46 protein-coding genes (1 of these 46 running past the window's edge) are annotated in these 57,671 nt (G+C 70.1%); 27 read left to right on the top strand and 19 right to left on the bottom strand.

All coding sequences use genetic code 11. From position 1 onward, the window contains the following. The 5 genes from IF78_RS0128520 to IF78_RS0128500 form a co-directional block, all read left to right on the top strand. Nucleotides 1-1,209, top strand: the 3' portion of a protein-coding gene (locus tag IF78_RS0128520; protein ID WP_031485741.1) for a beta-ketoacyl-[acyl-carrier-protein] synthase family protein. The gene continues 60 nt to the left of window position 1, outside the view; 1,209 of the gene's 1,269 nt are visible here — the last part of the coding sequence; the start codon falls outside the window, past its left edge; its stop codon occupies nt 1,207-1,209. Further along, nucleotides 1,206-2,459: a ketosynthase chain-length factor gene (locus IF78_RS0128515; protein WP_031485739.1), complete on the top strand. Its 1,254-nt coding sequence runs from the start codon at nt 1,206-1,208 to the stop codon at nt 2,457-2,459. The genes IF78_RS0128520 and IF78_RS0128515 overlap by 4 nt, the downstream gene beginning before the upstream one ends. Nucleotides 2,460-2,541: 82 nt before the next feature. Then, nucleotides 2,542-2,808: an acyl carrier protein gene (locus IF78_RS0128510; protein WP_031485738.1), complete on the top strand. Its 267-nt coding sequence runs from the start codon at nt 2,542-2,544 to the stop codon at nt 2,806-2,808. Between the two features lies 1 nt (nt 2,809). Then, the gene (locus tag IF78_RS0128505) at nt 2,810-3,268 is read left to right on the top strand and encodes an SRPBCC family protein (protein WP_031485736.1); all 459 of its coding nucleotides are present in this window, start codon (nt 2,810-2,812) and stop codon (nt 3,266-3,268) included. Continuing rightward, nucleotides 3,253-3,576, top strand: coding sequence for a TcmI family type II polyketide cyclase (locus tag IF78_RS0128500; protein WP_031485734.1), 324 nt, complete (start codon nt 3,253-3,255; stop codon nt 3,574-3,576). The genes IF78_RS0128505 and IF78_RS0128500 overlap by 16 nt, the downstream gene beginning before the upstream one ends. A 74-nt stretch (nt 3,577-3,650) precedes the next feature. Here the strand turns inward: IF78_RS0128500 and IF78_RS0128495 are convergent, their stop codons facing one another. Both IF78_RS0128495 and IF78_RS0128490 read right to left on the bottom strand, forming a co-directional pair. Further along, nucleotides 3,651-4,628 carry an amidohydrolase family protein gene (locus IF78_RS0128495; protein ID WP_037641465.1) on the bottom strand — a complete coding sequence of 326 codons (978 nt, stop codon included), beginning with the start codon at nt 4,626-4,628 and terminating at the stop codon, nt 3,651-3,653. Nucleotides 4,629-4,709: 81 nt separating this feature from the next. Continuing rightward, on the bottom strand, nt 4,710-6,341 hold the full coding sequence (locus IF78_RS0128490) for an FAD-dependent oxidoreductase (protein ID WP_031485729.1): 1,632 nt from the start codon (nt 6,339-6,341) through the stop codon (nt 4,710-4,712). A 157-nt stretch (nt 6,342-6,498) separates the two neighbouring features. On the opposite strand from IF78_RS0128490, the gene IF78_RS0128485 reads away from it, so the two are divergent. The 6 genes from IF78_RS0128485 (at nt 6,499) to IF78_RS0128460 (ending at nt 12,173) form a co-directional block, all read left to right on the top strand. After that, nucleotides 6,499-7,767 (top strand): cytochrome P450 family protein, encoded by a 1,269-nt coding sequence (locus tag IF78_RS0128485; RefSeq protein ID WP_031485727.1) that lies wholly within the window; start codon nt 6,499-6,501, stop codon nt 7,765-7,767. A gap of 11 nt (nt 7,768-7,778) precedes the next feature. Beyond that, nucleotides 7,779-8,084 carry an antibiotic biosynthesis monooxygenase family protein gene (locus IF78_RS0128480; protein ID WP_031485725.1) on the top strand — a complete coding sequence of 102 codons (306 nt, stop codon included), beginning with the start codon at nt 7,779-7,781 and terminating at the stop codon, nt 8,082-8,084. A gap of 63 nt (nt 8,085-8,147) precedes the next feature. Then, a complete protein-coding gene (locus IF78_RS0128475; RefSeq protein ID WP_031485723.1) occupies nt 8,148-8,657 on the top strand; it encodes a MarR family winged helix-turn-helix transcriptional regulator in 510 nt (169 codons plus the stop codon). A gap of 59 nt (nt 8,658-8,716) precedes the next feature. Next, nucleotides 8,717-9,049, top strand: coding sequence for a DUF3817 domain-containing protein (locus IF78_RS0128470; protein ID WP_031485721.1), 333 nt, complete (start codon nt 8,717-8,719; stop codon nt 9,047-9,049). Nucleotides 9,050-9,132: 83 nt separating this feature from the next. Further along, nucleotides 9,133-10,833, top strand: a complete 1,701-nt coding sequence (gene icmA, locus IF78_RS0128465; RefSeq protein ID WP_031485719.1) for a coenzyme B12-dependent isobutyryl-CoA mutase large subunit — start codon at nt 9,133-9,135, stop codon at nt 10,831-10,833. Nucleotides 10,834-10,865: 32 nt separating this feature from the next. Next, nucleotides 10,866-12,173, top strand: coding sequence for a hypothetical protein (locus IF78_RS0128460; RefSeq protein WP_031485717.1), 1,308 nt, complete (start codon nt 10,866-10,868; stop codon nt 12,171-12,173). 11 nt (nt 12,174-12,184) lie between these two features. Here IF78_RS0128460 and IF78_RS0128455 read toward each other — a convergent pair whose 3' ends face one another. Beyond that, a complete protein-coding gene (locus tag IF78_RS0128455) occupies nt 12,185-12,808 on the bottom strand; it encodes a TetR/AcrR family transcriptional regulator (protein ID WP_031485715.1) in 624 nt (207 codons plus the stop codon). 246 nt (nt 12,809-13,054) lie between these two features. On the opposite strand from IF78_RS0128455, the gene IF78_RS0128450 reads away from it, so the two are divergent. The 6 genes from IF78_RS0128450 to IF78_RS0128425 all read left to right on the top strand — a co-directional run bounded on the left by IF78_RS0128450 (nt 13,055) and on the right by IF78_RS0128425 (nt 24,110). Next, complete coding sequence (locus IF78_RS0128450; protein WP_031485713.1) at nt 13,055-14,032, top strand: tetratricopeptide repeat protein; 978 nt, start codon at nt 13,055-13,057, stop codon at nt 14,030-14,032. A gap of 658 nt (nt 14,033-14,690) precedes the next feature. Further along, nucleotides 14,691-15,332: a DUF6230 family protein gene (locus IF78_RS0128445; RefSeq protein ID WP_031485711.1), complete on the top strand. Its 642-nt coding sequence runs from the start codon at nt 14,691-14,693 to the stop codon at nt 15,330-15,332. 186 nt (nt 15,333-15,518) lie between these two features. Beyond that, on the top strand, nt 15,519-16,112 hold the full coding sequence (locus IF78_RS0128440) for a DUF6114 domain-containing protein (RefSeq protein ID WP_031485709.1): 594 nt from the start codon (nt 15,519-15,521) through the stop codon (nt 16,110-16,112). Further along, nucleotides 16,102-17,433 carry a hypothetical protein gene (locus tag IF78_RS0128435; protein ID WP_031485706.1) on the top strand — a complete coding sequence of 444 codons (1,332 nt, stop codon included), beginning with the start codon at nt 16,102-16,104 and terminating at the stop codon, nt 17,431-17,433. The genes IF78_RS0128440 and IF78_RS0128435 overlap by 11 nt, the downstream gene beginning before the upstream one ends. Before the next feature lie 575 nt (nt 17,434-18,008). Beyond that, complete coding sequence (locus IF78_RS0128430) at nt 18,009-22,751, top strand: ricin-type beta-trefoil lectin domain protein (RefSeq protein WP_324617292.1); 4,743 nt, start codon at nt 18,009-18,011, stop codon at nt 22,749-22,751. A 75-nt stretch (nt 22,752-22,826) separates the two neighbouring features. Then, nucleotides 22,827-24,110 carry a hypothetical protein gene (locus tag IF78_RS0128425; protein WP_031485704.1) on the top strand — a complete coding sequence of 428 codons (1,284 nt, stop codon included), beginning with the start codon at nt 22,827-22,829 and terminating at the stop codon, nt 24,108-24,110. A gap of 110 nt (nt 24,111-24,220) precedes the next feature. Here the strand turns inward: IF78_RS0128425 and pyk are convergent, their stop codons facing one another. From pyk to pta, 3 genes are all read right to left on the bottom strand, one after another. Next, nucleotides 24,221-25,651, bottom strand: a complete 1,431-nt coding sequence (gene pyk / locus IF78_RS0128420) for a pyruvate kinase (protein ID WP_031485702.1) — start codon at nt 25,649-25,651, stop codon at nt 24,221-24,223. Nucleotides 25,652-25,737: 86 nt separating this feature from the next. Next, nucleotides 25,738-26,946 (bottom strand): acetate kinase, encoded by a 1,209-nt coding sequence (locus tag IF78_RS0128415; protein WP_031485700.1) that lies wholly within the window; start codon nt 26,944-26,946, stop codon nt 25,738-25,740. Beyond that, nucleotides 26,943-29,045: a phosphate acetyltransferase gene (gene pta, locus IF78_RS0128410; protein WP_031485698.1), complete on the bottom strand. Its 2,103-nt coding sequence runs from the start codon at nt 29,043-29,045 to the stop codon at nt 26,943-26,945. Before pta ends, IF78_RS0128415 begins: the two co-directional genes overlap by 4 nt. Before the next feature lie 220 nt (nt 29,046-29,265). Between pta and IF78_RS0128405 the strand changes: the two genes are divergently transcribed. Further along, nucleotides 29,266-30,291 carry an ATP-dependent 6-phosphofructokinase gene (locus IF78_RS0128405; protein WP_031485696.1) on the top strand — a complete coding sequence of 342 codons (1,026 nt, stop codon included), beginning with the start codon at nt 29,266-29,268 and terminating at the stop codon, nt 30,289-30,291. A gap of 33 nt (nt 30,292-30,324) precedes the next feature. Here the strand turns inward: IF78_RS0128405 and IF78_RS0128400 are convergent, their stop codons facing one another. Then, complete coding sequence (locus IF78_RS0128400; RefSeq protein WP_078662625.1) at nt 30,325-31,068, bottom strand: helix-turn-helix domain-containing protein; 744 nt, start codon at nt 31,066-31,068, stop codon at nt 30,325-30,327. A 186-nt stretch (nt 31,069-31,254) separates the two neighbouring features. Between IF78_RS0128400 and IF78_RS0128395 the strand changes: the two genes are divergently transcribed. Beyond that, complete coding sequence (locus IF78_RS0128395; protein WP_031485693.1) at nt 31,255-31,695, top strand: PPOX class F420-dependent oxidoreductase; 441 nt, start codon at nt 31,255-31,257, stop codon at nt 31,693-31,695. Between the two features lie 179 nt (nt 31,696-31,874). Continuing rightward, complete coding sequence (locus IF78_RS0128390; RefSeq protein ID WP_234439905.1) at nt 31,875-33,950, top strand: tetratricopeptide repeat protein; 2,076 nt, start codon at nt 31,875-31,877, stop codon at nt 33,948-33,950. Here the strand turns inward: IF78_RS0128390 and IF78_RS0128385 are convergent. The 5 genes from IF78_RS0128385 to IF78_RS0128365 all read right to left on the bottom strand — a co-directional run bounded on the left by IF78_RS0128385 (nt 33,940) and on the right by IF78_RS0128365 (nt 40,234). Then, nucleotides 33,940-34,788: a carbohydrate ABC transporter permease gene (locus IF78_RS0128385; protein WP_031485689.1), complete on the bottom strand. Its 849-nt coding sequence runs from the start codon at nt 34,786-34,788 to the stop codon at nt 33,940-33,942. The two genes, IF78_RS0128390 and IF78_RS0128385, sit on opposite strands and share 11 nt — an antisense overlap. A gap of 5 nt (nt 34,789-34,793) precedes the next feature. Further along, entirely contained in the window at nt 34,794-35,750 is a 957-nt protein-coding gene (locus IF78_RS0128380) for a carbohydrate ABC transporter permease (protein WP_031485688.1), read from the bottom strand. A gap of 22 nt (nt 35,751-35,772) precedes the next feature. Then, nucleotides 35,773-37,158, bottom strand: a complete 1,386-nt coding sequence (locus IF78_RS0128375) for an extracellular solute-binding protein (protein WP_031485685.1) — start codon at nt 37,156-37,158, stop codon at nt 35,773-35,775. Between the two features lie 126 nt (nt 37,159-37,284). Then, nucleotides 37,285-39,198, bottom strand: a complete 1,914-nt coding sequence (locus tag IF78_RS0128370) for a tetratricopeptide repeat protein (protein WP_031485683.1) — start codon at nt 39,196-39,198, stop codon at nt 37,285-37,287. Between the two features lie 172 nt (nt 39,199-39,370). Next, nucleotides 39,371-40,234 (bottom strand): 5'-methylthioadenosine/S-adenosylhomocysteine nucleosidase family protein, encoded by an 864-nt coding sequence (locus IF78_RS0128365; RefSeq protein WP_031485681.1) that lies wholly within the window; start codon nt 40,232-40,234, stop codon nt 39,371-39,373. 27 nt (nt 40,235-40,261) lie between these two features. Between IF78_RS0128365 and IF78_RS0128360 the strand changes: the two genes are divergently transcribed. Further along, nucleotides 40,262-40,801 (top strand): hypothetical protein, encoded by a 540-nt coding sequence (locus tag IF78_RS0128360; RefSeq protein WP_031485679.1) that lies wholly within the window; start codon nt 40,262-40,264, stop codon nt 40,799-40,801. 256 nt (nt 40,802-41,057) lie between these two features. Here the strand turns inward: IF78_RS0128360 and IF78_RS0128355 are convergent, their stop codons facing one another. After that, the gene (locus tag IF78_RS0128355; protein WP_031485677.1) at nt 41,058-41,762 is read right to left on the bottom strand and encodes a response regulator; all 705 of its coding nucleotides are present in this window, start codon (nt 41,760-41,762) and stop codon (nt 41,058-41,060) included. Then, complete coding sequence (locus tag IF78_RS0128350; protein WP_078662624.1) at nt 41,759-43,552, bottom strand: sensor histidine kinase; 1,794 nt, start codon at nt 43,550-43,552, stop codon at nt 41,759-41,761. The genes IF78_RS0128355 and IF78_RS0128350 overlap by 4 nt, the downstream gene beginning before the upstream one ends. A 200-nt stretch (nt 43,553-43,752) precedes the next feature. Between IF78_RS0128350 and IF78_RS0128345 the strand changes: the two genes are divergently transcribed. Together IF78_RS0128345 and IF78_RS0128340 are read left to right on the top strand one after the other, a co-directional pair. Further along, complete coding sequence (locus tag IF78_RS0128345) at nt 43,753-45,174, top strand: cation:dicarboxylate symporter family transporter (RefSeq protein ID WP_051828240.1); 1,422 nt, start codon at nt 43,753-43,755, stop codon at nt 45,172-45,174. 592 nt (nt 45,175-45,766) lie between these two features. After that, nucleotides 45,767-47,302, top strand: a complete 1,536-nt coding sequence (locus IF78_RS0128340; RefSeq protein WP_078662623.1) for an AAA family ATPase — start codon at nt 45,767-45,769, stop codon at nt 47,300-47,302. Nucleotides 47,303-47,321: 19 nt separating this feature from the next. On the opposite strand, the gene IF78_RS0128335 is transcribed toward IF78_RS0128340, so the two are convergent. Together IF78_RS0128335 and IF78_RS0128330 are read right to left on the bottom strand one after the other, a co-directional pair. Continuing rightward, entirely contained in the window at nt 47,322-48,236 is a 915-nt protein-coding gene (locus IF78_RS0128335; RefSeq protein ID WP_031485670.1) for an aldo/keto reductase, read from the bottom strand. 1 nt (nt 48,237) lies between these two features. Further along, nucleotides 48,238-49,152 carry an NAD-dependent epimerase/dehydratase family protein gene (locus IF78_RS0128330; RefSeq protein ID WP_234439904.1) on the bottom strand — a complete coding sequence of 305 codons (915 nt, stop codon included), beginning with the start codon at nt 49,150-49,152 and terminating at the stop codon, nt 48,238-48,240. A 45-nt stretch (nt 49,153-49,197) separates the two neighbouring features. Between IF78_RS0128330 and IF78_RS0128325 the strand changes: the two genes are divergently transcribed. The 4 genes from IF78_RS0128325 to IF78_RS0128310 all read left to right on the top strand — a co-directional run bounded on the left by IF78_RS0128325 (nt 49,198) and on the right by IF78_RS0128310 (nt 52,925). After that, nucleotides 49,198-49,716: an Lrp/AsnC family transcriptional regulator gene (locus IF78_RS0128325; RefSeq protein WP_031485666.1), complete on the top strand. Its 519-nt coding sequence runs from the start codon at nt 49,198-49,200 to the stop codon at nt 49,714-49,716. Nucleotides 49,717-49,745: 29 nt separating this feature from the next. Then, nucleotides 49,746-50,135: a MerR family transcriptional regulator gene (locus IF78_RS0128320; protein WP_031485663.1), complete on the top strand. Its 390-nt coding sequence runs from the start codon at nt 49,746-49,748 to the stop codon at nt 50,133-50,135. A gap of 14 nt (nt 50,136-50,149) precedes the next feature. Beyond that, entirely contained in the window at nt 50,150-50,464 is a 315-nt protein-coding gene (locus tag IF78_RS0128315; protein WP_037641471.1) for a thioredoxin family protein, read from the top strand. Between the two features lie 187 nt (nt 50,465-50,651). Further along, the gene (locus tag IF78_RS0128310; protein WP_051828238.1) at nt 50,652-52,925 is read left to right on the top strand and encodes a HelD family protein; all 2,274 of its coding nucleotides are present in this window, start codon (nt 50,652-50,654) and stop codon (nt 52,923-52,925) included. A gap of 18 nt (nt 52,926-52,943) precedes the next feature. Here IF78_RS0128310 and glgB read toward each other — a convergent pair whose 3' ends face one another. The 3 genes from glgB to IF78_RS0128295 form a co-directional block, all read right to left on the bottom strand. Further along, nucleotides 52,944-55,367 carry a 1,4-alpha-glucan branching enzyme gene (glgB, locus tag IF78_RS0128305; protein ID WP_078662622.1) on the bottom strand — a complete coding sequence of 808 codons (2,424 nt, stop codon included), beginning with the start codon at nt 55,365-55,367 and terminating at the stop codon, nt 52,944-52,946. Next, nucleotides 55,364-56,809 (bottom strand): maltokinase N-terminal cap-like domain-containing protein, encoded by a 1,446-nt coding sequence (locus IF78_RS0128300; protein ID WP_037641457.1) that lies wholly within the window; start codon nt 56,807-56,809, stop codon nt 55,364-55,366. The genes glgB and IF78_RS0128300 overlap by 4 nt, the downstream gene beginning before the upstream one ends. An 84-nt stretch (nt 56,810-56,893) precedes the next feature. Continuing rightward, nucleotides 56,894-57,671 (bottom strand): alpha-glucosidase C-terminal domain-containing protein (locus IF78_RS0128295; RefSeq protein ID WP_031485655.1); only part of this gene is annotated, 778 nt, incomplete at its 5' end.

The following is a 57,671-nucleotide window of genomic DNA, read 5'->3' as shown; positions in this document are numbered from 1 at the left end:
CCCGCGTTCTGGGACCTCCTCTCGAGCGGCCGTACCGCGACACGGGGCATCACTCTCTTCGACCCCGAGGGACTGCGCTCCCGCATCGCCGCCGAGTGCGACTTCGACCCGCTCGCCCGCGGCCTCGACCCCGAGCAGGCCGAACGAGCCGACCGCTACATACAGTTCGCCCTGGTCGCCGCGACCGAGGCCGTCACCGACAGCGGTGTCTGCTTCGCCGAGGAGAACCCCTGGCGCGTGGCCGTGTCCCTGGGCAGCGCGGTGGGCGGCACGACCCGGCTGGAGCACGACTACGTCCTGGTCAGCGAACGGGGCAAACGCTGGGACGTCGACCACCGCGCCGCCGAACCGGAACTGCACCGGGCGTTCTCGCCGAGCACGCTCGCGGCGGACGTCGCCGAACGGTTCGGCGCCCAGGGGCCGGTGCAGACCGTCTCCACCGGCTGCACCTCCGGGCTCGACGCGGTGGGCTACGCCTTCCACACCATCGAGGAGGGCCGCGCCGACATCTGCATCGCCGGGGCGTCGGACTCGCCGATCTCCCCGATCACCATGGCCTGTTTCGACGCCATCAAGGCCACGTCACCCAACAACGACGACCCGGAGCACGCCTCCCGGCCCTTCGACGCCCATCGCGACGGATTCGTCATGGGCGAGGGCGCCGCCGTACTCGTACTGGAGGAACTGGAGCACGCCCGCGCGCGCGGAGCGCACGTCTACTGCGAGATCGGCGGCTACGCCACCTTCGGCAACGCCTACCACATGACCGGTCTGACCGGTGAGGGCCTGGAGATGGCCCGGGCCATCGACGTCGCCCTCGACCACGCGCGCGTGAACCCCACCGACATCGACTACGTCAACGCGCACGGCTCGGGCACCCGGCAGAACGACCGGCACGAGACCGCCGCGGTCAAGAAGTCCCTGGGTGCCCACGCCTACGACACGCCCATGAGCTCGATCAAGTCCATGGTGGGCCATTCGCTCGGCGCGATCGGCGCGATCGAGGTCGTCGCCTGCGTCCTCGCCCTGGCCCGCCAGGTGGTCCCGCCCACGGCGAACTACGAGACCCCGGACCCCGAGTGCGACCTGGACTACGTACCGCGAACCGCACGCTCCCGCCGGCTCGACAACGTGCTCTCCGTGGGCAGCGGCTTCGGCGGGTTCCAGTCCGCGGTGCTTCTGACGGGGCCGAGTGGGAGGAATCGATGAGTGAGAGTGGCATACGTCCCCGGCACACCGCCGTCACGGGCATCGGCGTGGTCGCGCCCAACGGCCAGCACACGGAGACCTACTGGAAGTCCGTCAAGGAAGGAGCGAGCGTCCTCGACCGAATAACCCGGGAGGGCTGCGAGCACCTCCCGCTCCGCGTCGCCGGCGAGGTCCGGGGATTCGACCCGTCGGCGCTCATCGAGGAGACCTTCCTCGTCCAGACCGACCGCTTCACCCACTACGCCCTGGCCGCCGCCGACGCCGCCCTGCAGGACGCAGGGCTGAGCAGCAGCGCCGCCGACTCGCCGTACTCCGTCGGCGTGGTCACCGCGGCCGGCTCCGGCGGCGGCGAGTTCGGGCAGCGGGAACTGCAGAAACTGTGGGGGCAGGGCTCCCGGTTCGTCGGGCCCTACCAGTCCATCGCCTGGTTCTACGCCGCCAGCACCGGCCAGATATCCATCCGCAAGGGCTTCAAGGGCCCCTGCGGGGTGGTGGCCAGCGACGAGGCCGGCGGCCTGGACGCCGTCGCGCTCGCCGCCCAGGCCGTACGGCGGGGAACGGACGTGATCGTGGTCGGGGCGGCCGAGGCGCCGCTCGCCCCCTACTCGGCGGTCTGCCAGCTCGGGTACCGCGAACTCAGCACCGTCGAGGACCCGGCCCGCGCCTACCGCCCCTTCACCTCGGCGGCCTGCGGCTTCGTGCCCGCGGAGGGCGGGGCCGTACTCATCGTCGAGGACCTGGGGCGGGCACAGCGCCGGGGCGCGGCCGTCCGGGCCACGGTGGCGGGTCACGCCGCCACCTTCACCGGCGCCTCGCGCTGGGACCGGTCACGGGAGGGGCTCGCGCAGGCCATCAAGGGCGCGCTCGACGAGGCCGGCTGCGCGCCGGAGGAGGTGGACGTCGTCTTCGCCGACGCGATGGGGGTACCGGAGGCGGACCGCGCCGAGGCGCTCGCCCTCGCCGACGCCCTCGGCCCGCACGGCACCCGAGTGCCCGTCACGGCCCCCAAGGCCGGCATCGGCCGGTCCTACTGCGGGGCACCCCTGCTGGACATCGCCGCCGCGGTGCTCGCCATGGAGCACGGGCAGATTCCCCCGACGCCGGGCGTCTTCGACGTCTGCCACGACATCGATCTGGTGACCTCCACGGCCCGCCCGGCCGAACTGCGCACGGCCCTGATCCTCAGCCGGGGGCTCATGGGCTCCAACTCGGCGCTCGTCCTGCGTCGCGGGCCCGGATCCGCCGCCTAATACGCGTGCCCCCGGCCGACGCCGTGGACGGGCGCCGGCCCGGAGGCACCACCTCCGCACCTGTACGACAAGGAGAACCCGTATGACCACCGAAATAACCCAGTTGACCGTCGAGGAACTGGCCTCGCTGATGAAGAAGGCCGCCGGCGTGACCGTCGACCCGCACGACCTCGCGAGCCGGGCGGACGCCCCCTTCGCCGATTTCGGACTGGACTCGCTCGGCCTCCTCGGCATCGTGGGCGAGCTGGAGAACCGGTACGGCCGGCCGCTGCCCACCGACGCGGAGCGCTGCAAGAGCCCCCGCGCCTTCCTCGACCTCGTCAACGGCGCACTCACGACAGGAGCATGAGGTGGCAGGACACACCGAGAACGAGATCACCATCGCCGCACCCCTCGACCTCGTCTGGGACATGACGAACGACCTGGAGAGGTGGCCCCAGCTGTTCAGCGAGTACGCCTCCTGCGAGGTCCTGTCCCGCGAGGGCGACACCGTGACCTTCCGGCTGACCATGCATCCCGACGAGAACGGCAAGGTGTGGAGCTGGGTCTCGGAACGGACCGCCGACCGCGAGAAGCTCATCGTGCGTGCCCGCAGGGTCGAGACCGGCCCCTTCGAGTACATGAACATCGTGTGGGAGTACGAGGAGACTCCCGACGGCACCCGGATGCACTGGACGCAGGACTTCGCCATGAAGCCCGACGCCCCGGTCGACGACGCCTGGATGACGGACAACATCAACCGCAACTCGCCCATCCAGATGGCCCTCATCCGCGACCGCGTCGAGGAGGCCGCATGCACCACGCGCTGATCGTCGCCAGGATGGCCCCGCAGTCGGCCAAGGACATCGCCGGCGTCTTCGCGAACTCCGACCGCGGCGAACTCCCGCACCTCGTCGGGGTGACCCAGCGGTCCCTGTTCCAGTTCGGCGATGTGTACATGCACTTCATCGAGGCGGAGCAGGACCCGGGGCCCGCCATCGCGAAGGTGGCCGGGCACCCCGAGTTCGTCGACATCAGCAGGCGGCTCGAGGCGTTCGTCAGCCCGTACGACCCGGAGACCTGGCGGAGTCCGAAGGACGCGATGGCGCGGTGCTTCTACCACTGGGAGCGGGACTGAACGAAGAAGGCCGCCGCGCGCGCTGACGAAGCGCGGGCGGCGGCTTTCGTGTCAGCCGGTCATGTGTCAGCCGGTCAGCCGGTCAGCCGGTCACGGGCGGCGAGTGCCGGCATGAGCCGGAGCGCGTTCAGCCGGTTGATGCCTCGGAGGTGGTGCTCCGAGAGACAAGGATCGCTGTCCAGCGCGGGCGTCACCTTGTCGGCGATGACATGGGCGGGGGTGGGCGGCCAGTCGGTGCCGAAGAGGATGCGGGCGGGGTCGACCGTCGCCAGCAGCGTGGGTGTGGCCGAGGGGGACATGGGGCCCGCCGTGTCGAAGTAGAACCGGTGCAGGTAGTCGCGGACCCGGCCGGGATCGATCTCCGGGGTGATCCGCCCTCCGAAGAGTTCCAGTCGGGTGGCCATGTAGGGGAGGAAGCCGCCGCCGTGCGGGAGGATGAAGCTGAGGTTCGGGTAGCGGTCCAGGGTGCCGTTCCTGATGAGGTTGATGGCCGCGCGGGTCGTGTCCATCAGGAAGTCGCACACGAAGGGCGGCATGCCCGGCAGTGCCCCGCCGTCCTTCGCGGCCGGCACCTCCATGGGGTGCGTGCTGATGACGGCGGACCGTTCGTTCAGCTCCTGCAGGAGGCGGTCGTGCGACTTGTCCCCGAGGACCGCGCCGTCCACGCTCGTTCTCGTGCTCACCCCGACGGCACCGAGTTCGTCGATGCCGTACCGGACGCTCCATGACGAGAGTTCCAGGTCGTCGAGGAAGACGGGGGTGAAGAAGGCGAACCGCCCGGGGTTGCTCTCGACGACGTCGGCGGCCGCGCGCAGGGCGACCCGGGCGCTCTCCTGGCGCTGGACACGCGAACGGAACCGGCCGAGCATCGCGACGGTCATGACGGAGGTGCCGATGCCCGTCTTGTCCATGACCTCCAGTGCCGAGTCCAGGTCCCAGCGCGTCCACCAGGGCAGCTTCTCGCGGTTGACCACGCCGTGTTCCTCGGCCCAGTCGAGCCAGGTGGGCGCGGTGAAGTGGTGGTGGACGTCGACGCGTCCGACAGGGGTCATAACAACGTCCTCGATGTGGGTTGGCCGGAAGGCATGGCTTGTTTCAGAAAGGCATGGCTTGTTCAGAAGGGGAGCGGGAGTTCAGTCGCGGCAGAGCACCGTCTGCAGCACGTTCGTCAGGACGCGGTCGGCGTCCGGCATCGCGGCGTCCGCGCGCCAGGCGACGAAGCCGTCCGGGCGGACCAGGACGGCACCGTCCTCGGCCGTGCCGTGCAGCTCAGCCCAGTCGGCGTCCCGTTCGGGGACGAGGTCGTGATCGGCACCCGTTCCCACGAGATACGCCTCGACCGGGACGCCCAGGTTCCGGGATGCCTTCTCCACCGCGCTGCGCCACTTCTGCCCGCCGGACCCGGCGAGCAGCACGTAGGAACGCTCGTACAGATCGAGCGTGGAGATCCGGCCGGCGCCTCGCATGACCCACATATGGGGCGCACGGCTCCCCGGTTCGCCGCCGAGCTGGAAGGAGTCCGGGACGATCGGCTGCTCGGGTGAGGCACCCACCACGGCGTTCGACGCGTACCGGTAGCAGAGGGCGACGGTCAGCAGGTCCGCCGGGTCGTCGTTGCGCCCCGCGTCGGGACTGAATCCCGGGTGCTGCTCGTCGGCCGCCTGGACGCACGCGCGTGTGCCGGTCGCGAGGGCCACGGGCCGGCGTTCCCGCTCGTAGGACTCGAGGAGCGGCAGGCCGGCCCAGCCGCGGATCACCGAGGCCAGCTTCCAGGCGAGGTTGTGGGCGTCCTGGATGCCGGTGTTGGAGCCGAACGCCCCGGTGGGCGGCATCTCGTGGGCCGAGTCGCCGGCCAGGAAGACCCGGCCCGCGCCGTAGCTGTCCGCGACCCGCTTCGAGGCGTGCCAGGGTGCCTTCCCGGTGATCTCGACGTCGATGTCCGTGACGCCGACGGCGGCGCGGATGTGGGCCGCCAGCCTGTCGTCGGTGAAGTCCTCCAGGGCCTCGCCCCGGTCGGGGTACCAGGGAACGTGGATCACCCACCGTTCCTCGTTGTCCACCGGCAGCAGGGCACCCTCGCCCTCGGGGTTGGTGACGTAACAGACGACGAATCGTTTCTCTCCGACGTGGTTCTTCAGCGCCCTGCTCCGGAACGTGACGCTGACGTTGTGGAACAGCTCGCCCGGCCCTGACTGGCCGATCCCGAGCTGACCGCGGATGGGGCTCCGTGGGCCGTCGGCGGCCACCAGGAAGTCGGCGTGCACGGTGTACGTCTCACCGGTGTCCCGGCGCATGATCTGGGCCCGCACGCCGTCCCCGGTGTCCTCGAAGGAGAGCATCTCCGAGCCGAAGCGGATGTCGGCGCCCTGGTCGCGGGCGTAGTTCAGCAGGACGGGCTCGAGATCGTTCTGGCTGCACAGGCACCAGTCCGAGGAGCTGACCCGGGAGATGTCCATGCCGCCGGAGATGTCCCCGATGATCCAGCGGCGCTGCTCCCCGGTGAGGGTGTCCACCTGGAGGATGCCGTCGTTTCCGGCGAGAACACCCGCTGCCTCCCGAATACGGGACTCCAGGCCGGCGGTCCGGAAAATCTCCATGGTGCGTAGATTGTTGCCACGGCCACGCGGGTGCGTCGATGTCCCGGCATGCCGCTCGACGAGCATGTGCTCAATTCCATGGCGCCCCAGGAAAACCGAAGTGGAAAGACCCACCAGGGATCCGCCGACGATGAGAACTGGTACCGATTCCGCTTCGTGTCCACTCACGTCGACGATGTTTACCAGGTCGGCCTCCGGTCCACACGTCGTACGGCGACCCGACCCATTTGGCGCAGTGCCGTTTGCGGCGAGGTGCCGACCGGGAAACTGTGGCACTGACCGACGGAATCCGACCGCCGGAATCCACGCCTACCCGGGGACAGCCATGACGCAAGCGTTCGCATCCGAGGAATCCGAGGCACTGTCGCCCGAAGAAGCCGCGGCCGCGGCCTCGTCGTGCAGCCGGGAGTTCCGCGCCAACCCGCATCCCGTCTACGCCACGCTGCGGGAATCGGCGCCCGTGTGCCCGCTGTCGCCCCCGCACGGCGTGGAGACGTACCTGATCACGCGGTACGACGACGCGCGCGCCGCGCTGGCCGACCCCCGGCTGAGCAAGGACATGTACGGCGCCATCGACGCCTACCACCGCATTTTCGGTGACTCGTCGATCGCGCTGGACGACAACATGCTGTTCTCGGACCCGCCGAAACACACGAGGCTGCGCAGGATCGTCGGCAACACGTTCACTCCGAAAAGGGTGGAATCGCTGCGTCCACGCGTCCAGCAGATCACCGACGAGCTGCTGGACGAATGCTCTACGTCGGGTCCGGTCAATCTCCTCCCGGAGTTCTGTTTCCCGCTGCCGCTGCAGGTGATCTGTGAACTCCTGGGCGTCCCGAAAAACGAGCGCAAACAGGCTCAGGAATGGTCGGCTACGGTCGCGCAGACCGGTTTTGGGCCGGAGGCCAGAAAAGCGCTCGAAATCGCCGAGGGGAATCTGCGCGACTATCTCGTGGACCTCTGCGCGCGCAAGCGGAAGGAGCCGGACTCGGGCCTGCTCAGCGCACTGGTCACGGCCCAGGACCAGGGGGGCTCGCTCAACGACCACGAACTCGTGTCGACGGCGTGGGTGCTCCTCTTCGCGGGCCACAAGACGACGGCGTACCAGATCGGCAACAGCGTCTACCACCTGCTCAGCCGGCCGGACCAGAAGCGGCTGGCACTCCGGGACGCGGCCGCCATGGCCGCGGCCATCGAGGAGATCTTCCGGTTCGAGACCTCCGTGGAGAACTCCACCTTCCGCTGGGCGAAGGAGGACATCGTGATCCGCGACCAGCTCATCCCCAAGGGTGCGCTCGTCCAGATCTCGATCGCCGGGGCCAACCGCGACCCGGAGATGTTCGCCGAGCCCAACGAGATGGACGTCCAGCGCCCGAACGTCCAGGCCACGCATCTCGCCTTCGGCTACGGCCCGCACTACTGCGCCGGCGCACCGCTGGCCCGGCTGGAGATGCAGATCGCGCTCGGCACGCTGTTCAGGCGGTACCCGGACATGGCCCTGGCCGTGGCGCCGGAGGACGCGCGCTGGATGACGGTGCCGTTCCCCGCCTTCCGCGGGCTCGCGGAACTTCCCGTCCTCCTCGACCCGTCCTGACGGAAGCACCCATGGAACGCGTACGCGTCATTCGGCTGCTGAACGTCCAAGAGGGGAAGGAGGCGGACTTCGTGGAGTCCTACCAGGGCGTACGAGAACGCGCCCTGCGCTTCCCCGGCCACCTGGGCGAACAGCTGTGCCGCTCGATCGAGAACCCCACTCAATGGCTGCTCACCAGCGAGTGGGAGAGCCTGGAGTCCGTCAAGCGGTGGCGGTCCGACCCCGATCACCAGGTCCTGGTCGAGCCGATGAACGCCTGCTTGCACGACGACCGGTGGACGGCGGTCTTCCAGGTGCGGGAGACGGCGGAGAAATAGAGGGGGAGACCGAAAGACGAGACAGGGCTGACCGGCATGTGACCGGCCGGTAAGGTCGGTTCCGTGCCGAAGCCGCTCAGTCTTCCCTTCGACCCCATCGCCCGCGCCGACGAACTCTGGAAGCAGCGCTGGGGCAACGTGCCGTCCATGGCCGCCATCACCTCGATCATGCGCGCCCAGCAGATCCTGCTCGCCGAGGTCGACGCGGTGGTCAAGCCGTACGGGCTGACGTTCGCGCGGTACGAGGCGCTGGTGCTGCTCAACTTCTCCAAGGCCGGCGAGCTGCCGATGTCCAAGATCGGCGAGCGGCTCATGGTGCACCCGACGTCGGTGACCAACACCGTCGACCGGCTGGTGAAGTCCGGCCTGGTGGACAAGCGGCCCAACCCGAACGACGGACGCGGCACGCTCGCCTCCATCACCGACAAGGGCCGCGAGGTGGTCGACGCGGCCACCCGCGACCTGATGGCGATGGACTTCGGGCTAGGGGTCTACGACGCCGAGGAGTGCGCGGAGATCTTCGCGATGCTGCGCCCGCTCAGGGTGGCGGCACACGACTTCGAGGAGAGCTGACCCGCGCGACCCCGGGCCCCGGGCAAGTTCTCCCGGAACGGGTGGTTACGCTCGTACGCATGAAAAAGAGCGTCCTGACCCGCTACCGGGTGATGGCCTACGTCACCGCCGTCATGCTGCTCGTGCTGTGCACCTGCATGGTGTTCAAGTACGGCTTCGACATGGGCGAGGACGTCACCTTCGCCGTCTCCCAGGTCCACGGCTTCCTCTACATCATCTACCTGGTGTTCGCCTTCGACCTCGGCTCCAAGGCCAAGTGGTCGTTCGGCAAGCTGCTGTGGGTGCTGCTCTCCGGGACGATTCCGTTCGCCGCGTTCTTCGTCGAGCGCAAGGTCACCCGCACGGTCGAGCCCCTGGTCAGCGGGCCGGAACCGGCCGTCGCCAAGGCCTGACGGAGCCGACGCAACCGCCGTACCGATGTGTGCGGCGGTTCTGCCATCGACATTTACTTGGACGTCCTAGTAAATTCGAGGGTATGGACGCTGACGCCATCGAGGAGGGCCGCCGACGCTGGCAGGCCCGCTACGACGCCGCGCGCAAGCGCACGGCGGATTTCACCACGCTCTCCGGCGATCCCGTGGAGCCGGTGTACGGACCCCGACCCGGGGACAGGTACGAGGGCTTCGAGCGGATCGGGTGGCCCGGGGAGTACCCCTACACGCGGGGCCTCTATCCGACCGGCTACCGAGGGCGGACGTGGACCATCCGGCAGTTCGCCGGGTTCGGGAACGCGGAACAGACCAACGAGCGCTACAAGATGATCCTCGGCAACGGCGGAGGCGGTCTCTCGGTCGCCTTCGACATGCCGACGCTGATGGGCCGCGACTCCGACGACCCGCGCTCACTGGGCGAGGTCGGGCACTGCGGTGTCGCCATCGACTCGGCCGCCGACATGGAGGTCCTGTTCAAGGACATCCCGCTCGGTGACGTGACGACGTCCATGACGATCAGCGGTCCTGCCGTCCCCGTCTTCTGCATGTACCTGGTGGCCGCGGAGCGCCAGGGCGTCGACCCGGGCGTGCTCAACGGCACGCTCCAGACCGACATCTTCAAGGAGTACATCGCCCAGAAGGAGTGGCTCTTCCAGCCCGAGCCGCACCTGCGCCTCATCGGCGACCTCATGGAGTACTGCGCGGCCGGCATCCCCGCCTACAAGCCGCTGTCCGTCTCCGGCTACCACATCCGCGAGGCCGGCGCGACGGCGGCGCAGGAGCTGGCATACACGCTGGCGGACGGGTTCGGGTACGTCGAACTCGGACTCTCGCGCGGCCTGGACGTCGACGTGTTCGCCCCGGGCCTCTCCTTCTTCTTCGACGCGCACGTCGATTTCTTCGAGGAGATCGCCAAGTTCCGCGCCGCGCGGAGGATCTGGGCCCGCTGGATGCGGGACGTCTACGGCGCGCGGTCCGACAAGGCCCAGTGGCTGCGCTTCCACACCCAGACCGCCGGTGTCTCGCTGACCGCCCAGCAGCCGTACAACAACGTGGTGCGTACGGCGGTGGAGGCGCTGGCGGCCGTGCTCGGCGGCACGAACTCGCTGCACACGAACGCGTTGGATGAGACGCTGGCGCTGCCGAGCGAGCAGGCCGCGGAGATCGCGCTGCGCACCCAGCAGGTCCTCATGGAGGAGACCGGCGTCGCCAACGTGGCCGACCCCCTCGGCGGTTCCTGGTACGTCGAGCAGCTGACCGACCGGATCGAGGCCGACGCCGAGAAGATCTTCGACCGGATAAAGGAGCGGGGCCTCAGGGCGCACCCGGACGGGCAGCACCCGATTGGGCCGATCACCTCCGGGATCCTGCGCGGGATCGAGGACGGCTGGTTCACCGGGGAGATCGCGGAGTCCGCGTTCCGGTACCAGCAGGCGCTGGAGAAGGGTGACAAGAGGGTCGTGGGGGTCAACGCCCACACCGGTTCCGTCACCGGCGACCTGGAGATCCTGCGGGTGAGCCACGAGGTGGAGCGCGAGCAGGTGCGGGTGCTGGGCGACCGTAAGGACGCCCGGGACGACGGTGCCGTGCGGGCGGCGCTCGACGCGATGCTCGCCGCCGCGCGCGACGGGGGCAACATGATCGAGCCGATGCTGGACGCGGTGCGGGCCGAGGCGACGCTGGGGGAAATCTGCGGGGTGCTGCGGGAGGAGTGGGGGGTGTACACGGAGCCCGCGGGATTCTGAGCGCGGCGTGTACCCCGTGTAGAACACGATCCATGCCAAGGAACCGTCCGACGTACGTCGAACTGGGTTACTCCGGTGACTTCGGGCTCACCGGTCTGACGCCGCAGCTGTGCTCCCGGGACCGCCGCGCCGCCGGTCTCGCCGTCGACCTCCCGGCCGCGCTCGCGGTCGCGGCCCGGTTGGCGGACGGCTCCGACGGCGAGGAAGCCGTGGAACTGGGGGAGGACGCCCGGCGTCTGCTGGCAGGCCCGTTGCTGGAGGAGGTTCTCCATACGGTGTGGCTGGCCGCGGTCGGCCGGGCTTTCGATCCGGCCGACCACGGCATGGAGATCCGTAGCTGGCTTCGGGCGGTCTCGGACCTGGCCACGGCCCGCCTCCGGCAGAACAAGCGCTCCTACGTCCCGCCACCGGTCCGGCCGCTACGGGATGAGCAGCTGTGCGGGACGGTCGTGGCGGAGATCCGGGCCCTGGCCCCGGCGCTCACCGCCGCGGCCGGGCTCCCGGGCCTCGCCCCGGCCCTGGAGCGGGTGGCCGGCCGCACCGACGCCGACCTCGGCCTCCGGCTCTTCCTTCGCGCCCTGAAGGCGTACGCCGTCCAGGTCCCGAAGGAGCGGTACGACAGGTTCCTCCAGCTCGGCGAGCGGCTCGGGTACCCCGTCGCGCTCATCCGCGACGGCCTCGACGTCGACTGGCCACCCATCGACACGGAACGCCGTGCCACCGACTGGGACTTCGGCCTCTCGAAGCTCGCCGGAAACGCCCACCAGGACTGGCAGCCGAGCACCGCCCGCCGGGAGATCGAGCTGGTGGCGTACGCCGACGAGCCCGGCCAGTCCCCCGGCACGGCGGCGGCCCTCCTCCTGGAGGACGCGCTTCGTCTCCTGCGCTCCCCGCTGTCCGACGACACTCTCACCACCCTGTGGGTGGCCGTCTCGGACGCGGCCCTGCGCACCGACGGCCGCGCGTGGCTACGCCTGGTCGCAGACGTGTGCGAGGAGCGGCTGAGGAAGACCGCCCCGACCTACACCCCCGGAGTTCCGCCCGCTCGCGCGGAGTTCGCGGACCCGGTGTCGCGGGAGCTCCGGGAGACCGCGCTCGCCGTGGCAGACAAGGCCGTCAGCCCTTACTGGCAGCCCCTCCCGGCCGTGGAGGCCATGGCCGCGGTGGAACAGGTCGTGGTCCAGGTCGATCCGGATCTGGGATTCCGGCTGTTCCTCCGCGTCCTGCGGGCGCTGTCCGTACCGCTCACGCGGGGACAGTACGAGCGGTACCGGGCCATCGGCGAACGGTTCGGGTACGGGGAGTACCACGTCGACGAGATCGAGCACCTTGTGGGGTAAGGGGTAGGGCGTCACGCTGTCGCGTCCGCCGTCAGCCCGTTCAGCAGGAGCCCGGCGAAACTCCGCACCCACTCCTCGTCCACCGGCTCCGCGCTCACCAGGGTGCGGTGGACCACGGCACCCGCCACCACGTCGAAGATCAGGTCCGCTGTGCGTGCGGCTTCCTCCGGATCCGTCTCCGGGGGGAGCTCTCCGCGTTTCTGGGCCCGGGAGCGGCCCAGGACGACCAGGTGCTTCTGACGCTCGACGATCGACGCGCGGATGCGTTCGCGCAGCGCGTCGTCCCTGGTCGACTCCGCCACCACCGCCATCAGCCCGCTCCGCGCCTCCGGGCGGGCCAGGATCGCCGCGAACTGCAGGACCACGCCCTCGATGTCGGCGGCCAGGGAGCCGCGGTCGGGGAGTTCCAGTTCGTCGAAGAGCTCCGCCACCGCGTCGACCACCAGCTCGTTCTTGCCGGACCAGCGGCGATAGAGCGTCGTTTTCGCAACCCCGGCGCGCGTTGCCACGTCTCCCAGGGTGAGCCTCGACCAGCCCACCTCGACCAGTGCCTCCCGCGTCGCGGCCAGGATCGCCGTGGCAGCGGCGGCGCTGCGCGGGCGTCCGGGGCGGGTGGCAGGGGTACTGCTCTGCATCCCATGACCATATCCCCGCGATATTGGGGGATTCTGTGATGTGGTGAGGGAGATCACCAAGGCGTGGTGTCCTTGAGGCACTCGGTGCCATTACGCTACGACTCGTAGCGAAAGCTCGCGATGGACGTACGCGAGCGACGACACGCACGACGTGGGGTGGGGACCCCGGCGTCGAAACAGCATCAGGCCCGACCGGCTTTCACGGTGCTTTTCACGTGCACGCGGGGAACGGGGGAGGATAGACGCATGCAGCCACGGAACATGTCCATGAGCGGAGTCGTCGACCTCGCCGCGGTGAAGGCGGCCCAGGAGGCCAAGGCGAAGGCGGAGCAGGCGCGTGCCGAGGCCGCCCGGCAGGGCGGGGGTACCGGCGCCGTGTCGCCGGCCGATCTCGTCATCGACGTCGATGAAGCCGGGTTCGAGCGGGACGTCCTTCAGCGGTCCGCCGAGGTGCCCGTCGTCATCGACTTCTGGGCCGAGTGGTGCCAGCCCTGCAAGCAGCTGAGCCCAGTTCTGGAGCGGCTCGCCGTCGAGTACAACGGCCGCTTCCTCCTCGCCAAGATCGACGTCGACGCCAACCAGATGCTGATGCAGCAGTTCGGCGTGCAGGGCATCCCCGCCGTGTTCGCCGTAGTCGCCGGGCAGGCGCTGCCGCTCTTCCAGGGGGCGGCCGGCGAGGCGCAGATCCGCGAGACGCTCGACCAGCTCGTCGCCGTAGCCGAGCAGCGGTTCGGTCTGACCGGCCTGACGGTCGACCCGGACGCCGAGCCGGGAGGCGCGCAGACCGCTCCCGCCGTGCCCGCCGGTCCGTACGACGCCCTGCTCGAGGCCGCCGTACAGGCGCTGGACGCGGGCGATCTGGGCGGCGCGGTGCAGGCGTACAAGAACGTACTGAGCGAGGACCCGGCGAACTCGGAGGCCAAACTCGGGCTCGCCCAGGCCGAGTTGCTCCAGCGGGTGCAGGGCGCGGACCCGCAGCAGGTACGCAAGGACGCCGCCGACAAGCCCGCCGACGTGACCGCGCAGATCGCCGCCGCCGACCTGGATCTGGTGGGCGGTCATGTGGAGGACGCCTTCGGACGGCTCATCGAGACGGTGCAGCGCACGGTGGGTGACGACCGGGACACCGTACGGATTCGGCTGCTGGAGCTGTTCGAGGTCGTCGGTGGCGAGGATCCGCGGGTGGCGGCGGCGCGCAGGGCGCTGGCGCGCGCTTTGTTCTGACCGGTTCGACGAGCGGGGCGGTGGCCCCGTTCTGACCAGTAGCTAAACGCGTGGGCTCGCGTTGCGCGAGTGAAAGATTTGTCGACAGAGCGCCAGTGCGGCCGTGCTTTACCAAATCTTGGTAATCACGGCCGCAGTTACTTGGGGTAAGTCATGGGCTTCGTTCTGTCAGAGCCTGTCCGGTGATACCTGGATTTGTCCGGTCGCTTGACGCCACCCTGGGTCGCTGTCCGAGACCGACGGGTCGTTGTTCGGTTATCCGGCCGTTACTACTGAGTAACGAAGCCCCTTGTGCGGGCGGCGAGAATGGACCACGATCGGCCACGCTCGGTCCTTTCCCGTACCCCGACAGCCGGTTGGGTCACGGGAGTTCCTGGGTCCCCACCGAGCAGAGTCGGCGGCAGTGGCGCCGGCTCTTGGGCAGGGGGGTCTTCGTCCACCCGGCGAAGCCTGTCCAGCAAGGTTGTGCGTGATGCGTGTCAGGCGCGACCAGTGGTTGTCGCTCGGGGGTGATCGCCGGTGATTCGGGCGCGGTTCGCGCCTTTCGAGTACGGGCGCTCTCCTTCCCGAGGACGTAGCACTTCTCCCATCCCTGCCCGATTGAGCCCTTTTTGAGGGTGGGTCGGGGCAGGCGATGTACGTCCGAGAAGGAGGAAATATGGAGTCCCAGGTGCGTGGCGGGACCAGATGGAAGCGGTTCGCTGTGGTCATGGTGCCCAGCGTCGCCGCGGCCGCGGCGGTGGGTGTCGGGCTTGCGCAGGGTGCGCTGGCTGCCTCGTTCAGCGTTTCCGGCCAGCAGTTCAAGGTGAGCGCCGCAGAACTGCACGGTAACGGCTTTGCTCAGTACGGCGGCATAGACACCGTCTACACCAAGGTCGACGGCAAGGAACAGACCAAGGTTCCGGTCGCGATCTCGTCGTTCGACGACGCGACGATCGAGAAGATGTGCCAGTCGGTCAAGACGGACATCCCCTTGGTGGGGTCGATCTACCTCCGTCTTGAGGCGGGGAACGACCCGAAGAAGCCGGTCTCGGCCGAGAACCTCTACATTGACGTCGCCCAGCTCGACGCCGACGCGGAGTTCGAGGACATCGACATCGGTGTTGCGGTTAAGGACAAGACCCGCGGCCCCGATGTGAAGCAGGGTGAGAGTGTGCTGCCGGGCGGCTTCGCCCAGCAGGCGCGGAAGGCCGACCTCTACAACGTGAAGCAGACGGCGTGGGCGACCACGGCCGGCACCTTCAAGCTGAGCGGTCTGTCGATGAAGCTCGGCACCAACCCCAAGATGGAGTGCTACTGACGGCTTCCGTCACCGGGGTGTTCCGGGGTAGCTGAGCTGCCCCATGGGGCGGGGAAGCCATCGCCTCCCCGCCCCGCCGGCCCGGCCCTCCGGGAGCCGGGCACCCTCACAGACTCAGACTTCCGGCTTCTCCACGCCTACGGCCGAGCCGGTACGTACTTCCACCGGACCCAGGGAGCTATTTCCATGAGTGCCGAGACTCCGGTCCAGAGCGCCGGGACCTTCACCCGGTTGCGTCTGCGATTCCGCGACTGGCGGGGCACCCGGCCGTTCTGGGCAGGCCTGTTCACCCTGCTCGGCGGGGTGCCGATCGCTTACTTCCCGTACGCCACCCTCAAGCTGGGCACCATGTCGCTCACCATGGCGACGACCGCTGGGGCCGGCTCCCTCATCATCGGCATCCTTCTGGTCACCCTGGGACTGACCATGTGGTTCCAGCAGGTGACGCGGGTGTTCGCCGGCGTCGCGGCGATCATCCTCGCTCTGGTGTCCCTGGTGGTCTCCAACATCGGTGGCTTCATCGTCGGCTTCCTGCTGGCGATGATCGGCGGCGCGCTTGCCATCTCCTGGATGCCGGGCAAGGACCGGCTCGATGAGACCACGTCGCAGGACGGTGCGGAAGGGCCCGCGGGCGAGGGCGTCGCGCCCACCGCTCCCGAGGGCACCTTCGAGCCGGGGCAGCCCTACCCGCCGTACGGGACCGCCGACGGTGGCCCCGCGCACGGTGGCGGGAACGGTTTCCGGGCCGAGGACCGCATCGGGGGTGACCGTGTCGGCTGACGAGGCCCCCGGCCAGAGCCCTGTGGCCCCGGCACGGCAGAGAACGGGGCCGCGCCACGCGGCGCCCAAGAAGCCGCTGTTCACGAGGTTGCAGATGCCGGCCGGCAAGGCGATAGCCATGGCCGCCATGCCGACGGCGGTCCTCATGGGAATGGGGTTCACGCCGACGCTCGCCCTCGCTGACGAGAAGTCGCCGACGTCCAACAGCCTGACGGCCGACGAGTACAAGGCGTGTGTGGCGGCCCTGGAGGACGGTGCGTCCGCGTCACCGACCCCGGGGGCCGACGAGTCGACCGACGAGAACGAGACGGCGGAGCCGGCCCCTTCGGCGTCGGACTCCTCGAACTCCTCGGATTCGTCCGGCTCTTCGGACTCTTCGGGTTCCTCGGACTCCTCGGGTGACTCGTCGTCGGATTCAGGTTCCGACGACGCGGCCGAGCCCACGCCGACTCCCTCCCCGAGCACGTCGAGCGAGGCGCAGTCCGGCGACACGGCCACGGCGTCCCCGTCGCCGTCCGAGAGCGGCGGCAACCTGCTGGAGGACATCGGCGACGCGATCTCCGGCATCTTCAATGGCGGCAACCAGGAGACGGCGAGCCCGAGTCCGACGCCGTCCGCGTCGGCGAGCGCGAGCGAGGAGTCGTCGTCCGAGGACGCCGAGAAGGACACGTCCGACCCCGTCAAGGAGACCACCGACAAGGTCACCGACACGGTCGAGGACACCGTGAAGGACACGACCGACACGGCGTCCAACGCGGCGGAGGACGCCACTGAGGCGGCCAAGGAAGCGGCCGACGAGGCCACCGCCTCCCCGAGCCCGTCCGCGAGCTCCACGGAGGTGCCCGAGGGCTGCGAGGCCGCCACGGAGGACGAGGGCGGCATCGACAACAAGATCCTGGTGCCGGACGACCCCTGGTACCTGGAGGCCAGCTCGCTGACGCTGAACGGTGCCGACTACCAGGGCATCGTCGAGGTGAAGACAGCCAGCGGCAAGACCAAGAAGGTGCTGAAGTACGTCATCTCCGACGGCACCGTCATCGGGGACCTGCACCAGATCGTCAAGGACAAGCAGTCCGGCAAGACGCACCACGTGCAGGCGGCCAAGGGCTCCGATTCCACGATCACCGACGGCAAGACGGTGATGTACACCGAGCGTATCTCCGGGAACCTGCTCGGCCTGATCCCGGTGACGTTCGACCCGGAGCACCCGCCGCCGCTGAACATCCCGTGGATCAAATTCACCAACGTGAAGGTCACGCAGGCCGGCCAGTTCGGCGGCACGCTGACCGTTCCGGGGCTGCACCAGTACATCACCGACTGAGCGCCCCACAAAGCCCGTTCGGGAGCCGCACCCGGCTGTGGCCCGGCACTCCGCACAGGAGTGCCGGGCCACAGCCATGCGCGGCTCACAACAGTTTCTTTACGTCTCTCGCACATCCTCCCTAATTCCTGCCCCAAAGTGCCTGATATTGGCTATGGTTGCGCTGCGCATGTTGCGGATTTGACCATCCGTGTCCGCGCGTGACCATCTGCGACCGGGGGAACTGCGTCGTCAAAACGGGGAGGGGGCGGGTTCGCCATGCCGGAGTGGCCCCTCACTGCTCCTTCGAGCCTCATCAGCGAACGTCGGTCCCCTGGTCTCCCTCCGTATGCAGGAAGGGACGCCTCCCTTTGCGCTCCAGACCCCATGGGTTCCCCAGACCGGCGCCGATACTGAAGCGGGCCGGTCTGACCCGGCTCCTCCCGCTCCCCCTCGCCGCTGCGCTTCTCACCGGCCTCGCCGTGAGTCCGAACCTGCTCACCCGGCCCACACCACTCGACGCTGCCCCGGTCGCCGACTCGTACCCCTGGTTCGAGGACACTCCCGCAGAGCAACTGCGCCAGGACCAGTGCCTGATGGCCGACGTCCTGCGTCTCGGCGGTCCGGCCATGGCAGCCACCGCCCAGGACGGTCTCAACCAGAGCGCCGACAAACTGCATGCCCTCGCCGACCGCCAGCACTGGGAGAACACCCCACTGGCAACGGCGTACAAGAGCGACCGGGACGCGGCCGGAAAGGAGCTGGACGCTCTCAACGCCCTGCGTGACAACTGGGCGAAGCCCCTTGCGGGGATGACCAACCCGGCCGGCTTCACCGTCACCGGCTTCCAGTGGCCACCGGACGGCAGCGACGGCAAGCCCGGCTTCTACAGCCAGACCGGCCTGTCCCAGTGGGTCTCCGACCGCTTCTGGCGGGACGAGGCGAGCTTCTACGAGGACCCGACCCCCGCCGCCGACGCGGCGACGCGCAAGGCCGTCAGCGACCTCGGCACCCCCCTCTACGGCAAGGACCCGGACCCGAGTCTGCCGAGCGACCAGTGGAACCGGGCCCTCGCGGAGCGCGACGCCTTCAAGTGGCTGAACGGGGAGTCGATCGACCCCGCCGGAGCCGACGACGCCCGAGTCTTCCTGGCCTCCGGAGGTTTCCCCCGCACCGCCCCGCAGCAGGACAGCCCCGAATACCGCATCGCGGTCGAGGACCTGAAGTCCCGCTTCGCCGCCTGCGCCTGGCGTGACCCGCTCGACCCCGGCAAGGCGCTGAGCTACGTCACCGCCACCGCCGCGGCCGAGTGGCAGCAGGAGATTGCCTCCCAGGCCACGCAGCGCAACCAGATCCTGACCGCCAACAAGGACGCCACCAAGGCGCTCGCCGCCGGCTCGAAGACCCTCGGTGACCTGCTGGGCCAGTCCTGGGTCGCCGACCACCTCGCCCGCTGGCAGGACTACTGGTCGGCCGGCGGTGTCGGTTACATCGGCGACGCGCCGACGACGATCCAGGTGGCCGGCAAGACGGGCATGTGTCTGGACGCCGCGGGCGGCGGCACGGCCAACGGCACCGTCGTCCAGATCTACACCTGCAACGGCTCGGCCGGGCAGCAGTGGCGGGTCGAGGGCGACGACAAGGGCCTGCACCTGCGGAACGTCAAGTCCCTCAAGTGCGTGGACGTCTCCAACAGCAGCTCGGCGAACGGCACGAAGATCCAGCTGTGGACGTGCAACAGCTCTCCGGCGCAGACCTGGGAGTACAACGTCCGCGCCGCCACGCCGCTGAAGAACGTCGGCACGGGCAAGTGCCTGGACCTGGCGACGTACGACAACAGCCAGGACTCCAGGCTGTGGACCTGCTCCGGCGGCACCCCGCAGAAGTTCACCGTCAAGCCGTCCGGCCACACCGGCACCGTCCCGCCCGCCGCCCAGTTCACCAAGGCCAAGGCCGGTATCGCCGGCGCGCAGGCGGCGGCGAAGAAGCAGCTAGAGACCCTGAAGGCGCAGGCCACGGCGGCCCGTCAGGCCGCCACCGCCACCGACACCGCGGTCCAGGCCGCCTATGCCGCCGCCGACAAGAACGGTGCCCCGCGCGGCCGCGGTCTGCTGGTCGGCCAGCAGAAGGCGCAGGTCACCAAGGGTGCGGCGGCCGCGCTGGACGCGATGGTGAAGGCCGGCGAGACCGCCGAGGCCGCCACCCGTGCCTCCGCCGCCGACAGTGACACCATCGCGCAGCGTGCGCTGGCCCAGGCCGCGCAGGCGAAGGCCGAGTTCCGCAAGGAGGCCGCGCACGCCGCCGAGTTGCAGGCGAAGGCGGCGGCGGACGCGGCGAAGGTCCACCGGGACAACGCCAAGAAGGACAAGGAGACCGCCGAGGCCAAGCTCCAGGTCGCGCTCAAGGCCGAGGGCGACGCCAAGGCGGCCGCCGCCGACGCGCACGCCAAGCGGCTCGAGGCGGAGGCCGAGGAGAAGACGGCCAAGGCGGAGAAGGAGACCGCCGCCGCCAAGCAGGCCGAGGCGGCCCAGCACAAGCAGACCGCCCAGGCCGAGGCGACCAACGCGCAGAACGCCAAGGAGAAGGCCGAGGCCGCCGAGCAGACCGCGGTCGCGCGCAAGAACGACGCGGTCAAGGCCCGCGACAACGCCAAGGCCAAGCGCGACGACGCTTGGGAGGCCGAGCAGAAGGCCGACGCCCTGCGCGCCAAGGCCGACGCGAAGGAGGCCTACGCCCAGTCGCTGGACGCCGGCAGCGCGGCCGACGACGCCCGGGCCGCCGCCGACGAGGCCGACCGGCACGCGAGCGACGCCGAGTCGGCGGCCGGCCGGGCCCGCACCGCGGCGAACGCGGCGACCCAGGCCGCGGCCGACGCGGACGCCGCGGCAACCCGCGCCGAGGCGGCAGCCAAGCGCGCCCGCGCCGCATCGGACGCCGCGCAGGCGGCCAAGTTGCGGGCGGACGCCGCGGTGAGGACCGCGACGGCCGCCGTGGCGGACGCGATCGCCGCCGCCCGGCACGCCGCCGACGAGGCCAAGGCCGCCGTGGCCTTGGCCGACGAGGCGCAGGCGCACGCCAAGGACGCCAAGACCCAGGCGAACGCGGCCATGGCGGAGGCCGCCAAGGCCCTGGCCGCCTCGGCGAAGGCCGCGGGCTTCGCGTACGTCACCGCGCAGGCCGCCGTCGACGCGGGCAACGCGGCCGCCCAGGTCGCCAAGCCGGCCAACGACGCGATCCAGCTCGGCTCCCCCTACGTCGACACCGACTCGGCCGCCGGCCTGGTGGTGCTCAGCGGGCAGGCGTCGAAGACGATCGCCGAGCAGCAGAAGGCCGTCGCCGACGCGCACGCCAAGAACGCGCAGGAGGAGGCCGCCACCGCCAAGGCCCTCGCCGCCCAGGCAACGGGCGACGCCAAGCAGGCGTACGTCCACGCGGCGAACGCGGCCGGGCACGCCTCGGACGCCCGTGGCTACGCCAAGGAGGCCCTCGGCTACTCGGCCGACGCCGCCAAGGCCGCCTCGCTGGCATCTGCGTCCCTGGCCCGCACGGTCGAGTACCAGCGCCAGGCCACCGAGGACGCGGCAGCCGCCGACAAGGCGGCCGGGCGCGCCGAGGGTTACGCCGCCGATGCCCGCGCCTCCGCCGACCAGGCCGCCCTCGACGCGGCAGCGGCCCGCGCCGCAGCCGCGGAGGCCGAGCAAGCCGCCAAGGACGCCCGAGCGGCCGCCGACCGCGCCGACGCGGCCGCGACCGAAGCCGAACAGGCGGCGAAGGACGCCGACAAGTACGCCAAGGAGGCCCAGGAGGCGGCCGAGCGCGCGGAGACCAAGGGCAACAACGACCAGATCGCGTCCGGCGCCACCACCGGCGTGGGCAATGTGTTCTACGTCGTCGACCGCCTGGTGCCCGTCGGCGAACCGGAGGTGATCAAGAAGGAGAACTGCGGCGTCATCATCCACGTCGGCGACTGCGTGATCACAGCGGTCATCACCTTCGACGCGTACGTCGACCTGTACCTCTGCACGGCCGAGGACATGCCCGCCACTCAGTTCGGGTGCCCCGCCTCATCCACGGTCTACCTCGGCCCCCAGGTCCTCGAGGGGCAGAAGCATGAGGTCACGCACACCATCTCGATGACCGAGTTCAACGAGGGCATCGACCCCGTCAAGATTCTTCTCGGCGACTTCATCGAGTGCGCCAAGAAGATCGCACCCGGCGGTGAGAGCGGCAGCTGGGCCGCCTGCGGCTGGGCGGCGACCTGGTTCGTCGGCGGCAAGACCCTCAAGGCCATAGCCGACGGGATCCACGCCCTCAACGCCGCGCTGCACACGGGGGTCGGGGTCGCCGACGCCTTCAAGGCGCTGCGCGCCCTGAACCTCGACGCCCGCGCCATGGCGGAGATCGAGGAGACCGTCAGCACGTACCAGGCGATCGCGACGATGTGCCGGACCAACAGCTTCCCGGGCGACACCCAGGTGCTGATGGCCGACGGGACGCACCGGCCGATCCGCGACGTGCGCACCGGGGACCGAGTCCTGGCCGCCGACCCGGAGGCGGACGGCGTCCGTCCGCAGCGGGTCACCGACACCTTCCGCCATGACACCGAGCACCTGGTGGACATCACCGTGAGCGGGGGTGTCCTGACCAGCACGACCGGTCACCGGATGTACGTGGACGGGCGCGGCTGGACCACTGTCTCCGACCTGCGCACCGGTGACCGGCTGGTCACCCCTGACGGGTCGGTCCGCACGGTGACCGCCCTCCTGGACCGGCCCGGTCTGGCTCCCAGCGAGGTGTACGACCTCACCGTCGACGGCCTGCACACCTTCTTCGTCCGCCCGCAGGGCGACCGTGCCACGGACATCCTGGTCCACAACTGCGAGAAGCTGGCATCGGACGAGGGCATAGCCGGGGCGCACACGATCGAGCAGCATGTCTCCGACGCCGCCCGCGCGGGGGCGTGGGACCGGGCCCAGAACATCGGCACCGTGGGAATCTGGAAGGACCAGGCCACCGCTGAGCGGGCCGTCGCCGAGGCGCTGCAGGAGTGGCAGAAGCGGCCCGGCAACGCCCAGAAGCTGCAGAACTGGAAGGACAAGGAGGCGAGGAAGCAGGGGAAGCAGGGGTACATCTTCGTCCCCAAGGACGACCTGCTCCCCATCCCGTGGAGCTTCCAGAACGGGAAGTCCCTCGGAACCGTGTTCAAGAGGGGCGGTCCCAGGACCGGTGAAGCGGCCGGTGACGAGATCCTGATCCAGCTGCGCTACGTGGCGGGTAAGACGCACAAGCCGACGAGGTTCGTGGTCTACACGTCGCATCCGATGCCGAAGAGGTCGTAGCACCCGTCAAAACCGGAGGGCACGGGCACCCCTCACCGGGTGCCCGTGCCCTCGCCCATGTCACAGGAGGCTGACGTGACCAGGCACCGAGAGGTGTACTACGTCGACTACGAGGGAGACTTCGGCCTCACCGGCCTGGCCGGGAGACTGCGCTCCCGGACCGGGCCGCGCCTCGACGCCCTGGCGGTGCAGGCCCTGGCCGAGCGGACGGCCGCCGACGACGAGGACGTCCATCTCGGCAGGGACGTGCGGCTCCTGTTGGAGTCGCCGCTGCCGAGCGAGGTGATCCGCACAGTGTTGCTGGCTGCCGTGCGAGAGCGTGTCGACTTCGCCGAGCACGGCACGGACATGCGCATATGGCTGCACAAGGTCGCCGAGGTGTGCCCGCTGCGCGAACAGCAGGCGACGGAAGGGGAACCGGCCCTCCCGGAGGAGGAGTTGCGCGAGTCCGTCCTGGCCGAGCTCCGGGTGGCTGCCTCCGCGCTGACGGCCGCCGTCGCCGAGCGGAATATCGTGTCCGCCCTGCGGCAGGTCGTCGCCGAGTCCGACGCCGACCTGGGCTTCCGCCTATTCCTGAGTGCCCTCAAGGCCTACGCCGTGACGGTGGACGAGGACCAGTACGACCGGCTGCTGGCCATCGGCGAGCGTCTGGCCTACCCCCTTACCGCCGTGTTCGAAGGGCTGAACGTGAGGTGGCCGCCGCTCGACCCCGGACGGCGGGACTTCGCGTTCGCTTTCGGCCTGCCGGGGCTGTCCCGGATGTTCGACGGGGAGTGGGACAGCTGGCGGTACGAGGGCACGGGCACCCCGAGAGAACACATCGCGCGACTCGCCCGCGCCGACAGTGGTATGACGCCGGGTGCGCAGGCGGCCGTACTGCTGGAGGACGTGACACGACTGCTGGATTCCGCCCTGTCCGACGACACGGTCACGGCCCTGTGGCACACCGCCGCACGGCGCCGGCACGCCGACGACGGGTTCGACGCCGACGGACGGACCTGGCTGCGGGAGATCGCCGCAGTGTGCACGCAGCGGCTGACAGCCGCCGACCCCGCCTACACGCCCTTCGTGTCGCCGCCCCGCACCGACCTGATGGATCCGGTCGTACGGGAGATCCAGGACATCGCCCGCCAGCTGAACCGCGCGACGGGGAGCGACGTGACGGCCGCGACGCTGGACCGGATCGTCACCTCGGTCGACCCCGACCTCGCTTTCCGGCTCCTCCTGCGGCTCGTCGAGGCGTACGACATCCCCGTCACGGCTGCCCAGTACACCCGGTACCAGGCGCTGGGCGAACGACTTGGCTACGCCGAGAACCAGGTCACCGGCGCGGTGGAGGAACTCGTCGAACGCGACTGAGACGCGGAAGAAAGAGAGAACGTTGAGAACCCGGGAAACCGCTGAGGGCGCCCCCCTTCCAAGGAGGGCGCCCTCAGCGCCGTACAGGAGCCTCACCGCGGCCCGGGAGGTCAGTCCCGCGCCCCGCCCCCCAGGTGATGCACCCGAACCATGTTCGTCGTGCCGGGAACCCCAGGCGGCGACCCCGCCGTAATGACCACGATGTCGCCCTCGTTGAACAACCCCATCTTCACGATCTCCTGGTCCACCAGGTCGACCATCTCGTCGGTGCTGTTGACGAACGGCACCACGTGCGGCTCCACGCCCCAGCTGAGCGTCATCTGGTTGCGGGTGCCCTCGTCCGTGGTGAAGGCCACGATCGGCTGGGCGGCGCGATAGCGGCACAGGCGGCGGGCGGTGTCGCCGGACTGGGTGAAGGCGACCAGGCCCTTGCCGCCGAGGAAGTCGGCGATCTCGCAGGCCGCGCGGGCGACGGAACCGCCCTGCGTGCGCGGCTTCTTGCCGGGGACCAGGGGCTGCAGGCCCTTGGACAGCAGCTCCTGCTCGGCGGCGGTGACGATCTTCGACATAGTCTTGACGGTCTCGATCGGGTAGGCGCCGACGGAGGACTCCGCCGACAGCATGACCGCGTCCGCGCCGTCCAGGATCGCGTTGGCCACGTCGGAGGCCTCGGCGCGGGTCGGGCGGGAGTTGGTGATCATCGACTCCATCATCTGGGTCGCCACGATCACCGGCTTGGCGTTGCGCCGGCACAGCTCGATGAGCCGCTTCTGCACCATCGGGACCTTTTCGAGCGGGTACTCGACGGCCAGGTCGCCACGCGCGACCATCACGGCGTCGAACGCGAGCACGACGTCCTCCATGTTCGCCACCGCCTGCGGCTTCTCCACCTTGGCGATGACCGGGACGCGGCGGCCGACCTCGTCCATGACCTTGTGCACGTCCTGCACGTCGTTGGCGTCACGGACGAAGGACAGCGCGACCATGTCGCAGCCCATGTGCAGCGCGAACCGCAGGTCCTCGACGTCCTTCTCGCTCAGCGCCGGCACGTTCACCGCCGCGCCGGGCAGGTTGATGCCCTTGTGGTCGGAGACGACGCCGCCCTCGATGACGATCGTCTTCACCCGCGGACCCTCGACGTCCAGGACCTTCAGCTCGACGTTTCCGTCGTTGATGAGGATCTGGTCGCCGCGCGCGACATCGCCGGGCAGGCCCTTGTACGTGGTCCCGCAGATGGACTTGTCGCCCGGGACGTCCTCGGTCGTGATGACGAACTCGTCACCGCGCTCCAACTCGACCGGGCCCTCGGCGAAGGTCTCCAGACGGATCTTCGGGCCCTGGAGGTCGGCGAGCACACCGATGGCCCGCCCGGTCTCCGCGGAGGCGGCCCGCAGGCGCTCGTAGCGCCCCTGGTGGTCCTCGTGCGTGCCGTGGCTGAAGTTGAAGCGGGCCACGTTCATGCCCGCCTCGATCAGCGCGACGAGCTGTTCATGGGAGTCGACCGCGGGGCCGAGAGTACAAACGATTTTCGAACGGCGCATGGGACGATCCTATCGGTTTGTTTCGCTGCGGAATATTCCGTCTGGTGGAAGATACAAATGAGCTGCGTATTGCTCAGCCGTGTTACTCAGGCGTTGCCCACCAGTGCGTAGGTCTGCGTCGCGATCTCCAGTTCTTCATCCGTCGGTACCACGGCGACCGCCACCCTCGCCCCGGCGGGGGAGATCAGCCGCGGCCCGTCTCCGCGTACGGCGTTCCGCTCTGCGTCCACCACGAGGCCCAGTTGCTCCAGGCCGGCCAGAGCGGCTTCCCGTACCGGCGCCGCGTTCTCGCCGACCCCGGCCGTGAACGCGATGGCGTCCACTGTGCCGAGGACCGCGTAATAGGCGCCTATGTACTTCTTCAGTCGGTGAATGTAGATGTCGAAGGCCAATTGGGCCCGCTCGTCACCTTCGTCGATCCGCCGGCGGATCTCCCGCATGTCGTTGTCGCCGCACAGGCCGATCAATCCGCTCTTCTTGTTGAGAAGAGTGTCGATTTCCTCGATGGACATTTCACCAACCCGTGCCAAATGGAAGATGACGGCCGGGTCCATGTCCCCGGAGCGCGTACCCATCACGAGCCCCTCCAAAGGCGTCAGCCCCATCGAGGTGTCCACGCACTTCCCGCCCCGCACGGCGGACGCGGACGCGCCGTTGCCGAGGTGCAGCACGATCACGTTCACGTCCTCCGGCGCCTTGCCCAGCAGCCTCGCCGTCGCCCGGGAGACGTACGCGTGCGAGGTGCCGTGGAAGCCGTACCGGCGTATCCGGTGCCGGTCGGCGGTCTCGACGTCGATCGCGTAGCGGGCGGCCGACTCCGGCATCGTCGTGTGGAACGCGGTGTCGAACACGGCGACCTGGGGCAGGTCGGGCCGCAGGGCCTGAGCGGTGCGGATGCCGGTGAGGTTGGCCGGATTGTGCAGCGGGGCGACCGGGATCAGCCGCTCGATCTCGGCGAGCACGGCGTCGTCGACGACGGTCGGCTCGGTGAAGTGCTTGCCGCCGTGCACCACGCGGTGGCCGATCGCGGCCAGCTCGGGCGAGTCGAGCCCGAGGCCGTCCTTGGCGAGCTCCGCCGACACGGCCTTCAGGGCGGCGTCGTGGTCGGCGATGGGCTCGGTCCACTCGCGGCTCTCGCCGCCCGCCGCCAGCGGGGTGTGCTTGAGCCTGGAGTGCTGTTCGCCGATGCGCTCGACGAGGCCCACGGCCAGCCGGCTGCTGTCGCGCATGTCGAGGAGCTGGTACTTCACCGACGAGGAGCCGGAGTTGAGGACGAGGACACGGGTCGAGCTCACTGGGCGGTGGCCTTCTCGCTGGGGGACAGGGCGGGGGACTGGGCCTGGATCGCCGTGATGGCGACGGTGTTCACGATGTCCTGGACGAGGGCACCCCGGGACAGGTCGTTGACGGGCTTGCGCAGACCCTGCAGCACCGGCCCGACGGCGATCGCGCCGGCCGAACGCTGCACGGCCTTGTAGGTGTTGTTACCTGTATTGAGGTCCGGGAAGATCAGAACCGTTGCCTGCCCGGCGACCTCCGACCCCGGCAGCTTGGTCTCGGCGACCGACGGCTCCACGGCGGCGTCGTACTGGATCGGCCCCTCGATCTTCAGATCGGGCCGCCGCTCGCGCACCAGCTCGGTCGCCTCACGCACCTTGTCGACGTCGGCCCCCGAACCGGACGTACCCGTCGAGTACGACAGCATCGCGATCCGCGGCTCCACACCGAACCGCTCGGCGGTCGCCGCCGACTGGATGGCGATGTCGGCCAGCTGCTCGGCGTTCGGGTCGGGGTTCACGGCGCAGTCGCCGTAGACGAGGACCTTGTCTGCCAGGCACATGAAGAAGACGGACGACACGATGCCGGCGTCCGGCTTCGTCTTGATGATCTCGAAAGCGGGCCGGATGGTCGCGGCCGTCGAGTGGACGGACCCCGACACCATGCCGTCGGCCAGCCCCTCCTGCACCATCAGCGTCCCGAAGTAGTTCACGTCGCTGACCACGTCGTACGCCAGCTCGACGGTGACGCCCTTGTGGGCGCGGAAGGCGGCGTACCGCTCGGCGAAGGCATCGCGCAGGTCGCTGGTCGCCGGGTCGATCAGCTGGGACTCGCCCAGGTCGATACCGAGGTCGGCGGCCTTCTTGCGGATCTGGTCGACCGGGCCGAGCAGGGTCAGGTCGCAGACCCGGCGCCGCAGCAGCACCTCCGCGGCGTGCAGGACGCGTGGCTCGGTGCCCTCGGGCAGCACGATGCGGCGCATGTTCGAGCGGGCCTGCTCCAGCAGCTTGTGCTCGAACATCATCGGGGTGACCCGGTCGCTGCTCGGCGCCGAGACCCGCCCCAGCAGGTCACCGGTGTCGACGTACCGCTCGAACAGGCCGAGGGCGGTCTCCGCCTTGCGCGGCGTCACCGCGCTCAACTTCCCCTCCAGGGAGAAGAGTTGCTCGGCGGTGGGGAAGCTGTAGCCGGGCACCGAGAGCACCGGGGTGCCCGGGGCGAGGCGGGCGGCCAGGGTGAGGATCTCGTCGCCGGGGCGCTCGTCCAGGGTGAGCAGCACACCGGCGATCGGCGGGGTGCCGGCGCTGTGCGCGGCCAGCGAGCCGACGACCAGGTCGGCGCGGTCGCCCGGGGTGACGACCAGACAGCCCGGGGTCAGGGCGGTCAGGAAGTTCGGCAGCATGGCGCCGCCGAAGACGAAGCCGAGGGCGTCGCGGGCGAGCCCCGAGTCGTCGCCGAGCAGGACCTTCGCGTCGAGGGACTGGGCGATCTGCTGGACGGTCGGCGCGGAGAGGGCGGGCTCGTCCGGGACGACGTAACAGGGCACCGGCAGCCGCGAGTCGAGCCGCTGGGCGATCTCGTCCCGGTCCTCCCGGGCGACCCGGTTGGTGACCATGGCCAGCACGTCGCAGCCGAGTCCCTCGTACGCCCGGTAGGCGTTGCGCGTCTCGGCGAGCACCGACTCGGCGGTCTGCCTGCGCCCGCCCACGACCGGTATCACGGACGCGCCGAACTCGTTGGCGAGCCTGGCGTTGAGGGACAGCTCGTCCGGGAGCTGGGTGTCGGCGTAGTCGGTGCCGAGGACGAGGACGACGTCGTAGTCGCGGGCGACGACATGGAACCGGTCGACGAGCGTGGACACCAGCTCGTCCGTTCCGCGCTCGGCCTGGAGGGCGGACGCCTCGTGGTAGTCCATGCCGTAGACCGTGGCCGGGTCCTGGGACAGGCGGTAGCGGGCGCGCAGCAGCTCGAACAGCCGGTCGGGACTGTGGTGGACCAGCGGCCGGAACACCCCCACCCGGTCGACCTGCCGGGTCAGAAGCTCCATGACCCCCAGTTCGACGACCTGGCGGCCGTCGCCGCGGTCGATGCCGGTCACGTACACGCTGCGCGTCACGCGTGCTCTCCGTTTCGTCTGTGGTCGTCGTCTGTGGTCGTCGTCTGTGGTCGTCGTGTGAGGTCGCAAAATCGCCCAGTGAGGTGAGCGAAACCCTCTTGACAATACCCTTGCCTACGGATAAGGCGCCCGTCAGGTTCGGGGGCCGACACCGTCCTGCCGGACGTGAAACAATCGGATTGGCTCACCGGTATCAACAGCGAGCAGGAGACACAGCACGATGCGTATCGGAGTTCTCACCGCAGGCGGCGACTGCCCCGGCCTGAACGCCGTGATCCGGTCGGTCGTGCACCGGGCCGTCGCACAGTATGGCGACGAGGTGATCGGCTTCGAGGACGGATACGCGGGCCTGCTGGACGGCCACTACCGCAGCCTCGACCTGGAGGCGGTCAGCGGCATCCTGGCCCGTGGCGGCACGATCCTGGGCTCGTCGAGGCTGGAGCGCGACCGGTTGCGCGAGGCGTGCGACAGCGCCCCCGACATCGCCCGCGACTTCGGCATCGACGCGCTGATCCCGATCGGCGGCGAGGGGACCCTGACGGCGGCGCGGATGCTGTCGGACGCGGGTCTGCCCGTGGTCGGCGTCCCCAAGACGATCGACAACGACATCTCCTCGACGGACCGCACCTTCGGCTTCGACACGGCGGTCGGGGTCGCCACGGAGGCCATGGACCGCCTGAAGACGACCGCGGAGTCCCACCAGCGGGTGATGGTGGTGGAGGTAATGGGCCGCCACGCGGGCTGGATCGCGCTGGAGTCCGGCATGGCGGCGGGCGCGCACGGCATCTGCCTCCCGGAGCGCCCGTTCGACCCGGCCGACCTGGTGAAGATGGTCGAGGAGCGCTTCGCGCGCGGCAAGAAGTTCGCGGTGATCTGCGTCGCCGAGGGCGCCCACCCCGCCGACGGCACCATGGACTACGGCAAGGGCGAGATCGACCAGTACGGCCACGAGCGCTTCCAGGGCATCGGCACGGCTCTGGCGTTCGAGCTGGAGCGCCGGCTCGGCAAGGAGGCCAAGCCGGTCATCCTCGGCCACGTCCAGCGCGGCGGCGTACCCACGGCGTACGACCGGGTCCTCGCCACCCGCTTCGGCTGGCACGCGGTGGAGGCGGCGCACCGGGGCGAGTTCGGCAAGATGACCGCGCTGCGCGGCACCGACGTGGTGATGGTGCCGCTGGCGGAGGCGGTCACCGAACTGAAGACGGTGCCGAAGGACCGGATGGACGAGGCCGAGTCGGTCTTCTAGCGGCGGCCGGATCGCCGGCGGCCGCGGCGCTGTTCAGGAGCCCACCCCCTGGACCGTCGCCCAGAAGTGCTCCACGATCCGGTCCAGGAACTCACGGCCGGCCGCGCTGGAGTCGCTGTTGTCGCCGCCCCAGCTGAGGGTGGCGGTCATCTGCCCCTGGTAGTTCTGGTGCAGGTCCTGGAGCGTGTGCTCGAGGACCCGCCGGTCCAGGGGCACCATCTTGCCGACCGGGCGCACGTACGCCTGCCAGCGCGTCGTCACGGCACTGCGCAGCAGGTCGGCGAGTCTCGTGTCGCGGCCCGTGACGGTGATGAAGTCCGGCAGCGACAGACCGAGGACGTCCGCGAGCGCGGCGGACTGGCGGTCGGTGCCGTGCCAGTCGTCGTTCTCCTCCATGTGGAGATACGCGACGACCTCGTGCCCGACGGCACGAGCCACGTCCTCGGGCGCCAGGCCGCGGGCGAGGCGGTGCTCGCGCAGCGTCCGCGGTTTGCCGAGCAGCTCGGCGGGCGAACACCACAGGACGCCCGCGAGGGCGGTGAGCTCGTTGCTGGTGGGGGAGGCCTGCTCGCGCTCCCACGCGATGATCAGGTCCGGGGTGACGTAGGGAAGTCCGTACGAGGCCCGCATGCCGTAGGCGACATGTTCGGGCCCCATGCTGAGGGCGGCCCGGAGTCTGCGGGCGGCGGGGGCGTTGAAGGGGGGAGTGGGCGGGGTCCGGCGGGTGGAGCGGTTGGGGTGGTTCGGCTGGTTCGGCTGGGCTGGGGGTCGACGCACGGGGCACAACGTAGGGCGAACGGGGCGGGGTGACTACGGTCGGTTCAGCCAGGATCACGGATTGTAGGAAGCTACGGCTACTGGCGGGTTCGCCGCTGGCCGAAGATCGTCTGTCGACCGGCCCGGGGCGGCGGCCAGGATGGCGCAAGGTCGTCACGGTGGCGGCCCGGAAGGTGGTGACCGCCGGTGAACGGCAAGCTCAACGGGCATATTCGCGAACGTCTCCTCGCGCCGAACTTCTGGCATCTGGCGACGGTGGACCCCGACGGGATGCCGCAGGTGTCGCCCATGTGGGCGGACATCGAAGACGAGTACGTCATGGTCAACACGTCGATCGGGCGCGTGAAGGTGGACAACCTGCGGCTCAATCCCAACGTTTCCCTCTCGCACCATGAGGTGGAGAACCCGTACGACCGGGCTGAGATCCGGGGCCGGGTCGTGCGGTTCGTGGAGGGCGAGGCGGCGGAGCGGGCGATGGACCGGCTCGCGCAGAAGTACATCGGCGAGGAGCGGTATCCGTGGCTGTTGCCCGGGGAGCGGCGGGTGATGCTGCTGATCGAGCCGGTGCGGGTGCGCAGGGTTGTGGGGGTGGAGGTGTTCCGGGCGGGTGTGCTGCCCGGGAGTTGATCCGCTGTGAGTTGAGGGGCATCCGAGAGCCGAGTGCCGGGTAGCGGGGCGGCGCGTACCGTGTTACCGCGCGAGGGTGCGGAGGCGGTACGGGGGACGGCGTGATGGTCGGTGCGGGCGGTGGGCGGTACGGCGGGGATCATCTTGACTTCGGGGGAGGGGAGTTCAAGGGGACCGTCGTGGTGAAGGGGAGCGTGTACCAGTACGCGGCCGCTCCTACGGCCCTGGATGCGCTGCCGGCGCGCGTGATCGGCTTTACCGGTCGGGGCGATGAACTGACGCGGCTGCTCGACGCGTTCGACCCCGCTGCGGCCGACCGGAGTTCTCGGGCGATGCCGGTGCTGGTCGCCGCGCTGTCCGGGCTCGGCGGTGTCGGCAAGACCGCGCTCGCGGTGGAGGCGGCTCATCTGGCGTGCGCGAAGGGGTGGTTTCCGGGCGGGGTGCTCTTTCTGGATCTGCACGGGTACGACGACGATCCCGTCACGGGGGAGCAGGCGCTGGAGACGCTGCTGCGGGCCCTCGGGGCGGAGCCGGAACGCATTCCGGTGCGGGCGGACGAGCGGGGCGCGCTGTACCGGTCGCTGCTCGCCGAGCGTGGGCGGGAGCGGGGGCCGGTGTTGGTGTTGGCCGACAACGCCTCGTCGCCGGACCAGGTGCGGCCGCTGCTTCCCGGTGATGTACGGCATCGGCTGCTGGTCACCTCGCGCAACAAACTGCCCCAACTGGGGGCGCGCTTACTGGCGTTGGACGAGCTGACGCCGGGGGAGGCGTACGAGCTTCTCGACCGTGCGCTGCGGATCGCGGATCCGGCCGACAGCCGGGTCACCGGCGAGCCCGCGGCCGCGAAGGAAGTCGCCGCTCACTGCGGGCACTTGCCGCTCGCCCTGCAGATCTCGGCGGCCCTGCTGGTGCTGGACCGGGACAAGCCGGTCGCCGAACTGGCCGCCGAGCTCTCCGAGTTCCGTGACCGCCTCGACCACCTCGACGACGGCGAGCGCAGCGTACGCGCCGCCTTCGACCTGTCGTACCGGAGGCTGCTGCCCGAACAGGCCCGGCTGCTGCGCCTGCTGGCCCTCGCGCCCGGTCCCGAGGTGGGCGAGGACGTCGTCAGCATTCTCGCCGGGGCGGGTGCTCTGCCGGCGCGGGGCCTTCAGGCGCTGAACCGTGCGCATCTCGTCGAGCGAGGCAGCGGGCGCCACCGGTGGCGGCTGCACGACCTGGTGCGAGCGTACGGGGTGGGCGTGGTGGCGGCGGACCCGCGTCTGACGGAGGAGGGTGAGGCGGCGCGGGACCGGCTGCTGTGGTACTACGCGGAAGAGGCGCTCGCGGCCCAGTCCCGGCTGCGGTGGTTGCCCGGGCTGGCGGAGCCGGAGGGGTTCGCCACCCGGGCGGAGGCGCTGGACTGGCTGGACTCGGAATGGGCGGGGCTGTTGGGGGCCGTCCAGTGGGCGGCGGAGGAACCGTTCGTGGTCAAAGCCGGAGCGCTGGCCTCATGCCTGTCGACGTATCTGCAGGAACGGCGGCTCTTCGACGACTGGATCGCCGTCGCACGGATCGGACTCGAGGGCGCCCGCAGGGGAGGGAACCTCTACATCGAGGCGTGCGCCTGGACCGACTTCGGCAGCGCGCTGTGGAACGTGGGCCGGGTGGCAGAGGCGATCGAGGCGTTCGAGAACGCCCGTGACCTGTCTCAGGCCGCCGGAAACAGCTCGTACGAGGCCGTCACCTGGACCAATCTCGGTGTCGCCCTGTACGCGGAGGGCCGGGTGGCGGAGGCCGTCGACGCCCAGACTCGCGCCTGTGAGCTGTTCCGGGACACCGGGGACGCCGGGGACCCCGGGAACGCCCAACTGGAGGCCCAGGCATGGGACAACCTCGGCGTCGCCCTGAACGCGGCGGGGCGGCTGCGCGAGGCGATCGACGCCCATGCCAGTGCCCGCGACCGGTACGAGGGGATCGGGGACCGGCGTGGGGAGGGCGTGGCGTGGAACAACATCGCCGGCACCCTGTGGAAGGCACGCAGAAGGGAGGAGGCCATCGAGGCGTACGACATGGCACTCGACATCCTCTGGGAGGCCGAGGACTGGTACCGAGCAGGCCTGATCCTCACCAACTTCGCCCGTGTCATGGAGAGCGCGGGCGAGTCCGAACTGGCCCGATTCCTTTGGCTTCAGGCCGCCGACGTCTACACCTGGGCCCACGCCGACGACCGGGCAGCGCAGGCGCGCCGAGCCGCCGGCTTGCTCACCCCTTGACCGCCCCACCCAACGCAAACCCCCCACCCAGCCGCCGAGCCACCAGCACATAAAGCAGAATCACCGGCGTGGAGTAGATGATCGAGAACGCCGCCAGCTGCCCGTACACCACGGTCCCGCGGTTCCCGAAGAACTCGTTGATGCTCACGGCCGCCGGCATCTGGTCCGGTGTGAGCAGCAGCATGAACGGAACGAAGAAGTTCCCCCACATCATCACGAACGAGAACACCGTCACCACCGCCACCCCCGGCCCCATCAGCGGCAGCACGATCCGCACCAGCGACTGGAGCGACGACGCCCCGTCGGTCCAGGCCGCCTCCTCCAGCTCCTTGGGCACCCCGTCCATGAAGTTCTTCATCAGCCAGATGGCGAACGGCAGTTGAGAGGCGGCGAAGAAGAAGATCGTGCCCTGCATGGTGTCGATCAGGTTCACCCGCACGAACAGGGCGTACACCGGCACCATGATCGCCGTGATCGGCAGGCTCGTCGCGAACAGGACCGTCAGCAGGAACGGGCGGTTGAAACGCGACCGGAACCGCGACAACGGGTAGGCGGCGAGCGCGGCGCAGGCGACGGTCAGGGCCGTACCGCCGCCGCACAGGAGCAGGCTGTTGAGCAGGGGCGTGAAGGTGATGTCCGGGGTCAGGACCGCGTCGAAGTTGTCCAGGGTGAGGCCGTCCGGGAGCTTCACCTGGAGGTTCGGGTGCGTGTCCAGGGAGGAGAGGATCACCCACGCCAGCGGAAGCACGAACGCGGCGGCCACCACGAGGAGGCCCGCGTCGGCGGCCAGACGGTGGGTGGTCCTGCGGGAGGCGAGGGTCCGGGATGTCCGGGGCATGGGCGTCAGACCTCCGTTCGCAGCAGGCGCAGATAGACCACCGAGAACAACGAGCCCACCACCAGGAGCAGCAGGGCGACCGCGGTGCCGTAGCCGATCATGCTCTTCTGGAACGCCTCCTCGTACATGAACAGCGGCAGTGTCTGGCTCTTGCCGCCCGGGCCGCCCCTCGTCATCACCCAGATCAGGCCGAAGACGGACAGGGTCTGGAGTGTGATCAGCATGAGGTTCGTGCCGATGGAACGGCGGATCATCGGGAGGGTGATGTGCCACATACGGCGCCAGCCGCCGGCGCCGTCGACCTCCGCCGCCTCCGTGATCTCCTTGGGGATCTCGTTGAGTGCCGCCGAGTAGACCAGCATCGAGAAGGCGGTGCCGCGCCAGACGTTCGCGAACGACACCGCGAGGATCGGAAGCGTGAACAGCCAGTTCTGGCTGGGGAGTTGAAGCCAGTCCAGGATGGCGTTCAGGGTGCCTTCGCGGCGGAAGAAGGCGTAGAGCAGGAACCCGGCGACGACCTCCGGCAGGACCCAGGCCGTGATGACGATGCCGCCGGTGAGCGTGCGCAGGGGCTTGGAGGCGCGCTGCATCAGCATGGCCAGGCCCAGGCCGAGAGTGTTCTGCCCGATCAGGGCCGAGATGACGGTGAAGGCGAGGGTCAGCCAGACCGCGTTGAGGAACGCCTCGTCGCCGAACGCCGTACGGAAGTTGTCGAAGCCGACGAAGGAGTCCTCGGCCTGGCCGGTGAGCTGGAGGTCGGTGAAGGCGATGTAGGCGCAGTAGGCGATGGGGCCGGCCAGGAAGAGGAGCAGGAGGACTACGGCGGGGGTGACGGGGAGGGCTCGGGCCAGGGTGCGGCGCAGGGGGACGGACGGATGGGCCGGGCGGCGTGCAGCCGGCGGGCCCGAAGGGGTTTTGGTGGCGCTCGGGCCCGCGGCCGCTTGCGGTGCTTCGGCGGTCATGGGCGCTGGTCCTCGCCGTCGTTCACTGCTCGATCACCTGGCCGTCCGTCGCCGACTTCAGCTCCTCGTCATAGCCCTTCGCCGCCTCGTCCACCGACATGTCACCCGTCGTCACACCCTCCATCGCCTCCTGGACCGCGGTGGAGACCTTCGGGTACGCCGGGTAGGCGGGGCGGTAGTGGGTGCTCGCGACGAGATCCGTGAAGAACTTGATGCCGGGTTGGGCATCGACGTAGGCCGGGTCGTCCGCGACGTCCTGCCGTACCGCGATGCCGGAGTTGGCGACGTACCACTTCTGGGCGTTCGCCTTCGTCTGCATCGTCTTGATGAACTCGAAGGCCAGGTCGGGGTTGCCCGCCTTGGCCGGGATCGACCAGGTCCAGCCGCCGGACATGCTCACCTTGCCGGGGGCCTGGCCGTTCTGGGTGGGCATGGCGGCGAGACCGAGCTCGTCGGACCACTCGGGCCATTCGTGGCCGCTGCCCGGGAGCCAGTCCTGCGGGAGCCAGGAGCCGTCGAGAGCGATGGCGAGCTTGCCCTGCGGGAGCCACTCGCCGCGGACGCGGGTCATGACGTTCGGGTCGAGGGCGTCGGAGACGTCCGGGCCGAGTTTCTCCTTGTAGACGGTCTCGACGAAGGAGAGGGAGTCCTTGAAGGCCTGGCTGCCGGCGATCCACTTCTTGGCGGACTTGTCGTACAGGGGGTCCGACGTGCCGCCGTTCGTGCCTGTGCCATCCGTGCCGTAGAGCAGCATCTCGAAGGTCTGCATGGTGGCGGCTTCGCCGACGGGCTTGCCCGTGTAGACGTTGAGGGGGATGACGTCGGGGACCTTCCGTTTGATGGTGCGGGCCGCGTCGAGGACTTCTTCCCAGGTCTTCGGCTGCCAGTCGGTGGGCAGGCCGGCCTTCTTGAAGATGTCCTTGCCGAACCACAGACCCCGGGTGTCGGTGCCGTCCGGGACGCCGTACGTCTTGCCGTCCTCGCCCTTGGCGGCAGACTTCGCCGTGTCGATGAACTGGTCCCAGTCCTTCCACTTGGCGAGGTACGGGTCGAGGGGCTTCAGGTACCCGCTGGTGATGTCCGAGTTGATGAGGAAGGTGTCCTCGTAGACCAGGTCGGGGGCGGTCTTGGGGGAGCGGAGCATCTGCTGGAGCTTGGTGTAGTACTCCGAGTCCGGGGCCTTGATGGGCACGAACTCGACCTTCTTGCCGGGGTTGGCCTTCTCGAACTGCTTCTTGATGTCCGCGAGGTAGGTGTCCATCACCTTGATGGAGTTGTCCGTGGACTGTTTGAAGGAGACCTTGACGGTGTCCGGGTCACTGCCGGATCCGCTGCCGCATGCGGTGAGGGAGGCGGCGGTGAGGACGAGGGCGGTGGTGATCAGGGCGGCGGTGGGGCGCACGGGCATGACCTCCTGCGGGCTCACTTCGTTGTGGCGCGGGGATGGCTGCCCGGTGAACGTAGGTCGCGTGGTCTAGTCAGGTCAATGCGTGTGCGGCCGATTGAGGGGGCGGGGTGGCGTGAGGGTGCGGAGCTACTTCGGTAGCTCCGCGGCGCGGGTGCGGGCTTGGGCGGCTTCGGTGGCGGCGTTGGCGAGGGTGAAGGCGTCGGCGGCCTCGAGGTAGGCGGCGCGCGCCTCGGTGTGGTGGTCGGCGGCCTCACGGGTTACGGCAAGGTTGTAAAGGGTCTGCCCCGCGCCGTACCAGTCCTCGAACTCCCTTCGGAGATCCAGGGACTTGCCGTACGCCACGATCGCGTCCGCGCCCCGGCCCGCCGTCCGCAGGACGATGCCGAGGTTATGCCACGTCATGGCCTCCCGGTGGCGATCTCCGGCTGCCCGGAACAGGTCTCGGGCGCGGGTGTGGGCGTCGATCGCCTCCTCCGCCCGGCCCGTCTCCTGTAGTGCGATGCCGAGGTTGTTCCACGCCATGGCCCCGCTGTAGCGGTCTTCGGTTGCCTGGAACAGGTCGCGGGCGTGGGTGTGGGCGTCGATCGCCTCCCCGGCTCGGCCCGCCTCCTGCAGGGCCAGGCCAAGGTTGTCCCACGCCATGGCCTCGCGGTCGCGGTCTCCGGTTGACTGGTAAAGGTCTCGGGCGCGGGTGTGGGCGTCGATCGCCTCCCCCGCTCGGTCCGCATTCCGCAGGGCGAGGCCGAGGTTGTTCCACGCGCTCGCCTCGTCCAGCCGGTCCCCGGCCCGGTGGGCGGCGTCCAGTGCGGCCTCCGCGACGGCGATCCAGTCGTCGAAATACCGCCGCCAGGGAAGATACTCCGCCAGGCAGCGGGCCAGCCGCACCGCTGTGTCCGCGAACCGCTCCTCCCGCCCCCACCCCACCGCCGCGACCAGACCCGCCCGCTCCCCGTCCAGCCACGCCAGTGCCTGCCCCCGGTCACCGAACCGCTCCGGCTCCTCCATCCCCGGCAACCACCGCAAACGATCACCAGCCGCACTCGCCCACCGCAAGTAGAACCCCAGTACCCGCTCCCGCGCCGCCTCCGCCTCCTCCCGCAACGCCGCATCCCCTGCCACCACACCCGCCCCGTACGCGCGTACCAGGTCATGCACCCGCCACCGCAGGGCGGGAGCCGTCCCGTCGACACACCGCACCGGCGTGACCAGATGAGTGGCAGCCAACTCCTCCAACAGACACAGCGCGGCCTCCAGACCGAGGTCGGCGAGAGCGGCGATCACCTCTGCGCCGGTCTCCGCACCCGGAGCAACGCAGAGCAGACGCAGCAGCCGGGCCTGCTCGGGCGGCAGTCGGCGGTAGGAGGTCTCCAACACAGGACGCACGACGAGCGAGCGGCCGTACAGGTCCGTGCCGGGGCTGCCTTGGTCGAGAACCGTGGTCGGGTCACCGGCGTCACGGATCTCGGTCACCAGAGAGGCGATGTCCCGATGTCGTCGCCGGCGCAGCATTCCCGTCGCGATTTGCAGGGCCAGCGGCAAATTGCCGCAGAGCTCGGACAGTTCGCGAAGCGCCTCGGTTTCGCGCCCCGGGCGTTCATCGCGTTCGTCGGTGTCGCGCAGGGCGCGGGTCACCAAGGCGACCGAATCGTCCGGGGCGAGTGATTCCAGGTCGATGAGGCGCACCGGAAGCGCGTCGGGACGGTCCCGGGAAGTGATGACAACCCGGTGGTGGTCCGTGCCGGGCAGCAGCGGCAGGTACTGGGAAGGATCCGAGGCGTTGTCCAGGAGCAGCAGCATCCTGTCCCGCCGCTCGGCGAGAAGCGCGCGGTACGCGTCGTACTGCCGATCCGTCGTGGGCGGCAGATCCCGGTCCCGCACCCCAAGCGCGTCGAGCAGCGCCAGGACCGCCTGATCAGCCGTGACCGGGTCGTCGTCATACCCACGCAGGTCCACGAAGAGCGTCCCGCCCGGGAACCAGCCCCGCGCACGGGCCCGGTGCGCCGTCTCCACCGCCAGCGCCGTCTTCCCGATGCCGCCCATACCCGTGACGGCGAAGATGAGGAGCGGGAGTGCGGCTGTGTCGTCCCTGTCGGGTGAGAGGTACGGGAGTAGACGCTCCAGGTCCGCCGATCGACCGGTGAAGCCCAGCGGGCGGGGCGGGAGCGTTGCGGTTGCTCGCGGTACCGGGCCGTGAGCGGTGCCCCGGCCGCCTCTACCGTCGCCCGTCGCTCTTGCCGGTGACGGGGCCGTAGAAGGTGCCGCCCCGGAAGTCGATATGGTCTCCGCCGTACGTCGCTCCGCCGTCACCGCGCCGATGGGGACCCTCCTCGGAGTCGGAGGAACCCTTGCGGGGCTGGTGCTTGCGCAGTACCCCCACCGTCACCGCGGCCGCCTGCCCGGCGGCGAGTTCCTGTGAACCCGAGGCGTCCGCCCTGCTCTTGCCCGCGTCGGCGCGGTCGCTGATGCCCCGGATCACCAGTGCGTTCAACTGGCCGTTCAGATGGGCCGCCTGGAGCGCACCGGAGCCCTCCATCTCGATCGCGCCCGCGTCGTTGTAGCTCCGGCGGATGAACCGGGCGATCTTCGACTCGGAGTCCGCCAGGACCACGTCACCCGTGGCGATCGGCATGAAGTGCGCCCGTACGTCGGGCATGTCCCGCACGGCGGAACGGGCCGCCTGTTCCAGCGCATGCGAGCCCGGCAGGGACTTCGGCCGGACCAGGAAACCCTCGGGTGTCTGCTTGCCGCCGTGGATCTCGTACACCTGCGTGCCCACGACGACGTCGCCGATCCCGACGTCGTCCTTCAGGCTGCCGGCGACTCCGACGAAGAGCACGGCCTCGGGATGCAGCCAGCTGATGAGCTGGGTGGTGAGAGCGGCGGCCCGCTCGGCGCCCATGCCCAGCTCGGCGATGGCAACATGCCAGGACGTACTCGGCAGTCGACCCTTCTCGACACGGGTTCCGTCAGGGTGCACGAGCTCCCGTCGCTTCTCCACGTGCGCGCGGATGGCGGCGTATTCGAGGGGGAGTGCGGTCAGGACGAGAACAGTGGGCTGACTCTCCGGCACACTCATAACGTACAGCCGGGGGAAGGGAATCGAGTGCCGGAACAGGACGTCACCGTCGGGCAGTTGCTGCTCGCCGAGTACCAGAGCGTGAAGGACGAGCAGAAGGCGCGCATCGGGTTCCGGGACAACCTGCTCTACGTCACGCTGGCCGTCGTCGCCGCCGTCATCGCCGCGGCCGCCCAGGCCAAGCAGGCGTCGATGCTGCTCGCGCTGCCGCCGGTGTGTGTCGTGCTGGGGTGGACCTACCTCGTGAACGACGAGAAGATCTCCGCGATCGGCAGGTACGTCCGCGAGGATCTCGGGCCGCGGCTTGCGGCGCTGGCCGAACCGGGTGGCGGTTTCCGGGCGTTCGGTTGGGAGACCGCGCACCGGGGGGATGCGCGGCGCCGGTCCCGTAAGGCCGTCCAGCTCCTGGTGGACCTGCTGGCCTTCTGCGCCGTGCCGTTGGCTGCGCTGGTCCTGTTCTGGGCGGACGGTGATTCCGGGCCGCTGCTCGTCGTGCTGTCGGTGGCGGAGGCGTTGGCCGTGGCGGGGCTGGCCTGGCAGGTCGTGTGGTACGCGAAGGGGGCGTGAATTCCAGGCGGTCGAAGCCCGCACCCGGGCCCGCGACCTGCACCAGGCCGCCGGCGACCGTCACCGCGGAGCCGGCGCGTGGTCGGCGAGGGGCAGACACTGGCGATCCTGACCGTCGCCTACGAGGCCGCCGACCACCACACCGAGGCCCGCGCCGCCTGCCTCGAGGCCGCCGACGCCTTCACCCGCGCAAACGCCCCGGCCACAGCAGCCCAACCCGCGCCCGAGCCGCCCCCCTGGACCCTTCCCCCTCCCTCTAACGCCCCTTCTCCACCCCCCGAACCCACCGATAAACCAACTCGGGCCGCCCCACCTGCCCATAAACCGGCGCCCGCTCAGCCCTCCCCGCCTCCACCAGATGCTCCAGATACCGCCGAGCCGTGATCCGAGAAATCCCCACGGCCTCAGCAACCCCCGCCGCGGTGAGCCCCTCCTCCACCTCCCGCAGCGCCCCCGTCACCCGCTCCAAGGTCGGCCCGCTCAACCCCTTCGGCAACGCGGCCGGCCCCGGCGCCCGCAGCGCCGCCAACGCCCGGTCCACCTCGTCCTGCCCGCTCGCCTCCCCCACCGCCGCATGGAACTCGGCGTACCGCACGAGCCGATCCCGCAGCGTCGCGAACGTGAACGGCTTCAGTACGTACTGCACGACCCCCAGCGACACCCCCTCCCGCACCACCGCCAGATCCCGTGCCGACGTCACCGCGATCACATCCGCGTGATGCCCGGCCGCCCGCAACGACCGGGCCAACTGCAACCCGTGCACATCCGGCAGGTGAAGATCCAGCAGCAGCAGATCCACCGGCGTCCGCTCCAGCGCGCGCCGCGCCTCCGCGCCCGTGTGCGCCTTGCCGACCGCGACGAACCCCGGGACCCGCCCGACGTACATCATGTGCGCGTCCGCCGCCACGGGGTCGTCCTCCACGACCAGGACGCGAATCGCCTGTTCGGCCGCCGCCGTCATACGTCACCTCTCGAAACCACCGAGCCCCTGGAAACGGTCCCGTCCGCCGAAGCGACGCCGTCTGCGGAATCAGAGCCCTGCGCCGGCCCGGCCCTCACCTCGGACCCGGTCCCCTCCGCCGAAGCGGCCCCGTCCTCGGAACCCGCGCCCTCCGCGGACCCGGCCCCTCCCCCGGATCCGTCCCCGCCCCCCAACGGCAACCGCACCTCAAACACGGCCCCACCCCCGTCGGCCTCCGCAACCAACAACTCCCCTTCATGCCGCCCCACGGCCTGCCGCACCAGCGCCAACCCCAGCCCCCGACCCCCCGGCCCCGCCGGCTTCGTGGAGAACCCCCGCTGGAACACCGCCTCCGCATGCGTGGGATCCACCCCCGCCCCGGTGTCGGACACCCGCAGCACCAGCTCGCCACCCTCGGCATACGCAGTCACCGTCACCCGCGCCCCCACACTCCCCTGCGCCGCGTCCACCGCGTTGTCGATCAGGTTGCCCAGTATCGTCACCAGGTCCCGCGACGGCAGAGCGTCCGGCAGCAGCCCGTCGTCCAGCCGGCTGTCCTCAGACACCACCAGCTCCACGCCCCGCTCGTTCGCCTGCGCGGTCTTCCCGAGCAGCAGTGCGGCCAGCACCGGCTCGCTCACCGCCGCGACGACCTGATCCGTCAGCGCTTGCGCCAGCTCCAACTCGGCGGTCGCGAACTCCACCGCCTCCTCGGCTCGCCCCAGCTCGATGAGCGATACGACCGTATGCAGACGGTTCGCCGCCTCGTGCGCCTGTGAGCGGAGCGCCTGCGTGAAGCCCCGTTCGGAGTCCAACTCGCCCATCAGGGACTGGAGTTCGGTGACGTCCCGGAGCGTCACCACCGTCCCGCGCCGCTCGCCGCCCGACACCGGGGAGGTGTTGACCACGAGCACCCGTTCCGCCGTCAGATGCACCTCGTCCACCCTCGGCTCGGACGCCAGCAGCGCCCCGGTCAGCGGCGCGGGCAGGCCCAGCTCCGCGACCGAGCGCCCCACCACATCGCCCGCCACCCCCAGCAGCTCCCGCCCACCGTCGTTGATCAACGCCACCCGGTACTGCCCGTCCAGCATCAGCAACCCCTCACGCACCGCATGCAACGCGGCCTGGTGGTAGTCGTGCATCCGGCTCAGCTCGGCCGCGTTCATGCCGTGCGTGTGCCGGCGCAGCCGGGCGTTGATGACGTACGTCCCGATCGCGCCCAGCGCCAGCGCGCCCCCCGCCACCCCGATCAGGGCCGTCAGCTGGTCCTGCACCCGCTTGCTGATCGCCTCGACCCGGATACCCGCGCTGACCAGCCCGACGATGTCCGCCGGGTCCCGCCCACCGTCGTAGATCGGTACGACCGCGCGGACTGAGGGGCCGAGCGTGCCCGTGTACACCTCCGTGAAGGGCTCGCCTCGCAGGGCGCGCTCCGTGTGGCCGCGGAAGTGCTGGCCGATCTGCTCCGGATCGGGGTGCGTCCAGCGGATGCCCTCGGGGTTCATGATCGTGACGAAGTCGACGTCGGCGTCGTGCTGGACACGGAGCGCGTACGGCTGGAGCTCGGCCGTGGGGTCGGCGGTGCGGATCGCCTCCCGTACGGAGGGGGCGTCGGCGATCGACTGGGCCACCGCCATGGCCTGCCGACCCGCCGCCTCCTCGGCCTGGCCGCGGTCGCTGACGTAGGTGAACACCGCGTACCCGGCGACGAGCACCGCTATCAGCACGGCCTGCATGGCGAAGAGCTGGCCGGCCAGGCTGCGGGGGCGCGGAATGGCGGGGATGCGCATGTCGTCAGTCTGCCTCGCTGGCCGATTGTGAACTAAATGAACGGAAGGGTGACCGCCCTCACACGGCAGGAGATAGTCACCGCATCGCTGAATGAAGACACCCCCGCATGACACCCCCGTCCCCGGGGCGGCGTGCCCCTCCCCGGGGCGCGGCACCTGATCAGCGAACCCCCACCCCGGACGTGAGCCGCACGCCGGTGATGCCGACGAAGACGTCAAGGAGGGCAGCCGTGGCCGCCGCCAGTTCCCCCGATACGGCACCTGCCGCACCCGTCACCAAGCGGGACCGCACGCACTACCTCTACATCGCCGTGATCATCGCGGTGGCCCTCGGTATCACCGTGGGTCTGGTCGCACCCGACTTCGCTGTCGAGCTGAAGCCCATCGGCACGGGCTTCGTGAACCTGATCAAGATGATGATCTCGCCGATCATCTTCTGCACGATCGTGCTGGGCATCGGCTCGGTACGGAAGGCCGCCAAGGTCGGTGCCGTCGGCGGTATCGCGATGGTCTACTTCCTGGCGATGTCGCTCGTCGCGCTCGGTATCGGCCTTGTCGTCGGCAACATCCTGGAGCCGGGCACGGGCCTGCAGATCACCGACGCCATCAAGGACGCCGGTCATGAGCAGGTCGACTCGGAGGCCAAGGACACCACCGAGTTCCTGCTCGGCCTCATCCCGACCACGATGGTCTCCGCCTTCACCTCGGAGACGGTCCTGCAGACCCTGCTCATCGCGCTGCTCGCCGGCTTCGCGCTGCAGGCCATGGGCTCGGCCGGTGAGCCGATCCTGCGCGGTGTGGAGCACATCCAGCGCCTCGTGTTCCGCATTCTCGCCATGGTGATGTGGGCCGCCCCCGTCGGTGCTTTCGGCGCCATCGCCGCCGTCACCGGCTCCGCGGGTGTCGACGCGCTCAAGAAGCTGGCCATCCTGATGCTGGGCTTCTACGTCACCTGCTTCCTCTTCGTCTTCATCGTGCTCGGCGCGCTGCTGCGGATCGTCGCCGGCCTCAACATCCTCACGCTCTTCAAGTACCTGGGCCGTGAGTTCCTGCTGATCCTGTCGACCTCGTCCTCCGAGTCCGCGCTGCCGCGCCTCATCGCGAAGATGGAGCACCTCGGCGTCAGCAAGCCGGTCGTCGGCATCACCGTCCCGACCGGCTACTCCTTCAACCTCGACGGCACCATGATCTACATGACCATGGCGTCCCTGTTCATCGCCGACGCGATGGGTACGCCGATGTCCATCGGTGAGCAGATCCCGCTGCTGCTGTTCCTGCTGGTCGCTTCGAAGGGCGCGGCCGGTGTGACGGGCGCGGGCCTGGCCACCCTCGCGGGCGGCCTCCAGTCGCACAAGCCCGCCCTGGTGGACGGCATCGGCCTCATCGTCGGCATCGACCGCTTCATGAGCGAGGCCCGTGCCCTGACGAACTTCGCGGGCAACGCCGTCGCCACGGTCCTGATCGGAACCTGGACCAAGGAGATCGACAAGGACAAGGTCAGCCAGGTGCTCGCCGGACAGCTCCCGTTCGACGAGAAGACCCTGCTGGACGACGACGGTCACGGCGGCCCGGCCGCGGAGGCGCCGGAACAGAGCGGCGACAAGGAACTCGCCAAGGCGTAGGCCCGCCCCTGAGGGGGCTCGGCCCTCGCGCCGCCCCAAGGCCTCCGACCCTCTCCTCGCTCCGGACGTCCGGCCCCGCCTGAACCGGGGCCGGGCGTCCGGCATCACACTCCGGGCGGCCGAGTAGCTCCCCCGTCGCTCGGCCGCCCGGTTCACATTGCCAGGCCCACGGATCCGCGATCTCCCGCAGCAGCGTCAGCGCCTCCCGCAACCGCTTCATCCGGCGCTTCCCGAGGTGCTCCTCCCACTCCTCTCGACCTCGGCGACCACCGCGTCGGCGACCTCCTTGGCCGCCCGGGCCTTCTCCGCCCCGCACACCAGCCGGGCCCGACATCGAGTGGACGCGCGGGAGGGCGAGGAGGTCCGCGGCCCGATCGCCGGCCTGCTCCTGGTGTTCACGGGGCGCCCGGAGGGGGCCGGGAGTGGTTCGCGCGCACAGCCACCGCACCGGGGGAGCGAAGGGGCGGGCCCGAGGCGAGGGCCCGCCCCTTCGCGGGCCGTTCACCCCCGCTCACCCAAAACCCTTTGACCCGCCCCTCGCCGGGCCCGCACGCTGGAGGCCCTGATCCGGGCTGACCACCAGGAGGCGGGCATGGCGCAAGAGGCGTCACCCCTCGCACGCGAACATGAGCCGTCACTCCACGCGCCGGACCGTGAGCCGTCTCCGAACGTGCGGGACCGCGAGCCGCCCTCCGTCTCGATCGAGCAAGTGAACGACCTCTTCCACGAGTTCCTCACGGCGGTCAGCCGCGCATCACGCAACGACCAGGAAGACGGCCGCAACCTCAGCACCCGCCTGCAGGCGCACCTGGGCGCCACCCCCACCGACCGCCCCGTCGTCAAGGCGGCCTACGCGCCGTACGACCTGCCCAACGTCCACCTCGCCCTGGAGCGCTGGTTCGCCGCCGATCCCGCCCGCTCCCACGAACTGATCGGCCTGCGCGGTGGGCGGCACCACGGCGACCTCACCCTCGGCGACATCCTCGACGCGGCCGACCGCTACGACCACTTCGTGATCGGCGCCGTCGACTACGCCCACCTCCCCGTCGCGCCGGATACCGAACTGGCCTGCGTCTCCTGCGGGTTCTACCTCGGCCGGGACGGCGACGAACGGTTCGCGGTGCTGCTGCGCGGGCCGCAGGACGAGTACGGGCGCAACAAGGTCGAGGTGGAGGTCCTCGCGCGGGACAAGGAGTTCGCGGACCGTCTGCTCGCCGGGCTCGACACCCTCGTACGCGAACACAACGTCTTCCGCGGCCAGGTCCTCTCCTTCGAGGGCGCCGAGTTCCGGCACGGCCTCGGACCCTTCAGCTTCCACCGCCGCCCCGCCCTCACCCGCGACGACGTCGTCCTGCCCGCCGGCCTCCTGGAACGCCTCGAACGCCAGGTCATGGGCGTCGCCCGGCGCCGCGAGCAACTGCGCGCGGCGGGCCAGCACCTGCGCCGGGGCCTGCTGCTGTACGGCCCGCCCGGCACCGGCAAGACCCACACGATCCGCTATCTGCTCTCCCACCTCCCGCAGTTCACGGTGGTGATCCTGTCCGGCACCAGCATTTCCGCCATCGGCCCCGCCTGCGCCCTGGCCCGGATGCTCCAGCCGGCGCTCGTCGTCCTGGAGGACTGCGACCTGATCGCCGAGGCCCGCGACTACGGCGGTGGCGACCAGCCCCTGCTCTTCCAGGTCCTCAACGAGATGGACGGCCTCGGCGACGACGCCGACGTCGCCTTCCTCCTCACCACCAACCGCGCCGACCTGCTGGAGCCGGCCCTGGCCCAGCGCCCCGGCCGTATCGACCTCGCCGTCGAGATCCCGCTGCCCGACGCCGAGGGCCGCGCCCGCCTCCTCCAGCTCTACGGCGCCGGTCTCGGCCTCGGCAAGGACATCGCCGACGAGGTGGTGGCCCGCACGGAGGGCACGACGGCCTCCTTCACCAAGGAGCTGGTACGGCGCTCCGTACTGATCGCGGCCGAGCGCGAGTCGCCCCGCACGGAACCGGACGACGTCCGCGCCGCCCTCGACGAGCTCCTCTCCGACCACGACCACCTCACTCGCCGCCTGCTCGGGGTGCGGGACGCGGAGACGGGGCCCGACGGGGAGGACATGGGCGTGGAGGCGGAGGGCCGGTAGGGCGAGGGGGAAGCCCTTCTCACTCCTCCACACCGTCCAGCCGTGCCAGCTCCTCCACACCGTCAAGCCGTCGCAGCTCCTCCGCGTCGAGCACCAGCTCAGCCGCGGCCGCCGAGTCCCGTATCGACTCCGGGCGGCTCGCCCCCGGAATCGGGATCACGGCCGGGGACCGCGCCAGCAGCCAGGCCAGGCACACCTGCTGAGGACTGACGCCGTGCGCGTCCGCCACGGCGTGGAACGCACCGAAGCGCCCCTCGCCCTCCGACCGTGACGGCCCGTCCAACGAGCTGCGGGAGATCCCGCCCAGCGGGCTCCACGGCAGGAACGCCAGCCCGAGCTCGGCGCAGAGCCGCAGCTCGGCCTCGCTGTCCCGGACGGCGGGCGAGTACTGGTTCTGCACCGACACCAGCCGGTCGCCGAGGATCCGGTGGGCGCTGCGGATCTCGTCCGCGTCCGTGTTGGAGACGCCGGCCAGGCGGATCTTGCCCTCGTCGAGCAGTTCACGCAGGGCACCGACCGACTCCTCGAACGGGACGGCCGGGTCGGGCTTGTGCAACTGATAGAGCCCGATCGCCTCCACGCCGAGTCGCCGGATCGAGGCCTCGGCGGCGGCCTTGAGGTGGCGGGGGTCGCCGTTGACCGTCCAGCCGCCGTCGGACGGTCTGCCGCGGCCGCCCTTGGTGGCCACCAGAACGCCGTCCGTGTCGCCGCCGTACGCGGCCAGCGCGCGGGCGACCAGGAGTTCGTTGTGGCCGGGCCCGGCGCCCGGCAGATGGTACGAGTCCGCCGTGTCCAGCAGCGTCACCCCCGAGTCCAGGGCGGCGTGCACGGTGGCCAGGGCGCGCTCCTCGTCGGGGCGGCCCTCGAGGGACAGCGGCATCACGCCGAGGCCGATCGCGCTCACGCGGTGAGGGCCCAGAGTGCGGTGGCGCATGTCAGCCGCCGTCCTTTCCAAGGGTCTCGGCGACGGCCTTCGGGAGCCACTGCCGGGCGTGCGTGAAGCGGAAACCGAGCCGCGTGGCACGGGAGTTGTCCATGCCGTAGGAGCGGGTGAAGGCGAACGGGGAGACCTCGCCGACCTCGACCTGCTGGAAGACGGTCCGGCCGTCCAGGATGTGCGCGGCGATCTCGGCGCACAGCTCCTCGGTGGTCAGCGGGCCGTGGGAGGCGGCGTTGACCGGGCCCGTGAAGTCCTGGCCCACCGCCCAGTGCAGGAAGTCGGCGATCTCTTCGACATGGATGTACGTGGCCGGGTGGTTCACCATCGGCACCGCGATCGGCTCGCCGGTCCGGATGCGGTCCGCGTAGTGGGCGATACGGCCCGTGAAGTCGTCGTCCCCGCCCAGCACATGGGCGACGCGCACCGCCGTGTACGGGAAGGCCGGTGCGGCGGCGAAGACGGCCTCCGCCTGCCGCTTGCCCTCGCCGTAGTGGGTGTCGAGGAACTCCGCGTCGTTCCAGGGGAGTTCGAGTTCCACGGCCACGTCCAGCGGGTCCACGTCCGACTCGCGTACGAGGGCGATCGAGTCCTCGTACTCGTACACCTCCACCGTGGACGTCATCACGTAACGACGGGTGCGGCCGGTGAACACCCGGCGAGCGATCTCCGCCTGGCGCGGGGTGTAACAGACCTGGTCGACCACGACGTCGAAGGTCCGCGAACCCAGCGCCGCCGTAAGGGACTTCTCGTCGTTCCGGTCGGCCACAAGGTGATCCACGCCGGGTGATGGCGCCGACGAGCCGCGGTTGAGAACCGTCACCCGGTCTCCGGCGGCCAGCAGTCGCGTGATCAGCCGCTTGCCGAAGTAGCGGCTGCCGCCGATGACCAGTACCTCTCGTGCGTTTCGCATGACCATAATTCTCCGGGCCATTCACCGCGTCCTGAAGGGGAAGACATGGGAGATCCGACCACCGCGCCGAAAGAACCACGGCATCTGCGCCCAACCGCCAACGAAACCCCGGTGGCCTTCGACGCCCTGGACCGGCAGATCCTCGAACTCCTCCAGACCGACGGCCGGATCAAGCTGAGCGAACTGGGCCGCCGGGTGCGGCTCAGCCCGGCGGCCGTCACCGAGCGGGTACGGCGGCTGGAGGCGGCGGGCGCGATCACGGGGTACGGCGCCCAGGTCGCCCCCGCCCGGCTCGGCTACGGCATCCAGGCCTTCATCCGGGTCAACCCGCACGGCGGCTACAACCTCCGGCACCCGCGCACCCTGGAGCTGATCGACCGCCCGGAGATCATCGAGGTCCACCATGTCGTGGGCGAGGACTGCTGGATCCTCAAGGTCGCCGTCGAGGACACGGTCCACCTGGAGGAGATTCTCGAAGAGACCTCGGCGCTGGGCCGCACGACGACGTCGATCGTGCTGTCCTCCCCGGTGCGGACGAAGCCCCTGCTGCCGCGGTTGCCCTGACGTCGGCGTCAAGGCTTACGTTCGTACGCATGCGAATCGGCGAGCTGGCCGCACGGGCCGGGACCACGACGCGCACGTTGCGCTACTACGAGTCGCGGGGGCTGCTGCCCGCGCGGCGCGGCGACAACGGCTACCGGAGGTACGACGAGAGCGACCTGACGTTGCTGCGGCAGATCCGGACGCTTCAGGACTTCGGGTTCGACCTGGAGGAGACCCGGCCGTTCGTGGAGTGTCTGCGGGCCGGGCACCCGGAGGGCGACTCGTGTCCCGCCTCGCTCGCGGTCTACCGGCGCAAGCTGGCGGAACTCGACGCGCTGATCGCCGAGTTGCGGGCCGTGCGGGCACAGATCGGGGTGCGGCTGGCGGCGCTGAGCGAGGGGGAAGAACCGTTGTGCGAACTGGGAGGGCAGGAACTGTGATCAAGGCGGCGGGCGTGGCCGAGGTGACTGACGCGGACTTCGAGGCGGAGGTGATCGGGGCGGAGCTGCCGGTGCTGGTGGAGTTCACCGCGGACTGGTGCCCACCATGCCGGCAGATGGGCCCGGTGCTCACCGCTGTGGCGGTGGAGGAAGGGGAGCGGCTGAAGGTGGTGCAGCTGGACGTGGACACCAACCCGCTGACCACGAACGCGTACAAGGTGCTGTCGATGCCGACGTTCATGGTCTTCCGGGGCGGCGAGCCCGTGAAGTCGATGGTGGGGGCGCGGGCCAAGCGGCGGTTGCTGGAGGAGCTCGCCGACGTGCTCTGACCGGACGCACGACGTGAGCTGACTGACGCCATACGAAGAAATCCCCCGAGCAATTGCGCTCGGGGGATTTCTCTGCATATATTCAATGGTTCGCGACTTCAGTGGAATTGGTCGCGAAGAAGTTCAGTGAGCACAGTATATCCGGGCGGGAGCAGAATTGTCAAACACCGAATTTCAAGACGGTGAAATGCGCCGCGAGCAGGAATTCATCGACGACCTGTACGCGCGCGTGGACGCGCTGCGCGGTGACACCGAGACGTCCGTCACGGACGCGCTCGCCCAGGGCAACACGCCCATGCAGGCCAGGCTGGAGCGCGACATCCTCGTCGCCGAGCGCTCGGGGCTGCTCGCCGCGCTGAACGCCGTGGACGGCTCGCTGTGCTTCGGCCGGATCGACCTCGCCTCGGGTGTCGCCCACCACATCGGCCGCATCGGCCTGCGCACCGACGACGCCGACCGCACGCCCATCCTGATCGACTGGCGCGCCGACGTCGCCCGCCCCTTCTACCTGGCCACCGGCCACACCCCGATGGGGATCAGGCGCAGGCGGCACATCACCACCAGCGGCCGTACCGTCACCGCCCTGCACGACGAGATCCTCGACCTGGGGGACCAGGAGCGGACCGGCCACGAGGACCCGACCGGCGACGCCGTGCTGCTCGCCGCGCTGAACTCCGCGCGCACCGGCCGGATGAACGACATCGTGCAGACCATCCAGGCCGAACAGGACGAGATCATCCGGGCACCCCACCGCGGGGTGCTGGTGGTGGAGGGCGGCCCCGGCACCGGCAAGACGGCGGTCGCCCTGCACCGAGCCGCCTACCTCCTCTACGAACACCGCGAACTGCTCGCCAAGCGCGCGGTCCTGATCGTCGGCCCCAACCCCGCCTTCCTCGGCTACATCGGCGAGGTCCTGCCCTCGCTGGGCGAGACCGGCGTGCTGCTGGCCACGGTCGGCGAGCTGTTCCCCGGTGTTCGCGCGACGGCGACCGACACGCGCGCGGCGGCCGCCGTGAAGGGGCGGGCCGACATGGCGGACGTGCTCGCCGAAGTCGTACGCGACTGGCAGGCGCTGCCCGATCCGGTGATCGCGATCGAGCACGACCGCGAGGTCCTGATGCTCGACGACGACCTGGTGCGGGTCGCCCGCGAACGCACCCGGGCCGCGAAGCTCCCGCACAACGTGGCGCGGGAGTACTTCGAAGGGCACATCCTCAACACGCTCACCGAGCTGTACGCCGAGCGGGTCGGCACCGATCCCTACGACGGCTCCAGTCTGCTGGACCCCGCCGACATCACCCAGATCCGCGACGAGATCGCCGAGAACCCCGAAGTGTGGGCGGCCATCGACCAGCTGTGGCCACGGCTGACCCCGCAGCGCCTGGTCGCCGACTTCCTCGCCGACCCGGTCGGCTACCTCCCCGACGAGGACGCGGCCGCCGTCCGCCGCCCCGTGACGCGGGAGTGGACCGTGGCGGACGTACCGCTGCTGGACGAGGCGGCGGAGCTGCTCGGCGAGGACGACCGGCTGGCGCGGGCGCGCGCCGAGCGCGAGCGGGAGACGCAGGTCGCGTACGCGCAGGGCGTGCTGGACGTCTCGTACGCCTCGCGCACCTACGAGTTCGAGGACAAGGAGGACGAGGACAGCGAGGTCCTCTCCGCGCACGACATCATCGACGCCGAGCGCTTCGCCGAACGTCAGGAGGAGGACGACCACCGCAGTGCCGCCGAGCGCGCGGCGGCCGACCGCACCTGGGCGTTCGGGCACATCATCGTCGACGAGGCGCAGGAACTGTCGCCGATGGCCTGGCGACTGCTCATGCGACGCAGCCCGACCCGCTCGATGACACTGGTGGGCGACCCGGCCCAGACGGCGGAGGAGGCGGGCGTCGGCTCGTGGCAGAAGATCCTCGAGCCGTACGTCGAGGACCGCTGGGAACACACCCGCCTCGGCGTCAACTACCGCACGCCGGCCGAGATCATGGAGCTCGCGGCGGCGGTCGTACGCGCCGAGAACCCCCACTTCGAGCCGCCGAGTTCGGTGCGCTCGACCGGAGTACGGCCCTGGGTACGCGCCACCGACGACCTGCCCGGCGCCGTGGCCAAGGCGGTCGAGGAACTGACCCCGGCCGAGGGCCGCCTCGCGGTCATCGCACCGCGCCATCTGCACCGCAGGCTGGCGGCGGGGCTGGACGGGGTGACGGCGGGGGCGGAGCCCGACCTCACGCAGACCGTCGTGCTGCTCGACCCGCGGCAGTCGAAGGGGCTGGAGTTCGACTCGGTGTTGGTGGTGGAGCCGGGGTTGTACGGCACGAGTGACCTGTATGTGGCGTTGACGCGGGCGACTCAGCGGCTCGGGGTGCTGCACACCGGTCGGCTGCCGCAGGCACTGGTCACGACCTGGAACCGTATTCGACCCCGCCAGGGGGCTCTGCCCCCTGGCGGCGATGGGAATGGGTAGGGGCGGCGGGGCGAGAAACTAGGCCGGGCGCAGCCACACCGTCGCCAGCGGTGGCAACGTCAGCGTGATGCTGGCCGCGCGACCGTGCCAAGGCTGGGCCTCCGGCTTGATCGGGTCGGGATTCGTCACGTCGCTGCCTCCGTACTTCGCCGCGTCGGTGTTCAGCGTCTCGTGCCACGCCGGGACGTCGTCCGGCACCCCGAGGCGGTAGCCGTGCCGCACGACCGGCGACATGTTGGACACGGCCAGCAGCGGAGCCCCCTCCGCGTCGAACCGAAGGAACGCGAAGACGTTGTCGTCGGCCGCGTCCCCGACCACCCACTGGAACCCGGAGGGATCCGCGTCCCGTTGCCACAGCGCCGGCGTGTGCCGGTAGACGGTGTTCAGGTCGCGGACCAGGTCCCGCACCCCACGATGGCCGTGCACGACCTCGTCGTGGGAGATCGGCAGGACGTAGTTCTCGCTGTAGGCGTACACCATCGAGAACGTCATCTCGTTGTGGTGGTACTTGCGGTGGACCGGCTCCTTGGACATGTACTCCAGCGAGTCGTGCATCCAGCCCATGTTCCACTTCAGGCCGAAGCCGAGGCCACCGAAGCCGCCGGGACCGGACACGTGCGTCGGACGTGTCACTCCGTCCCACGCCGTGGACTCCTCCGCGATCGTCACGACGCCGGGCACCCGCCGGTACACCGTCGCGTTCATCTCCTGCAGGAACGCCACCGCGTCCAGGTTCTCCCGGCCCCCGTGCTCGTTCGGCACCCACTGGCCCGGCTCACGCGAGTAGTCCAGGTAGAGCATCGAGGCGACGGCGTCGACCCGCAGCCCGTCGATGTGGAACTCCTCGCACCAGTAAAGCGCGTTGGAGACCAGGAAGTTGCGCACCTCGCGGCGGCCGAAGTCGAACTCCAGCGTGCCCCAGTCCGGGTGCGCGGAGCGCAGGGGGTCCTCGTGTTCGTACAGCGGGCGGCCGTCGAACTCGGCCAGCGCCCAGTCGTCGCGCGGGAAGTGCGCCGGTACCCAGTCCATGAGGACGCCGATGCCGGCCTGGTGCAGGCGGTCGACCAGGTACTTGAAGTCGTCCGGCGTGCCCAGGCGGGCCGTGGGCGCGTAGAAGCCGGTGACCTGGTATCCCCAGCTGCCGCCGAAGGGGTGCTCGGCGACCGGCATCAGCTCGACGTGGGTGAAGCCCAGGTCCTTGACGTACCGGGGGAGCTGCTCGGCGAGTTGACGGTACGTCAGCCCTGGGCGCCAAGAGGCCAGATGGACCTCGTAGACCGAGAACGGCGCCTCGTGCGTCGGCACGGACCCGCGCCGCTCCAGCCACGCCGCGTCACCCCACTCATACCGCGAGGCATGCACGATGGACGACGTGTTGGGCGGGGCCTCGGTGCGGCGGGCCAGCGGGTCCGCGCGCAGGGTCTTCGAGCCGTCGGGCCGGGTGATCTCGAACTTGTACAGCTCGCCCTCGCCGATGCCGGGCACGAACAGCTCCCATACGCCGGTGCCGCCGAGCGAGCGCAGCGGATAGCCGGTGCCGTCCCAGTAGTTGAAGGTGCCGGCCAGGGACACGCCGCGCGCGTTCGGCGCCCACACCGTGAAGCGGGTGCCGGTCACCCCCTGGTGCGTCATCGGTTCGGCGCCGAGCGCCCGCCACAGCTCCTCGTGCCGACCCTCACCGATCAGATGCAGGTCGAGCTCGCCCAGCGCGGGCAGGAAGCGGTACGCGTCCTCGGTCTCCTGCACCGAGCTCTCGTACGCCACGAGCAGCTGGTAGCCCGCCGGCACCTCCCGCAGCGGCAGCAGCCCCGAGAAGAACCCCTCCCCGTCGTCGTGCAGCTCGGCCCGCATGCTTCCCACGACGACGGTCACCGACAGGGCGTACGGCTTGAAAGCCCGGAAGGCGACACCGCCGGGCACGGGGTGCGCGCCGAGGACGGAGTGCGGGTCGTGGTGGGCGCCGGTGAGGAGACGGTCGCGGTCGGCGGCGTCGAGAGCGGGGGAGACGGCGACCTCAACGGGTTCGGGTGACCTCGGGATCGCCTTCTGCGCGGGGATCTTCTTCTGTGCCGCTTTCTGCGCGGGGATCTTCTTGGCGGCGGCCTTCTTGCCGACGGTGCTCTTCGACGCCGTGCTCTTGGCCGCCGTGTTCTTGGCCGCGGTGGTCTTGGCCGCGGTGGTCTTCGCCGTGGCCTTCTTCGCCACGGCCTTCTTCGCGACGGCTTTCTTGGCGGCGGCCTTCTTTGCCGTGGCTTTCTTCGCGGGTGCCTTCTTCGCGGCTGCCTTCTTCGTGGCGGACTTGGACGCCGCCTTTTTCGCCGTCCCCTTCTTCACGGCCTCCGCGGCCTCCGCGGCCTTGGTCGTCGCCTTTTTGACGACGCTCTTCTTCTCGACCGACTGCTCGGCTTCCGAGCTGCTGGAGGGAGTGGTGCGGGGGGTCACGGGCGGGGCCTCCTAGGAGAAGGTGGGGATGGGGGTGTCGGGGGGAATCGGGTGCCGGTGTCCGTGGCAAGGCGGCGTATCGCGGACAGCGGTACCGGGAGCCAGTCGGGGCGGTGGCGGGCCTCGTAGACGACCTCGTAGATCGCCTTGTCGGTCTCGTACGCGCGCAGCAGCACCGGATCCGTCCGCGGATCGGCGCCGCCGACCTGTGCGTATCCGGAGCAGTACGCGGCCCGGCAGGCCTCGGCCCAGCCGGGTATCGGACGGTCGGCCGAGTGGGCCGCGTAGTCGAAGGAGCGCAGCATCCCCGCGACGTCCCGCACCGGCGGCTGCGGCATCCGCCGCTCGGCCAGCGGCTTCGACGGCTCGCCCTCGAAGTCGATGAGCCACCACTGCCCGGAGGGCGAGCGCAGGCACTGCCCGAGGTGCAGGTCGCCGTGGATGCGCTGGGCGGTCCAGGTGCACCCCTCGGCGGCCAGACCGGCCAGCGCCTCGAAGGCGGAGCGCAGGCCGGGCGCGTACGGCCGCAGCGCGGGTACCGCCTGCGCGGCGGCCTGAAGCCGCTCGACCATGCCGTCGACCAGCTGCTGCACCTGCGAATGCCCCAGGGTCACGGTCGGCAGCGTACGGGCAAGCGCGGTGTGCACCTCGGCAGTGGCGCGCCCGAGCGCACGTGCCGCGGCGGCGAAGTCCTCACCCTTGGCCAGTTCACGCAGCGCCAGCTCCCAGCCGTCCGCCGCACCCTGCACGAAGGGCTGGAGCACACCGAGGACGTACGAGTCACCGGCCAGCTCCGCGCGGATCCACGCCGTCGGCGCGGGCACCCGGTCACAGCCCTCGCGGGCCAGGGCCAGCGGGAGCTCCAGGTCGGGATTGACGCCGGGCACGACCCTGCGCAGCAGCTTCAGGATGAACGTATCGCCGTAGACGACCGACGAGTTGGACTGTTCGGAGGTGACCAGGCGCGGCACCAGGCCGGACCGGATCTCCTGGCTCCGGTCGCGTTCGAAGCGCAGGGCGCCGATCCGGGCCCCGGTACGCAGCGCCTCCAGGAGCAGCTCGCAGGGGCGCGGGTCGTACAGGGCGTCGTACACCGTGCGTCCGGCGAGCGGGCCCTCGGCCACATGTCCGATCAGCGCGGGCGCCAGCCGGGGCGGCAGCGCCTCGCGCTCGCCTATGAGGAGCTGGTAGCAGTCCGCGGGCTGCTCGGGGGCGCCCGGCACGGGCACGAGGGGCTGATGGGCGCGCACCAGGAGGTGGTACAGGCCCAGCTTGCCGCCGGGCGGCAGCAGCTCGGTGGCCGCGACCAGCGCGAAACCGGTGACCGGACGCCCCTTGCCCGCGAACCAGCGCTGCCGCGGCAGCCACTCCCGCAACAGTGGATCCAGTGACGCAAGGAGGCCGGGCGGGGTGGTGGTGATACGGGTGACGGCTTCCGACATGGCGTCGCGTCCTTTCCCCGGGTGGTCGGGGTGTTACTCATGCGTGCCCCGGGCGGGGCGGGGGAAACCGCCCCGCCCGGGCTCTCAGGCGGCTTCCCTGCGCAGCCGGAACCAGTAGAAGCCGTGACCGCCGAGCGTCAGCAAGTACGGCAGTTCACCGATGGCCGGGAATCGCACCCCGCCGAACAGCTCCACCGGATGCCTTCCGTTGAACCTGCGCAGGTCCAGTTCCGTCGGCTGGGCGAACCGGGAGAAGTTGTTGACGCACAGGACGAGATCGTCCTCGTATTCACGGAGGAAGGCGATCACGGCCGGATTCGACGACTGGAGTTCGGTGTACGAGCCGAGTCCGAAGGCCGGATTCTGCTTGCGGATCTCGATCATGCGCCGGGTCCAGTGCAGGAGAGAGGACGGCGAGGACATCGACGCCTCGACATTCGTCACCTGATAGCCGTAGACCGGGTCCATGATCGTGGGCAGGAACAGCCGTCCCGGGTCGCTCGACGAGAAGCCGGCGTTGCGGTCCGGGGTCCACTGCATGGGCGTGCGGACGGCGTCGCGGTCGCCGAGCCAGATGTTGTCGCCCATGCCGATCTCGTCGCCGTAGTAGAGGATCGGCGAGCCGGGCAGCGACAGCAGCAGAGCCGTGAACAGCTCGATCTGGTTGCGGTCGTTGTCGAGGAGCGGGGCCAGCCTGCGCCGGATGCCGATGTTGGCGCGCATCCGCGGGTCCTTGGCGTACTCCGCGTACATGTAGTCGCGCTCTTCGTCGGTGACCATTTCGAGGGTCAGCTCGTCGTGGTTGCGCAGGAAGATGCCCCACTGGCAGCGCGAGGGGATGGCCGGGGTCTTGGCGAGGATT

This window comes from Streptomyces bicolor, from assembly GCF_000719285.1.
In the GTDB taxonomy this organism is placed as follows: domain Bacteria; phylum Actinomycetota; class Actinomycetes; order Streptomycetales; family Streptomycetaceae; genus Streptomyces; species Streptomyces bicolor.
The sequence above is the reverse complement of the archived record's forward strand: the minus strand, read 5'-3'. Positions and strand labels throughout refer to the sequence as shown.

Coding starts and splice junctions, on each gene's coding strand:
- IF78_RS0128300 (WP_037641457.1), bottom strand. CDS start 56,809: ATGTCGGAAGCCGTCACCCGTATCACCACCACCCCGCCCGGCCTCCTT.
- IF78_RS0128385 (WP_031485689.1), bottom strand. CDS start 34,788: ATGCCCCGGACATCCCGGACCCTCGCCTCCCGCAGGACCACCCACCGT.
- IF78_RS0128455 (WP_031485715.1), bottom strand. CDS start 12,808: ATGCAGAGCAGTACCCCTGCCACCCGCCCCGGACGCCCGCGCAGCGCC.
- IF78_RS0128375 (WP_031485685.1), bottom strand. CDS start 37,158: ATGCCCGTGCGCCCCACCGCCGCCCTGATCACCACCGCCCTCGTCCTC.
- IF78_RS0128440 (WP_031485709.1), top strand. CDS start 15,519: ATGAGTGCCGAGACTCCGGTCCAGAGCGCCGGGACCTTCACCCGGTTG.
- IF78_RS0128370 (WP_031485683.1), bottom strand. CDS start 39,198: ATGGGCGGCATCGGGAAGACGGCGCTGGCGGTGGAGACGGCGCACCGG.
- IF78_RS0128335 (WP_031485670.1), bottom strand. CDS start 48,236: ATGCGCCACCGCACTCTGGGCCCTCACCGCGTGAGCGCGATCGGCCTC.
- IF78_RS0128430 (WP_324617292.1), top strand. CDS start 18,009: ATGGCCGACGTCCTGCGTCTCGGCGGTCCGGCCATGGCAGCCACCGCC.
- IF78_RS0128340 (WP_078662623.1), top strand. CDS start 45,767: ATGGCGCAAGAGGCGTCACCCCTCGCACGCGAACATGAGCCGTCACTC.
- IF78_RS0128460 (WP_031485717.1), top strand. CDS start 10,866: ATGCCAAGGAACCGTCCGACGTACGTCGAACTGGGTTACTCCGGTGAC.
- IF78_RS0128325 (WP_031485666.1), top strand. CDS start 49,198: ATGGGAGATCCGACCACCGCGCCGAAAGAACCACGGCATCTGCGCCCA.
- IF78_RS0128350 (WP_078662624.1), bottom strand. CDS start 43,552: ATGCGCATCCCCGCCATTCCGCGCCCCCGCAGCCTGGCCGGCCAGCTC.
- icmA (WP_031485719.1), top strand. CDS start 9,133: ATGGACGCTGACGCCATCGAGGAGGGCCGCCGACGCTGGCAGGCCCGC.
- IF78_RS0128480 (WP_031485725.1), top strand. CDS start 7,779: ATGGAACGCGTACGCGTCATTCGGCTGCTGAACGTCCAAGAGGGGAAG.
- IF78_RS0128470 (WP_031485721.1), top strand. CDS start 8,717: ATGAAAAAGAGCGTCCTGACCCGCTACCGGGTGATGGCCTACGTCACC.
- pyk (WP_031485702.1), bottom strand. CDS start 25,651: ATGCGCCGTTCGAAAATCGTTTGTACTCTCGGCCCCGCGGTCGACTCC.
- IF78_RS0128495 (WP_037641465.1), bottom strand. CDS start 4,628: ATGACCCCTGTCGGACGCGTCGACGTCCACCACCACTTCACCGCGCCC.
- IF78_RS0128500 (WP_031485734.1), top strand. CDS start 3,253: ATGCACCACGCGCTGATCGTCGCCAGGATGGCCCCGCAGTCGGCCAAG.
- IF78_RS0128515 (WP_031485739.1), top strand. CDS start 1,206: ATGAGTGAGAGTGGCATACGTCCCCGGCACACCGCCGTCACGGGCATC.
- IF78_RS0128380 (WP_031485688.1), bottom strand. CDS start 35,750: ATGACCGCCGAAGCACCGCAAGCGGCCGCGGGCCCGAGCGCCACCAAA.
- IF78_RS0128355 (WP_031485677.1), bottom strand. CDS start 41,762: ATGACGGCGGCGGCCGAACAGGCGATTCGCGTCCTGGTCGTGGAGGAC.
- IF78_RS0128310 (WP_051828238.1), top strand. CDS start 50,652: ATGCGCCGCGAGCAGGAATTCATCGACGACCTGTACGCGCGCGTGGAC.
- IF78_RS0128365 (WP_031485681.1), bottom strand. CDS start 40,234: ATGAGTGTGCCGGAGAGTCAGCCCACTGTTCTCGTCCTGACCGCACTC.
- IF78_RS0128345 (WP_051828240.1), top strand. CDS start 43,753: ATGCCGACGAAGACGTCAAGGAGGGCAGCCGTGGCCGCCGCCAGTTCC.
- IF78_RS0128485 (WP_031485727.1), top strand. CDS start 6,499: ATGACGCAAGCGTTCGCATCCGAGGAATCCGAGGCACTGTCGCCCGAA.
- IF78_RS0128450 (WP_031485713.1), top strand. CDS start 13,055: ATGCAGCCACGGAACATGTCCATGAGCGGAGTCGTCGACCTCGCCGCG.
- IF78_RS0128320 (WP_031485663.1), top strand. CDS start 49,746: ATGCGAATCGGCGAGCTGGCCGCACGGGCCGGGACCACGACGCGCACG.
- IF78_RS0128405 (WP_031485696.1), top strand. CDS start 29,266: ATGCGTATCGGAGTTCTCACCGCAGGCGGCGACTGCCCCGGCCTGAAC.
- IF78_RS0128445 (WP_031485711.1), top strand. CDS start 14,691: ATGGAGTCCCAGGTGCGTGGCGGGACCAGATGGAAGCGGTTCGCTGTG.
- IF78_RS0128510 (WP_031485738.1), top strand. CDS start 2,542: ATGACCACCGAAATAACCCAGTTGACCGTCGAGGAACTGGCCTCGCTG.
- IF78_RS0128330 (WP_234439904.1), bottom strand. CDS start 49,152: ATGCGAAACGCACGAGAGGTACTGGTCATCGGCGGCAGCCGCTACTTC.